39 protein-coding genes, 1 pseudogene and 1 other annotated feature (2 of these 41 cut by a window edge) are annotated in these 57,671 nt (G+C 70.6%); of the genes and pseudogenes, 16 read left to right on the forward strand and 24 right to left on the reverse strand.

What is annotated here, in order from left to right:
* From ACYVGQ_RS00845 to ACYVGQ_RS00880, 8 genes are all read left to right on the forward strand, one after another.
* On the forward strand, positions 1-2,353 hold the 3' portion of the coding sequence (locus ACYVGQ_RS00845; protein WP_460782590.1) for a helix-turn-helix transcriptional regulator. It extends 245 nt beyond the left edge of the window; only the last 2,353 of its 2,598 coding nucleotides appear in the window; its start codon lies beyond the left edge, outside the window; its stop codon occupies positions 2,351-2,353.
* A 175-nt stretch (positions 2,354-2,528) separates the two neighbouring features.
* Positions 2,529-6,935 (forward strand): DUF7927 domain-containing protein, encoded by a 4,407-nt coding sequence (locus tag ACYVGQ_RS00850; protein ID WP_460782591.1) that lies wholly within the window; start codon positions 2,529-2,531, stop codon positions 6,933-6,935.
* A gap of 156 nt (positions 6,936-7,091) precedes the next feature.
* Positions 7,092-8,162, forward strand: a complete 1,071-nt coding sequence (locus ACYVGQ_RS00855; RefSeq protein WP_460782592.1) for an alpha/beta hydrolase — start codon at positions 7,092-7,094, stop codon at positions 8,160-8,162.
* Between the two features lie 54 nt (positions 8,163-8,216).
* A complete protein-coding gene (kynA, locus tag ACYVGQ_RS00860; RefSeq protein ID WP_460782593.1) occupies positions 8,217-9,062 on the forward strand; it encodes a tryptophan 2,3-dioxygenase in 846 nt (281 codons plus the stop codon).
* Positions 9,062-10,126, forward strand: a complete 1,065-nt coding sequence (locus ACYVGQ_RS00865; RefSeq protein WP_460782594.1) for an amidohydrolase family protein — start codon at positions 9,062-9,064, stop codon at positions 10,124-10,126. The genes kynA and ACYVGQ_RS00865 overlap by 1 nt, the downstream gene beginning before the upstream one ends.
* A 1-nt stretch (position 10,127) precedes the next feature.
* Positions 10,128-11,351 carry a kynureninase gene (locus tag ACYVGQ_RS00870; protein ID WP_460782595.1) on the forward strand — a complete coding sequence of 408 codons (1,224 nt, stop codon included), beginning with the start codon at positions 10,128-10,130 and terminating at the stop codon, positions 11,349-11,351.
* Positions 11,348-12,196, forward strand: coding sequence for a PaaX family transcriptional regulator (locus ACYVGQ_RS00875; RefSeq protein WP_460782596.1), 849 nt, complete (start codon positions 11,348-11,350; stop codon positions 12,194-12,196). The genes ACYVGQ_RS00870 and ACYVGQ_RS00875 overlap by 4 nt, the downstream gene beginning before the upstream one ends.
* A 155-nt stretch (positions 12,197-12,351) precedes the next feature.
* Positions 12,352-12,879 carry a DEAD/DEAH box helicase family protein gene (locus ACYVGQ_RS00880; protein WP_460782597.1) on the forward strand — a complete coding sequence of 176 codons (528 nt, stop codon included), beginning with the start codon at positions 12,352-12,354 and terminating at the stop codon, positions 12,877-12,879.
* A gap of 203 nt (positions 12,880-13,082) precedes the next feature.
* Here ACYVGQ_RS00880 and ACYVGQ_RS00885 read toward each other — a convergent pair whose 3' ends face one another.
* From ACYVGQ_RS00885 to ACYVGQ_RS00925, 9 genes are all read right to left on the reverse strand, one after another.
* Positions 13,083-13,568, reverse strand: coding sequence for an FBP domain-containing protein (locus ACYVGQ_RS00885; RefSeq protein WP_460782598.1), 486 nt, complete (start codon positions 13,566-13,568; stop codon positions 13,083-13,085).
* Between the two features lie 276 nt (positions 13,569-13,844).
* Positions 13,845-14,948 carry a histidinol-phosphate transaminase gene (locus ACYVGQ_RS00890; RefSeq protein ID WP_460782599.1) on the reverse strand — a complete coding sequence of 368 codons (1,104 nt, stop codon included), beginning with the start codon at positions 14,946-14,948 and terminating at the stop codon, positions 13,845-13,847.
* On the reverse strand, positions 14,945-16,126 hold the full coding sequence (locus ACYVGQ_RS00895; RefSeq protein ID WP_460782600.1) for a M20 metallopeptidase family protein: 1,182 nt from the start codon (positions 16,124-16,126) through the stop codon (positions 14,945-14,947). The genes ACYVGQ_RS00890 and ACYVGQ_RS00895 overlap by 4 nt, the downstream gene beginning before the upstream one ends.
* Entirely contained in the window at positions 16,126-16,893 is a 768-nt protein-coding gene (locus ACYVGQ_RS00900) for an ABC transporter ATP-binding protein (protein WP_460782601.1), read from the reverse strand. The genes ACYVGQ_RS00895 and ACYVGQ_RS00900 overlap by 1 nt, the downstream gene beginning before the upstream one ends.
* Positions 16,890-18,656 carry a dipeptide/oligopeptide/nickel ABC transporter permease/ATP-binding protein gene (locus tag ACYVGQ_RS00905; RefSeq protein WP_460782602.1) on the reverse strand — a complete coding sequence of 589 codons (1,767 nt, stop codon included), beginning with the start codon at positions 18,654-18,656 and terminating at the stop codon, positions 16,890-16,892. The genes ACYVGQ_RS00900 and ACYVGQ_RS00905 overlap by 4 nt, the downstream gene beginning before the upstream one ends.
* Positions 18,657-18,659: 3 nt before the next feature.
* Positions 18,660-19,703 carry an ABC transporter permease gene (locus ACYVGQ_RS00910; RefSeq protein WP_460782603.1) on the reverse strand — a complete coding sequence of 348 codons (1,044 nt, stop codon included), beginning with the start codon at positions 19,701-19,703 and terminating at the stop codon, positions 18,660-18,662.
* Position 19,704: 1 nt separating this feature from the next.
* Positions 19,705-21,294, reverse strand: a complete 1,590-nt coding sequence (locus ACYVGQ_RS00915; protein ID WP_460782604.1) for an ABC transporter substrate-binding protein — start codon at positions 21,292-21,294, stop codon at positions 19,705-19,707.
* A gap of 55 nt (positions 21,295-21,349) precedes the next feature.
* Positions 21,350-22,927, reverse strand: coding sequence for a hydantoinase/oxoprolinase N-terminal domain-containing protein (locus ACYVGQ_RS00920; RefSeq protein WP_460782605.1), 1,578 nt, complete (start codon positions 22,925-22,927; stop codon positions 21,350-21,352).
* On the reverse strand, positions 22,924-24,024 hold the full coding sequence (locus ACYVGQ_RS00925; protein WP_460782606.1) for a DUF917 domain-containing protein: 1,101 nt from the start codon (positions 24,022-24,024) through the stop codon (positions 22,924-22,926). Before ACYVGQ_RS00925 ends, ACYVGQ_RS00920 begins: the two co-directional genes overlap by 4 nt.
* Before the next feature lie 73 nt (positions 24,025-24,097).
* Here ACYVGQ_RS00925 and ACYVGQ_RS00930 point away from each other — a divergent pair, with 73 nt between their 5' ends.
* Complete coding sequence (locus ACYVGQ_RS00930; protein WP_460782608.1) at positions 24,098-25,594, forward strand: PucR family transcriptional regulator; 1,497 nt, start codon at positions 24,098-24,100, stop codon at positions 25,592-25,594.
* 424 nt (positions 25,595-26,018) lie between these two features.
* Positions 26,019-27,146: a CaiB/BaiF CoA transferase family protein gene (locus tag ACYVGQ_RS00935; RefSeq protein WP_460782609.1), complete on the forward strand. Its 1,128-nt coding sequence runs from the start codon at positions 26,019-26,021 to the stop codon at positions 27,144-27,146.
* Positions 27,147-27,401: 255 nt separating this feature from the next.
* Here the strand turns inward: ACYVGQ_RS00935 and ACYVGQ_RS00940 are convergent, their stop codons facing one another.
* The 5 genes from ACYVGQ_RS00940 to ACYVGQ_RS00960 all read right to left on the reverse strand — a co-directional run bounded on the left by ACYVGQ_RS00940 (position 27,402) and on the right by ACYVGQ_RS00960 (position 35,155).
* On the reverse strand, positions 27,402-27,701 hold the full coding sequence (locus ACYVGQ_RS00940; RefSeq protein ID WP_460782610.1) for a GIY-YIG nuclease family protein: 300 nt from the start codon (positions 27,699-27,701) through the stop codon (positions 27,402-27,404).
* Positions 27,702-28,040: 339 nt separating this feature from the next.
* Entirely contained in the window at positions 28,041-29,609 is a 1,569-nt protein-coding gene (locus tag ACYVGQ_RS00945) for an amidohydrolase (RefSeq protein WP_460782611.1), read from the reverse strand.
* A gap of 7 nt (positions 29,610-29,616) precedes the next feature.
* The gene (locus ACYVGQ_RS00950; protein ID WP_460782612.1) at positions 29,617-31,077 is read right to left on the reverse strand and encodes an amidohydrolase; all 1,461 of its coding nucleotides are present in this window, start codon (positions 31,075-31,077) and stop codon (positions 29,617-29,619) included.
* Complete coding sequence (locus tag ACYVGQ_RS00955) at positions 31,074-31,709, reverse strand: FMN-binding negative transcriptional regulator (protein ID WP_460782613.1); 636 nt, start codon at positions 31,707-31,709, stop codon at positions 31,074-31,076. The genes ACYVGQ_RS00950 and ACYVGQ_RS00955 overlap by 4 nt, the downstream gene beginning before the upstream one ends.
* Positions 31,710-31,720: 11 nt before the next feature.
* Positions 31,721-35,155: a proline dehydrogenase family protein gene (locus ACYVGQ_RS00960; protein WP_460782614.1), complete on the reverse strand. Its 3,435-nt coding sequence runs from the start codon at positions 35,153-35,155 to the stop codon at positions 31,721-31,723.
* Between the two features lie 131 nt (positions 35,156-35,286).
* Between ACYVGQ_RS00960 and ACYVGQ_RS00965 the strand changes: the two genes are divergently transcribed.
* The gene (locus ACYVGQ_RS00965; RefSeq protein WP_460782615.1) at positions 35,287-36,177 is read left to right on the forward strand and encodes a LysR family transcriptional regulator; all 891 of its coding nucleotides are present in this window, start codon (positions 35,287-35,289) and stop codon (positions 36,175-36,177) included.
* A 529-nt stretch (positions 36,178-36,706) separates the two neighbouring features.
* Here the strand turns inward: ACYVGQ_RS00965 and ACYVGQ_RS00970 are convergent.
* From ACYVGQ_RS00970 to ACYVGQ_RS00985, 4 genes are read right to left on the reverse strand one after another with little or no spacing between them, the layout of a single operon-like run.
* Positions 36,707-37,552, reverse strand: a complete 846-nt coding sequence (locus ACYVGQ_RS00970; RefSeq protein WP_460782616.1) for an FAS1-like dehydratase domain-containing protein — start codon at positions 37,550-37,552, stop codon at positions 36,707-36,709.
* Positions 37,549-38,778, reverse strand: coding sequence for a CaiB/BaiF CoA transferase family protein (locus tag ACYVGQ_RS00975; protein WP_460782617.1), 1,230 nt, complete (start codon positions 38,776-38,778; stop codon positions 37,549-37,551). Before ACYVGQ_RS00975 ends, ACYVGQ_RS00970 begins: the two co-directional genes overlap by 4 nt.
* A 9-nt stretch (positions 38,779-38,787) precedes the next feature.
* Positions 38,788-39,741, reverse strand: a complete 954-nt coding sequence (locus ACYVGQ_RS00980) for a hydroxymethylglutaryl-CoA lyase (protein WP_460782618.1) — start codon at positions 39,739-39,741, stop codon at positions 38,788-38,790.
* A complete protein-coding gene (locus ACYVGQ_RS00985; protein WP_460782619.1) occupies positions 39,738-41,018 on the reverse strand; it encodes a hydroxymethylglutaryl-CoA reductase, degradative in 1,281 nt (426 codons plus the stop codon). The genes ACYVGQ_RS00980 and ACYVGQ_RS00985 overlap by 4 nt, the downstream gene beginning before the upstream one ends.
* 195 nt (positions 41,019-41,213) lie before the next feature.
* Here ACYVGQ_RS00985 and ACYVGQ_RS00990 point away from each other — a divergent pair, with 195 nt between their 5' ends.
* A complete protein-coding gene (locus tag ACYVGQ_RS00990) occupies positions 41,214-42,056 on the forward strand; it encodes an alpha/beta fold hydrolase (RefSeq protein ID WP_460782621.1) in 843 nt (280 codons plus the stop codon).
* A 116-nt stretch (positions 42,057-42,172) separates the two neighbouring features.
* A complete protein-coding gene (locus tag ACYVGQ_RS00995; protein WP_460782622.1) occupies positions 42,173-44,077 on the forward strand; it encodes a helix-turn-helix domain-containing protein in 1,905 nt (634 codons plus the stop codon).
* A gap of 8 nt (positions 44,078-44,085) precedes the next feature.
* Here the strand turns inward: ACYVGQ_RS00995 and ACYVGQ_RS01000 are convergent, their stop codons facing one another.
* A complete protein-coding gene (locus ACYVGQ_RS01000; RefSeq protein ID WP_460782623.1) occupies positions 44,086-44,922 on the reverse strand; it encodes a helix-turn-helix transcriptional regulator in 837 nt (278 codons plus the stop codon).
* A gap of 91 nt (positions 44,923-45,013) precedes the next feature.
* Between ACYVGQ_RS01000 and hxlB the strand changes: the two genes are divergently transcribed.
* Both hxlB and hxlA read left to right on the forward strand, forming a co-directional pair.
* Positions 45,014-45,595: a 6-phospho-3-hexuloisomerase gene (gene hxlB / locus ACYVGQ_RS01005; RefSeq protein ID WP_460782624.1), complete on the forward strand. Its 582-nt coding sequence runs from the start codon at positions 45,014-45,016 to the stop codon at positions 45,593-45,595.
* A 23-nt stretch (positions 45,596-45,618) separates the two neighbouring features.
* A complete protein-coding gene (hxlA, locus tag ACYVGQ_RS01010; protein WP_460782625.1) occupies positions 45,619-46,242 on the forward strand; it encodes a 3-hexulose-6-phosphate synthase in 624 nt (207 codons plus the stop codon).
* Positions 46,243-47,123: 881 nt separating this feature from the next.
* Here the strand turns inward: hxlA and ACYVGQ_RS01015 are convergent.
* Together ACYVGQ_RS01015 and ACYVGQ_RS01020 are read right to left on the reverse strand one after the other, a co-directional pair.
* Positions 47,124-48,367, reverse strand: a protein-coding gene (locus ACYVGQ_RS01015; RefSeq protein WP_460782626.1) for an IS3 family transposase whose coding sequence is annotated in 2 segments (ribosomal slippage) — positions 47,124-48,079 and positions 48,079-48,367 — 1,245 coding nt in all. Because the reading frame shifts where the segments join, the coding sequence is not laid out codon by codon here.
* Positions 47,952-48,080 (reverse strand) — a sequence feature (AL1L pseudoknot). (Overlaps the previous gene by 129 nt.)
* Positions 48,368-48,510: 143 nt before the next feature.
* Positions 48,511-48,912 (reverse strand): annotated as a pseudogene (locus ACYVGQ_RS01020) (CHC2 zinc finger domain-containing protein); the annotation flags it as partial.
* Between ACYVGQ_RS01020 and ACYVGQ_RS01025 the strand changes: the two are divergent.
* Entirely contained in the window at positions 48,837-49,286 is a 450-nt protein-coding gene (locus ACYVGQ_RS01025; protein ID WP_460782627.1) for a helix-turn-helix domain-containing protein, read from the forward strand. The pseudogene ACYVGQ_RS01020 and the gene ACYVGQ_RS01025 sit on opposite strands and share 76 nt — an antisense overlap.
* Position 49,287: 1 nt before the next feature.
* Here the strand turns inward: ACYVGQ_RS01025 and ACYVGQ_RS01030 are convergent, their stop codons facing one another.
* The 3 genes in view from ACYVGQ_RS01030 to ACYVGQ_RS01040 are tightly spaced (at most 3 nt apart) and all read right to left on the reverse strand, a layout consistent with a single transcriptional unit that may run on beyond the window.
* A complete protein-coding gene (locus ACYVGQ_RS01030) occupies positions 49,288-49,887 on the reverse strand; it encodes a hypothetical protein (protein WP_460782628.1) in 600 nt (199 codons plus the stop codon).
* Positions 49,884-56,414, reverse strand: coding sequence for an RHS repeat-associated core domain-containing protein (locus tag ACYVGQ_RS01035; RefSeq protein WP_460782629.1), 6,531 nt, complete (start codon positions 56,412-56,414; stop codon positions 49,884-49,886). The genes ACYVGQ_RS01030 and ACYVGQ_RS01035 overlap by 4 nt, the downstream gene beginning before the upstream one ends.
* Before the next feature lie 3 nt (positions 56,415-56,417).
* Positions 56,418-57,671 carry the 3' end of a LamG domain-containing protein gene (locus ACYVGQ_RS01040; protein ID WP_460782630.1) on the reverse strand. 1,821 nt of this gene lie beyond the right edge of the window, so 1,254 of the gene's 3,075 nt are visible here — the last part of the coding sequence; the start codon falls outside the window, past its right edge — the gene reads right to left on this strand; its stop codon occupies positions 56,418-56,420.

Below are 57,671 nucleotides of genomic sequence, written 5' to 3' on the forward strand. Positions count from 1 at the left end.
GACCGCGCGGCGCGTCGGCGCGCTTCCGGGGGACGCCGCCCAGCACGCCCTCCGGCTGCTCGGCGCCTCCGCGGACCCGGTCGGCATCGCCACCGGCCTGTTGACGGAGGCCGGACCGGTCACGCTGGTATTGGACGCCTATGAGCACCTCGGCGACGCGATCGCGGAGGTCGACGGCGACCTCATCCGTCTCGTCACGGCGCTGCCGGATGTCCGCCTCCTGGTCACCACCCGAGGGCGCACCGCCCTGACGGATCTCGAGTTGAGCGGGATCGCCATCACCCGCGTGATCACGATCGCGGAGCTCGCGTTCACCGCCGACGAGGTCGGTTCCCTCCTCGCAGGGCAGTCGGGCATCGACGACGCGCGTGTCGCCGAATCCGTCCGCCGCTCCACCCGTGGATACGCGCTCACCGTGCGTGCGGCCGCGCTCGCCCTGTCCCGCCTCGGCCGCATTCCGAACGTCGGTTCGATCGACTGGGATGCGGTGATGGCCGCCAGGCTCGAGGGGCAGCTGCCGGACGCCGAGGCGGTGCGCTTCGTCGAGGACACGAGCGTGGCGCCGTATGTCGACGTCGAGCTCGCCACCCGGCTGACCGGGCATGAGGATGCCGAGGGCATGCTCGATCTCCTGGAGCGCAACGGCTTCGGCCGGTGGATCCCCTACGCGCAGGATCGTCCGGTCTTCCAGTACGTCGAGTCGATCCGCGACACGTTCCGGGCACGGACGGCACGGGGCGGACGTCTCGAACGCGCCTGCGTCGTCGCCGCGGAGTGGCTCCGCGCGAACGACGACATCGATCAGGCGCTCCTGTTCGCCGTCGAGGGGCGCGACTACGAGCTCGCCGACCGCATCTACGTTCAGGTCGTGACGACCAAGCCTGACAGCTACGTCACCAGCCGCTATCTGACGGTGCTGCGCAGGGTGCCGGAGGACGTCCTTCCCGAGCGGCCGATGCTGGCGCTCGGGCTCGGGCTCGCCCTCACCGCCAATGCCCTGCTCCGGTCCGAGGCGCCGCGCATCCTCCGCATCGCCGCGGACTCCGAGGCCAGGCCCGCATATGTCGAGCCGGCGGTCGACGCCTTCTTCCTGGCCGGCATGCGCACCGTCGCCCGTCGTCTCGCTCTGTCCTTCCAGGCCTCGGCTGACAGCGCGCTGCCGTCGATCGATCTCGTCGACGAGATCGATCCCGCCCTGCTCCCCCGCCTCGGCGACCACCTCGGGATGGTGGTGCGGCAGCTGAGCTACTCGCTGCTGCAGGGCGGAAGGATCGACGACGCACTCGGCGCGATATCCAGAGCCGTGACGCTGAGCACGACGCAGACCGCCCGCAACTACGCGATCGCGTATGCCGCGGGGACCGCTGCCTTCGCCGGCGATCTCGTCCGGGCACGCTCCCACCTCGCCTCGATCGACAGGGATGCCTGGCCCGAGGATCTGCGCAAGTCGTACCTCACCGGACTCGGCCTCGTCGCGGAAGCGTACCTCCTCCTCGACGCCATGGACTTCGAGGGGGTGGTCGACCTCCTGCGCGACGTCGATGTCTACATGCCGCAGGCGGAGTTCTGGCCGTTCCACACCGCCATCGCCGTCGCTGCACGCCAGGGCGCCGGCTCCGGCCGGGCGGAGGCCGAGCGCGTGATGTCCGCGCTGGCCGCGGACTTCCCCCCGCCCGGCGTCGGCGACAACGTCGCGACGGATCACCTGCTCGCGGTCCTGGCGCACGTCCTGATCGCGGAAGGCGATCCGCGGGCCGCTGGAGCCCTGCTCGACGGTCGTTCTCCGGACAGCCCTTACCTGGCGAGCGCGCGGATCGCCCTGATCCTGTCCAGGGAGGCAGGCGGGCAGGCGATGACGAAGGCTCGCGAGCTCGTCGAACTGCCAGGGCACACCCTGCGCACTCGCGCCGCCGCGCAGACCTTCGCGGCGGCGGCCGCATTGCGCCAGACGCAGCAGGACGACGCCTGGCTCTGGCTGAGCAGCGCAGCCGTCGCCGGAGAGGCCCATGGACCACGATCGCACGTGCGATTGCTGCCTGAGCGCGATCGCGTCCGCCTGCGGGAGTTCGCCGCATCACGAGGGTCGCTCGCTCTGCAGCGCCATCTCGATGTCCCTTCGCGGACGGTCCAGGAAAACATACGTCCGGCGATCGCGCTGACCCCCCGCGAAGGCGCCGTGCTGTCCGCCTTCGCAGAACACGGCAGCGTCCGACAGGTCGCCGAGGCGCTGGTCGTCTCGCCGCACACGATAAAGACCCAGCTGCAGGGGATCTACCGCAAGCTCGGAGTGTCCTCCCGGCAGTCCGCGCTCTCCGTCGCCCGCGAGCTGGGGCTGCTCGAACCCGCGCGATAGCCGCGCGCTCGTGCCGGGCGAAGTCGTCCGAACGCCGTCACGAACCGGTTCTGGTCCCGGGACTAGGCCGGGGGCCGAATCCGACCGGAAAAGGATGAAACGGCCGGATTCCGCTGTCCTCCCGGCCTGCCGTCACGCCAGAGTCGACAGGTAGTCGAACAGGGGAGGGCCTGACGTGACTTTCATCGCACGAGCCATCGCGCCGTCATCGGTGCACGAGGGGAAGAGCAGCCGCCGTCTCGCGGCGCTCATCGCGACAGCGCTCGCGACGACGCTGACGATCGGCGGAACCGCGATCGCCGCGGCGCCCGCCTACGCGGCGCCGGTCAGCGAGATCACCGGAACGTGGATCGACCCGCCCGGCGAGCTGAAGTCCGGCGATCCGGTGGTCGCGGACTGGCGCCTGAACCTGAACGACGACGCACAGCCGCCGGCCAATGGCCCGGTCGACGACGTCACGGCGACCTTCGCGATCGAGAACGGCGAGTTCGCCGAGATCCCGGACATCTGCCTCACTGACGGCGTCGATCCGGCATCCGCCGTCTCCGACGACGGCCTGACGCTCACCTGCAACCTCGGCACCGTGAACATGGGCACCGCGGTCGCCGTGCAGACGCCGGTGATCGCCGATGGGGCGACCGGCAGCGAGCTGACCCTGGGCGGTGCGATCGACGGACGAGAGGCCTCTCTTCCCGAGATCCCCATCGTGAATCCGTTCCTGATGGACATGGACATCACGAACCCCACGAGCGGCACCTCTTGGAACGCGGCACATACGCAGCCCATCGTGGACTTCCCCTGGACGCTCTATGTCGGCCGCAACTCGGACCAGGGGCCCGCGAACATCACCATCCCGCTGCGACTGACCGCGAGCAACGGCAACCCCGTCCTCGTGGGGAACGACCAGCGCGACGGCCTCGGCAGCGGCTGCGTGCCGCGTCACACCGGAAACGCCGGACACCCCGTCTCCGAAGGCAGCACGCTGAACGAGGACCGCATCGCACCGTTCGTCGAGACCTGTCAGCTCGTGGTGGTGAACGCCTCGACCGGCAGGTACGACCTGGTGCTCACCGGCATCGACTACTCAGGCACGATCCGCCCGACGAAGGACAGCGCCGGACGGCTGCTCCCGGCCGATCGCACCGCTGTCGCAACCGGCACGACGTGGTTTCGCGTGAACGCAGGCGACACGAACGGTTCGATCCAGGCGCAGATCGTCGGGCAGCCGACGTACACCGCGCCCACAGGCCAGACGTCCACCGACGACCCGGCGAACAACCAGGCCTCGCGGAGCTGGGTGCTCAGCGGCGCATGGAACGGCCGCTGGACACCGGGCTACACGGGCGGTCCTGGTGAGTCCTTCGCCGACAACTACCGCGTGGCGGCGGGCACGCAGGTGCAGCAGAGCGTCCAGAACAACATGGGCACCGGCGATCTGGGCACATTCCCGGACAGCGCCCTGTACGGCGACTGCATCGCCTTCGACAGCCGCTGGGTGAGCTACGAGTCGGCCACCGTCGGCGCCTTCGCGCAGAACCCCTCGGCTGCCCCGCAGATCGAGTACTATGTCGGCAGCAATGCTCGCGTCACCGACGGCAGCGGGCAGTACGATCCAGATCTGTTCGACTGCGGCATCGCCGACGGCGGCTGGACCGCCCAGGAGCCGGACGACCCGGCCACGGTCAAGGCGATCCGCGTCGTCTACCCGCTCTCGACCTATCGGCTCGCCGATCCCCGACCGGACGGAGCCGTCCCGATCGCACTGACCGCGGTGACCGAGATCCACGAGGACGCGCCGGCCGGACAGGACATCTGGACCTTCTCGACCGCCATGCGCAACGGGAATTGGGCCGACCGGGCCGACTTCGACGTGGCGACCCCCACGCCGGGTGCGAGGTACCCCGGCACCAAGAACGGCCGTGACGTCCTGCGCATCTCGACGGTCCAGCCGGCGATCTCCAAGGACGTCGAGCGCACCACGATCGTCCCCGGCGTCCCGGTCGGCTACACGCTGACCTACTCGGCCAACGGCACCGGCAACGTGCCGACCGAGGTGGACGCCTTCCGTGTCGTCGACACCCTCCCGGCCGGCATGACCTATGTCGCCGGCTCCGCCGACCCCGAGCCGGCGGTCTCGCTCTCCGGCCGGCGGCAGATCCTCACCTGGAGTCTGGACGACGTGACGACGAACGAGGCGCACGAGCTGGGCTATCAGGCCGTCGGCGACAGCACCCTCGTCCCCGGCGTCCAGCTGGAGAACACGGCGGTCGCCTCCTCCGGTGACGCGAGCTCGCCGGAGGCCGACGCCACGGTGACCACCTCCAGCAACGGCTACACGACGATCCTCAAGACCAGCGACGCGGACTACATCCGCAACGACGCGGGCGACGGGGTCGGGACCGGTTCGTGGACGGTCGAGATCGAGTCGCACGACTCCTACGCTCAGGCCTTCACCGACACGATCGACATCCTCCCCTACCTCGGCGACCAGCGCGGCACCTCCTTCTCCGGCAGCTACACGCTCGACGAGGTGATCGCCCCTGAGGGTGCGACGGTGTACTACACCGACGCCGATCCCGCCACGCTCGTCGACGACCCGGCCGACCCGTCCAACGGCGCCGCGGGCGATCCGGACGGGAACAGCGTGGGATGGTCCACGACCAGGCCGGCCGAGCCGACCGCCGTGCGCGTGATCGGCGGCCCCCTCCCGCCGGGCGGATCGTTCTCCTTCCAGGTCGTGATCACCACCGACGGCGCCCAGCCGCAGGACGTGTACGTGAACAGTGCGCAGGCGCGCGCCGAGCACACAGCGCTGGTGATGCGCACCTCCGCCTACCTGGTCGTCACCGACTACACGGTGACGAAGACCTCGGACCCCAGCGGCGAGACCGTCGTCCCCGGCCAGGTCGTGCAGTACCGGGTGACCATCGTCCAGCAGGGCGACGTGCCGGGGGCGGCGGTGTTCACCGACGACCTCTCCGACGTGCTGGACGACGCCGAGTACAACGGCGACGCCACCGCCAGCATCGGCACGGTGAGCATCGCCGACGGCACGCTCGCCTGGGAGGGCGAGATCCCGGTCGGTGGCTCGGCCGTGGTCACCTACTCGGTCACGGTCAAGACGACCGACCGCATCGAGGACGAGGGCGACTGGAACCTGCAGAACGAAGTCGTTTCGCCCGGATGCCGCACGCAGTCGGACTGCATCCCGCCGGCAAACCCGGTCGGGGACTTCCGGTTCTCCAAGACCTCTGACCCGGCGTCCGGCTCGGACGTCGTGATCGGCGACGTCGTCGAGTACCACGTGCAGGTGACGCACGTCGGCGCAGCGGCGGTCCCTCGCGCGAGCATCGAGGACGATCTGTCGGAGGTCCTCGACGACGCCAGCTGGAACGACGACGCGACCGCGACCTCCGGAGAGGTGGCCTACGCGGACGGCGCTCTCACCTGGTCCGGGGAGCTCGAGATCGGCCAGGTCGTGGACATCGTCTACTCGGTGACGGTCACCGGCTATGGCGACTGGCTGCTCTCGAACATCGCGACCGACGGCTGTACCACGGACGAGGACGGCTGCGTCCCGCCCCCGCCTGGCGGCCGCTGCGTCCCCGCGCCGGACGAGAATCCGGACTGCCGGACCGAGCATCGCATCGGCGGCTACGAGATCTCGAAGTCGTCCGACCCCGTGACGGGATCCGACGTCGAGATCGGCGACGTCGTGGAGTACACCGTCACGGTGGCCCACGTCGGCGAAGCGCCGGTTCCGGCATCCTTCACGGATGACCTGAGCGACGTCCTGGACGACGCGAGCTGGGACGACGACCTGGCGGCGTCCGGCGGCGAAGCGGTCTTCAACGAGCCGGGCCTGTCGTGGTCCGGTGATCTGGAGGTCGGCGACGTCGTCACGGTGACATACTCGGTGACGGTCGTCGCCGGTGGCGATCTCACTCTGCGCAACGTCGTGACGCCGCCGCCTGACGTCGTCTGCGTGCCGGCCGAGGGCCAGGACGAGGCCTGCACGACCGAGCACTACAAGGGCGAGTTCGAGTTCTCGAAGACCTCGGATCCGGAGCCGGGCTCCCTGGTGAGCGAGGGCGACATCGTGACGTACACGGTGTCGATCGCGCAGATCGGCCCCGCCGCGGTGCAGCGCGCCAGCGTGGTGGACGACATCTCGGGAGTCCTCCCCGTCGCCTCGTGGAACGACGATGCGGAGGCTTCGGCCGGCACGGTCGAACGCGTCGGGGACGAGGTCCGCTGGACGGGAGATCTGGCCGTGGGACAGGTCGTCACGATCACCTACTCCGTGACCGTCGGCGCGAAGGAGAACGCCGAGTTCCGCAACGTCGTCGCCACGGACGATCCGCGGGGAACGTGCGTCGACGCAGCGGACGGCAACCCGGACTGCAGGACCGAGCATCACACGCCAGGCGGAGGCCTGGCCGGCACGGGTCTCGAGCTCTCGCCGTGGCTGCTCGCCGCGATCGTGGTCCTGCTCGGCGGGGGCGGGCTGCTCGCCCTCCTGGGGGCGCGGCGCCGCCGGGTCCCGTCCGAGGAGAACGGGAACATCGACGACCTGCTCTGATCCGGTGCGCAGGGCGCCGTGTCCCTCCCGCCCTGCGCACCCCTCCTCGAACAGCGGCGGAGGCTCTTCCTGACGGAGGCGCCTCCGCCGCTTCTGTTCCCTCGCCTCTCGCCCATCGACCGCGCTCCTGCCACACTGAACTCCAAGGAGGGCTCGATGACCACGCTTGTGCACGAGGAGGGGTCCGGCAGGTCGGAGAAGGGCGCCCCGACGCGCCCCGGACGCGGATGGCGGAGAATGCGGATCGCCGCCACGATCGTCGTCGCGGCGCTCCTCATCGTGGCGATCGTCGGATCGATCACGCCGTGGCCGTCGGCGATGGTGATCCGCGCCGTGTTCACGCGGGGCGGAGAAGCCACCGCCGTGGAGATGGCCGCGCACGTGCCGGACACCGAGCTCACCGAGGTCCTCGACGTCCCCTACGGGGATGACGGCGCGGACACGACCATGGACGTGTTCACCCCGGCATCCGCCGAGGGCCCCCTTCCGACGGTCGTGTGGATCCACGGCGGCGCCTGGATCTCCGGCTCCAAGGAGGACGTCGACCCCTATCTGCGCATCCTCTCCGCCGAGGGATACACCGCCATCGCCGTGAACTACACGCTCGGCCCGGAGGGGTACTACCCGAAGGCCGTGCACCAGCTCAACGAGGCTCTCGCCTACATCGATGGGCACGCCCAGGAGCTGAACGTGGACGCATCCCGGATCGTCCTGGCCGGGGACTCCGCCGGCGGCCAGCTGGCCAGTCAGCTCGCCGCCATCACGACGAGTCCCGACTACGCGGAGATCATGTCCGTGACTCCGGCGCTCCAGCCGGATCAGCTGGTCGCGACCGTGCTGAACTGCGGCGTCTACGACCTGTCCGCGCTGGCCGCGCTCGACGGCGTCGTCGGCTGGGGCTTCAAGTCGGCGCTGTGGGCGTACTCGGGCACGAAGACCTGGGCGGAGGGCTCATCGGGGGCGACGATGTCGACGATCGACTGGGTCACGGGAGACTTCCCGCCGACCTACATCTCCGGCGGCAACGACGACGGGCTCACCTGGCTGCAGTCCATCCCGCTGGCGCAGCGGCTCGAGGCGCTCGGCGTGGAGATCACCACCCAGTTCTGGCCGGCCGACCATGAGCCGGCCCTGCCCCATGAATACCAGTTCCACCTCGACCTGCCCGATGCGCGGACCGCGTTGCAGGCGACGATCGACTTCCTGGACGCGCACACGAGGCCCTGACGAGATATGTCATTATTGTGACGCCCGTCACATTCATGACATACTCGGTGCATCATGAGCACCGACAACGAACGCGCGCTCGAAGAGGGCATCGTCACCGACCTGCGCGACCGGATGACCTACGGCTCCTACCTCGGCCTCGACCAGCTGCTCGCGGCCCAGCATCCCGTCAGCGACCACCACGACGAGATGCTGTTCATCATCCAGCACCAGACGACCGAGCTGTGGCTGAAGCTCCTGCGGCACGAGCTCGCCAGCGCCCGCGACCTGCTCGCCAGCGACGACCTGCGCGAGGCGTTGAAGCGGATCGCGCGCATCAAGCGCATCCAGGACGTCATGACGCAGCAGTGGTCGGTGCTGGCCACGCTCACCCCCACCGAGTACGCGCAGTTCCGCGGCTCGCTCGGCAATTCCTCCGGCTTCCAGTCCGTGCAGTACCGGGCGGTCGAGTTCGCGCTGGGCAACAAGAACGAGCGGATGCTGCAGGTCTTCCGCGACCACCCGGAGAACCTGACGCTCCTCACGGCCGAACTCGAGCGTCCGACGCTGTATGACGAGTTCCTCCGGCTCGCCGCACGACGCGGGCTCCCGATCCCGTCCGCGATCCTCGACCGGGACGTCCGCGAGCCGTACCGCCCGCACCCCGAGCTCGTGCCGGCGATCCGTGCGATATACGAGGACCCGCAGACCCACTGGGACCTCTACGAGGCCTGCGAGGATCTCGTCGACCTCGAGGACAACTTCCAGTTCTGGCGCTTCCGGCACCTCAAGACCGTCACGCGCACGATCGGGATGAAGACCGGCACCGGCGGCTCGACCGGCGCCGCGTTCCTGCAGCGCGCCCTCGAGCTCACCTTCTTCCCGGAGCTGTACACCGTCCGGACCGAGATCGGGAACTGATGCGAGCCGTCGTGGCGTGCCTGGAGGAGAAGGGACGTGTCTGGCGCGACGAGGTGGTCGCCGTCCACGGCGGTACGACGCGCGTGCTCGGCGAGACTCCGACTCCCGCCCTCCCCCGGCTCGCCGGCGTCGTGACCGGCGCGTTCACGGACGCGCACGTGCACCTGCAGCTCGTGGATCCGCTGCTCCTCGCGGACTCCGTCCTGGGGACCGTCATCGATCTCGGCGGGGACCCGGCGGCGCTCGGCCCGGGCCCGGCGGCGCTGAGCGCCGTGTCGAACTCCGGCATTTCCGGCTCGACATCCGCCCCGGACCCCGAGATCGGCGTCTTCCGCACGGAACTGCAGGAGTTGCGCACACGTCATCGCGTCGCCGTCCGGTTCGCCGGCGCATTCCTGACCCCGCCGGGCGGCTATCCCTCCGACCGCGCCTGGGCGCCGGTCGGCTCGGTGCGCGAGATCGTCGATGCGGATGCCGCCGCCTCGGCGGTCGCCGAGATGAAGCGCGCCGGAGCCGATGTCGTCAAGGTCGCGAGCAACAGCTCGGCGGGCCCGGTGTTCTCGGATGAGCTGTTCTCCGAGATCGTCCGGATCGCGGCGTCCCACGGCCTGCCGGTCATCGCACACGCGGAAGGCGCAGGCGAGGCCGTGCGCGCGGTGCGGCTGGGTGCGCGCCTGCTCGCCCATGCGCCGTTCAGCGAGCGCCTGACGGAGGAGGAGCTGGACGGCATGCGCGAAGACGTCACGTGGATCTCGACCCTCGCCATCCATGACGGGCCGGAGCACGAGACCGCCCTCGACAACGTCCGCCGCTTCCATGCGCGAGGCGGGAACGTCCTGTACGGCACGGACATGGGCAACGGCGACACCCCGGTCGGCCTCTCCGCCCGGGAGGTCACGGCGCTACGGGAGGCCGGGATCGACGGCGCCGATCTGCTGCGCGCACTGGCTCCCTCCGACCCACGGCTGCCCGGCTCCCGGCTGCTCTTCCACCCCGGCGCCACTCCGGAGACCGCGGACCCGCTCCTCGCCCGCCCGCTCATCCTCGCCGACCTGGAGACCTGACGTGCCCGATCTTCTCACCGCCGCCCGCGCCCTCGACGCCGCCGACCCGCTCGCGCGCTTCACCGCGGAGTTCGCCGATGCTCCCGGCGTCACCGCGTACCTCGACGGCAACTCCCTCGGCAGACCGCTGAACGAACTCCCCGACCGGCTGACGCGCTTCGTGCGGGAGGACTGGGGGACCCGTCTGATCCGCTCCTGGGACGAGCAGTGGATGGATCTGCCGACGTCGCTCGGCGACCGCATCGGCGCCCTGTGCCTCGGCGCATCCATCGGTCAGACCGTCGTCGCCGACTCCACCACCGTGCTGCTGTACAAGCTCATGCGCGCTGCCGTCGCCGCGCGTCCAGCGCGGACCGAGATCGTCATCGAGGAGGGCAACTTCCCCACGGATCGCTTCGTCGCCGAGGGAGTGGCGGCAGAACGCGGGCTGACCCTGCGATGGATCGCGACCGACCCCGTGCTCGGCGTGCGTCCGGACGAGGTCGCGGACGCCGTCTCGGACCGCACCGCGCTCGTCGTCCTCAGCCACGTCGACTACCGCTCCGGCGCCCTCGCCGACATGGCGGGCATCACCCGGATCGTCCACGACGCCGGCGCTCTCATGCTCTGGGACCTCTGCCACTCCGCAGGCGTCGTCCCGATGCAGCTGGACGCCTGGGGCGTCGACCTCGCCGTCGGCTGCACGTACAAGTACCTGAACGGCGGGCCGGGCTCCCCGGCCTTCGCCTATGTCCGCTCCGGCATCCAGGGGGAGCTGCGTCAGCCGATCCAGGGCTGGATGGGCGCGGCGGACGTCTTCGCCATGGCATCCGGGTACACCCCGGACGCCGGCATCCGGCAGTTCATCAGCGGGACTCCTCCGGTGCTCGGGATGCTGGCGATGCAGGGGATGCTCGATCTCATCGAGCAGGCCTCGATCGAGGCGGTGCGGGCGAAGTCGCAGGCGCTGACCGACCTCGCGGTCGAGGCCTTCGACGCGGAGCTCGCCCCGCTCGGCGCCCGGCTGCTCAGCCCGCGGGACGCTGCAGCCCGCGGCGGCCACGTCACGATCGGTCACCCGGAGGCGCGGCGCGCGACCGAGGCGCTGTGGGCGGACGGGGTGATCCCGGACTTCCGGTTCCCCGACGGCATCCGCCTCGGCCTCTCGCCGCTGAGCACCTCGTTCGAGGAGACCGTGCGAGGGATCGTCGCCGTGCGCGACGCCCTGGAAGCTCCCGCACGGTGAGCGACTCCTCCCGCACGGTGAGCGAGCACAGCGAGCCGGAACGCGCGGAGAACGCCGTGCTCGACGACATCGACGCGCGCCCGGGGAGCACCGCGTCGCTGCTGCGCACGTTCATCGGGCTGTACCTGCGTCGCCTCGGCGGCTGGATCTCCACCGCGGACCTGGTCCGGCTCGCCGGCGACCTCGGCATCCCCGCCGCCGGAGCGCGCACGGCCATCACGCGGCTGAAGCAGCGCGGGCTGCTCGTCCCCGAGCGGTCGGAGACCGCCGGCTATCGACTGAATCCCTCTGCGGTGCGGATGCTGGAGCGCGGCGACCGCCGCATCTTCGACGTGCGGCTGATGCGGCCGGAGGATCGCTGGTGCCTGGTGTCCTACTCGATCCCCGAGTCGCGCCGGGAGATGCGTCATCAGCTCCGGCGACGCCTGCAGTGGATCGGCGCCGGGGCCGTCGCCCCGTCGCTGTGGATCCTGCCCGGTCATCTGCAGCCGGAGGCGGAGGAGATCCTCGGCGAGCTCGGGATGCGCGATGCGGCGGTGCTGTTCCGCACGGATGCGCCGCAGACGCCCGGCCGGCTGGCCGACGCGGTGCCGCGATGGTGGGACCTGACCGCGCTGCGCGAAGAGCACGAGGCGTTCCAGCGGACGATCGTGCGGCTGGGCGACGCGCCGTTCCCCGCGTACGTGCGCCTCGTCGACGCCTGGCGGGTGCTCCCCTACGTGGATCCAGGGCTGCCCGCGGAGCTGCTGCCCGCCGACTGGCCCGGCGAGCGCAGCTTCGCCGCCTTCGCGGAGCGCTCGGCCGCCCTCGCGGATGCCGCGTGGGAGCACGTCCGCAGGGGCTGAGCGCTCTCGAACGTGCGGCGTCTATCCGCACACTCCGCGTCTCAGAATCTGCGGCTCCGGCCGGAGAAGAGCGACAGGATCTGTGACACGGATGCGGCGGCCGGAACCGGAACCGGAGGATCTGCGACCCGGACGCCTGGCGATAGAGTCCGGTCATGCGCATCGCGATCTCCGGCACCCACGGCACCGGCAAGTCGACGCTGATCGCCGCGTTCGCGGCCCGGCATCCGGGATTCGAAGTGCTCGGCGATCCCCACGAACTCGCCGGCGGGGACTCGGGCGTCGACTCCTTCCTCGAGCAGTTCCGCATCTCCGCGCGCCGGCTGCAGCGGCTCCCGTCCGGCCGGGATGCCGTGCTCGAGCGCTGCCCGCTCGACTTCCTCGCCTACCTCGAGGCGTGGGAGGCGCTCGGCCGCCCCGGCGGCGCGGCGGACGCGCTCCCCGACCTGGTCGAGGAGGCGTCCGCCGCGATGGAGTCGGTGGATCTGCTCGTCCTGCTGCCGCTGACAGCGGCCGACGGCATCCATCTCCCCGCCGAGGAGGACCTCGATCTGCGCGAGGAGATGGACGCCGCGCTGCTGGCGCTCTGCGACGACCCCGATCTCGTGCCGGACACCGTCCGCACCGTCGAGATCTCCGGGTCCCCCGCCCGCCGGCTGGCGCTCCTGGAAGCCTCGATCTGACCGTTCCGGCCCCGCGTCCAGATCGCAGGATCTGCTGCTCTCCTCGCGGGATGACGACAGGATCTGCGACCTGGACACAACCACCGCACCCGGAACGACAGAATCTGCGACCTGAATGGGGCGGGGCCGGTCGGCAGGCAGGGGGATCGGCCCCCGCAGGGGACCGGCCACCCGCAGGGGACCGGCCCACCGGCAGGGACCGCTCAGCCGGCGACCTCCCGGAGGAAGGCCGTGACGTGCTCCTGGAGGCGGAGGATGCGCAGCTCGCGCGCCGTCTCCCTGTCGTAGCCCTCATAGGCCAGCGGCGGGAGCATCCGGACGGTGCGCGAGCAGCCGAACTCCGCGCACATCAGCGTGCCGATCGTGTCGCCGTTGCGACCGGCCGCTCCGGCGCGGCGCGCGGCGTAGAACTGGACGTCGTTGCGGAGCGTGACGTCCTCGCACCAGGAGCACTGCGCACGGGTGCGCACCCGCTGCTCTGCACGTTGCAGCAGCACGCCGACGGGCGCATCGTCGACCCACGCCACGACGTAGGCGCGACGGGGGAGCTTCGGATCCGCCCACCCGAGGTAGTCGATCCGGTCGAAGTCGATCTCGGCGAAGCCGGGCGGCAGCGAGAGGGTGGCGGTCTCCTTGCGGGAGGCGTTGATGAGGGAGGCGCGGATGGCGCGCTCGTCGAGGGGACGCATGGGAAGAGCTGCTTTCGAGAGGCCCGCCGATCGGCGGGCGGAGGAAGGGTTTCCGGGCAGGCATCCGAGCGGATGCCGGGTACGACGCTGCTCCGGAGACGGGTTCCGCCTCCGGCCGGGTCTCAGCCTCTGCCGCCGGCGCTCGACGCGCCTGCGGCTCCCTTCCGCGCCCCGAGGGCGCTCTTCACGTGAAGCACCCGGCGAGTCTACCTCTTCGGAGCGTCGCCGACGCCGCCGCCGTCACCGCTCCCGGGTCCGCGATCGCGCAGCCTCCGCTCAGCGCCGCCGCGCGCTCGCGCCAGGCGCGATGAGCGACTCCGCGACGCGCGCCACCCGCGCGATCGCCTCCTCCTCGCCGACCGTGATCCGCACCCCGTCGGCCCCGAAGGCCTTGACCACGAGTCCCGCCGCTGCGAAGGCCTGCGCGGCGGCGGCCGTCCCCGCCCCTGTCGGCAGCCAGACGAAGTTGCCCTGGGCCGCCGGGACACGCCATCCGCTCGCCCGCAGCGCCTCGACGAGCCGGTCGCGTCTCTCCGCGATCACGGCGACCCGCTCCCGCAGCGCGGGCTCCGCGTCGAGGCTCGCGAGGGCCGCTTCTTCTCCCTGGGCGGTCACGGACAGCGGGATGCCGGCGATGCGCGCCGCCTCCAGCACGGCGGGATGCCCGACGGCGTAGCCCACGCGGAGTCCGGCGAGCCCGTACGCCTTGGAGAACGTCCGCAGCACCACGACGTTCTCGTGCCCGTCGGCGACCACGGTGCGACCGTCGACGGCATCCGGATCGGTGACGAACTCGGCGTAGGCCTCGTCCAGCAGCACCAGCACGCCGGCCGGGATGCGCGCGAGGAACCCGTCGAAGGCGGTCTGAGCGACGATCGTCCCCGAAGGATTGTTGGGGCTGCACACCACGACGACCCTGGTGCGCTCCGTGACGGCTCCGGCCAGCGCCTCGAGGTCCTGGCGCTCCTGGCCATCCAGGGGAACGGTCACCGCCGTCGCGGCGGTCACGGCGGCCATCCAGGGATAGCCGTCGAAGGAGCGCCACGAGTACAGCAGCTCGTCGCCGGGACGCAGCAGGGCGAGCGCCAGCTGCTGCAGGAGCGATGTCGTGCCCGCCGTGATGTGCACGGCATCCGTTCCGACGCCGAAGCGCTCGGCGATCCGCGCACGCAGGCGCGGCGCAGAGGCGTCCGGATAGCGGTTCACCGCGACCGCCGTGCGCATCGCCTCGATGACGCCCGGCAGCGGATCGAAGGGGTTCTCGTTGCTGGACAGCTTGAAGGCGTCCGGTCCCGCCTGCGCGCCCTGCCGGTACGCGGAGATGCCGGCGATCTCCGGGCGGACGGAGACCGGCGCCTCGGCCGACCACGACGCCGTCACCGGCGCTCCAGACGACGCCAGGCGAGCTCCGCGAGCACCTCGGCCTGCAGCGCCAGGACGCCGTCGTCGAACGCCGCTCGCTCGGAATGGAGCGGATTCGGCCCGCTGTCCGGTGCGGCGCCGACGAAGACGAGGGTGCCGGGCACCTCTTCGAGCACGTAGGCGAAGTCCTCGGAGGCCATCGACGGCGCCTCCAGCCGCGTCACGCGCTCGGCGCCGACCAGCTCATCGAGGATCTCCAGCACACGGTGGGTCTCGTCCGGGTCGTTGCGAGTTACGGGATACGACTCGATGAACTCCGCGTCCAGCACGCAGCCGTGGGCCGCGGCGATCGCTTCGAGCAGAGCAGGCAGCTCGCCCTTCACGGTCTGCAGCGTCTGCTTCGACAGCGTGCGGATGTTCGCCTCCATGCGCACCTCCGCCGCCAGGACGTTGCCCGCGGCCGAGTCGCTGGACAGCCTCGTGATCGACACGACGGCCTGATCGGTGGCCGGCAGGCGCCGGGCCACGAAGGACTGCACCGCGAGGATCAGGTGAGCGGCCACCGGCACCGGATCCGTGCCGAGCTGCGGGAAGGCGGCGTGCCCTCCCGTGCCGCGCAGCGTCAGCCGCAGCGCGTTCGCGCTCGCCATCATGGCGCCCTCGCGCGTGACGAGCATCCCGCGCGGCGTCGCGCTGTCGACGTGGATCGCGTAGGCGGCCACCGGGCGCTCGCCCGCGGCATCCAGCACGCCCTCGTCGATCATGGCGCGCCCGCCCGCGTGCCCCTCCTCGCCCGGCTGGAACATGAACACGACGACGCCGGCGAGCTCGTCGCGGCGTGCAGCGAGCAGCCAGACCGCGCCGAGGAGCCCCGCCATGTGCAGATCATGCCCGCAGGCGTGCATCGCCCCGTTGGTCGCGGCGAAGGCGAGCCCCGTCGCCTCGGCGATCGGAAGGCCGTCCATGTCGGCACGCAGCAGCACCACCGGTCCGGGGCGCGCCCCGCGGAGCACGGCGGTGACGGAGGTGAGGGCCGCGCCGACCGAGACCTCGAGCCCGAGGCCCTCCAGCTCGCGCAGCAGGATCCGCTGCGTCTGCGGAAGGTCAAGGCCGACCTCGACGGCGGCGTGCAGCTCCCGGCGCACGCGCACGAGATCGTCCTGGATCGCTCGGGCGGCCTCGTCGAAGCCCGCCATCAGAACAGCATCCTCTCGCCGAGCACGGGGACCGCGTCGAGGAGGTCCTGGGTGTACGGGTCGCTGGGGTTCGCGAGCAGCGCCTCGGTCGGGCCTGCCTCGACGATGCTCCCGTGCCTCATGACGCACACCTCGTCGCTGATGTACCGCACGACCGCGAGGTTGTGGGAGATGAACAGCATCGAGAGCCCGAGCCGTTCCTGGAGCTCGCGCAGGAGGTTCAGGATCGCCCCCTGCACGGAGACGTCCAGCGCACTGGTCACCTCGTCGGCGATGAGGACCGACGGCTCCCCCGCGAGCGCCCGCGCGATCGTGATGCGCTGCCGCTGACCGCCCGAGAACGCCGCGGGGCGGTCTCCGGCGCGATCGGGGTCGAGGTGCACCTGTTCGAGCAGCTCCCGCACCCTGGCCGTGCGCTCGGCCCTCGTCCAGCGCCGGCCGGTCGCGCGCAGCGCCTCGGCGATCGAGTCCCCCACCGGCATGAGCGGATCGAGTGCCGAGAACGGGTCCTGGAACACGAGCTGCATGCGCCGTCTGGTGCGCCGCGCCGCGGAACCGGGACCTACGGCGTCCGCGCCGTCGACCCTGATCGCCCCGGACTCCGGTCGCACCAGGCCGACGGCGGCCGCCGCGATGGTGCTCTTGCCCGAACCGGACTCGCCGACGAGGCCGACCGTGCGCCCCTTCGGCACGGTGAGGCTCACGCCGTTCACGACCCTCGTGCGGCCGTAGCGGACGCTGAGGTCCGCGATCTCCAGCGCGTTCATGCCGGCACCTCCTCGGCGATCGCCTCGGGCGCGAGCTCTGCGGGGATGACGGGGAGCGGCATGGTCCGGTCGCTCGTCATGTCCGGCAGGCACGCGATCAGGGCCTTCGAATACGGATGCTGCGCATCCTCGCGGATCCGCGTCGCATCCAGCGTCTCGACGACCCGGCCGTCCTTCATCACGATCACCCGGTCGCAGAACGCGCTCACGAGCGCGATGTCGTGCGAGATGAACACGATCGCGGCGCCGGTCTCCTGCTGCGCCCTGTGCAGCACGCCCATCACCTGCCGCTGCACGGTGACGTCCAAGGCCGTGGTCGGCTCGTCCGCGATGATGAGCTTCGGACGACCCGTCATCGCCATCGCGATCATCGCGCGCTGCCGCATGCCGCCGGAGAACTCGTGCGGATACTGCTTCAGCCGCTGACGCGCATCGGCGATGCCCACGGCGTCCAGGGCCTCGGCCGCCCGCTCCCTCGCCGGGGCGGGACGCATCCCCATGTGCACCTCCGGCACCTCGGTGAGCTGCCGTCCGATCGTCAGCGCGGGGTTGAGCGAGGTCAGCGGATCCTGGAAGATCATGCCGAGCTCGACGCCGAGCCGCGCGCGGTCGGCGGTCGTGAGGGTGCCGGTCAGATCCAGTCCGTCGAAGACGTGTCCCGTCGTCGTGACGGCCGCATCCTCGCCGAGGAGACCGGCGAGGGCCATCGCGGTGAGCGACTTGCCCGAACCGGACTCTCCGACGATCCCGACGACCTCGCCGCGGCCCACGCGCAGGTCGACGCCGTGGACGCGCTCGACCGTGCCGCCGTCGGCGGTCGGGAACGCGATGCGGAGATCCGTGATCTCGGCGACCGCGTCCCCGGCGCCCGTGACGGCCGGCGCTCCGGTGGCGGACGCCCGCCGTCGCGGGACGAGCGTCATCCCGCCGGCCGCCCGGGAGACGACCGCGCGCAGCCCGGCGCCCCGGGTCCCGGCCACGGCCTCGCTCACGAGCGTGAACACGAGACCGGCGAGCACGACGGCGATCCCCGGGCCGATCGCCGCCATCGGGTTGACGTAGATCCGGAGGATCCCCTCCTGCAGGAGACGCCCCCAGTCGTAGTCCGGCGCCTGGACGCCGAGCCCGAGGAACGAGAGGCCGGCGAAGGAGAGCAGGGTGACGCTGGCGGTCGCGGCCGCATTGACGAAGAAGGGATTGGCGATGTTCGGCAGCACGTGCCTCAGCAGCACGCCGACGGGTCCGACGCCGACGACACGGGCCGCCCGCACGTAGTCCCGGCCGGACACCGAGGCCGCGAGGTTGTAGACGAGGCGCGCGAAGGAGGGGATGCCGGCGAAGCCGATCGCCAGCATCGCTCCCGTGGCCGTCGCGCCCCAGATGACCGTGAAGAACAGCACCATCAGCAGCCAGGGGAAGGCGAGCAGGATGTCCAGCAGTCCGGTGAACCACCGACGGGGGTAGGTCGGCAGGATGCTGGCGAAGAGCCCGAAGACGATACCGCCGACGAGCGAGATCACGGTCGAGCCGAGCGTGAGCAGCAGTGTGAGCCGGGTGGCGGAGAACACCCTCGCGAGGATGTCGCGCCCGAGCTCGTCGGTGCCGAAGAGATGCTCGCCGCTCGGGGGGAGAAGGCGATCAGGCACCGAGGTGGCGCCGGCGGCCGCACCCCAGATCGCGGGGCCGGCGACGGCGAGGAAGACGAGCAGCGCGGCCCCGATCACCGCGGCGATCGTGGTCGGGTTCAGCAGGCGGGTGCGCACGGGTCAGCCCTCCGTGATCGAGGATCGGGGATCGATGGTGGCGAGGATCACATCGACGACGAGGTTCACGCCGAGCACGATGAGGGCGAACACGATGACGACGCCCTGCACCATCGGATAGTCCTTGGCGCCGACCGAGGACACCATGATCGTGCCGAGGCCGGGGATGGCGAAGATCGTCTCGACGAGGACGGTCGCCGCCGTGAGACCGGCCAGGACCAGACCTCCCACGGTCAGCGATGCGGTGACGATGTTCGGCAGGGCGTGCCGCAGGTGGATCAGGTGACGCGGCAGCCGCTTGCTGCGCGCTGTCGTCATGTACGTGGTGTCCAGGACCGCGAGCATCTCCACCTGCACGATGCGCACGAAGTACGCCATCGGGCCGATCGCGAGGGCGATCACCGGCAGCACGGCATCCTCCGCGTCGCCCCAGCCCGCCGCGGGGAGCCAGCCGAGCTGCACAGCGAACAGGGAGATGAGGCCGACGGCGAGCAGGAAGCTCGGCACGGCGATGAGGATGCCGAGGACGGCGGAGATGCCGATGCTCAGGCCGCGCAGGCGCCCGGAGCGCGCGACGACGGCCGCGCCGATGCCGGCGGGGAGCGCGCCGACGACGGCGATGACGAAGGCGAGGACCGCGAGCAGCAGCGTCGTCGGGAAGCGCTGAGCGAGCACCTCGGTGACCGGCCGCTGGAGCCGGATGGACGTGCCCATGTCGCCGGTGAGCAGTCCGCCGATGTAGTGCCCGAACTGCTCGAGCATCGGGCGGTCGAGGCCGAGCTGCACCCTGGTCGCCTCGACGAGCTCCGGACTCGCGCTCTGGCCGAGGGCCGCCCTGACCGGATCGCCGGGGACGAGGTACATGAGCAGGAAGGAGGCCACGACCACCACGGAGAGCGAGATCACCAGGCGGCCGAGCCGGCGGAGGAGGAACGCGGACCGCGGGGAGAGCCCCTGGCGGCGCCGACGCTCCTCCGCCCGCGCCGCCAGGGCGGCCGTCGGAGTTCCTGCGACCTCTGGGGTCGCGAGCGGAGGAGTCGTCGTCATGTCAGGGCAGCATCCGGATCGTGGTGGGCTGGATGTAGTTCGGCTGGTCGAACACCGCACCGGACTGGTAGGTGGGCAGGATGTTGTCCGCCACGGGGAAGACGTCGAAGCGGTTCAGCAGCTCCGCCTCGGCATCCTGCCAGATGTCGCAGGTCTCCTCGGGAGTGGCCTGGGACGCCTCCTCGACCAGCGCCTTGTACTCGGGGTTGTCGACGAACATGAAGTTCAGTCCGCCGTCGGCGGCGGTCGCACCGGCGAAGAAGGTGGACAGCACGAGAGGTCCGCCCGGCGCCACCTGGATCCAGCCGGTGTCCCAGTCGAAGGTCGACCAGAGCTGCTCCGACCACGCGGCCGCGTCGTTGCCGAGCAGCTCCGTCGTGACGCCCAGCTGATCCCACGTCTCCTTGACCAGCTCCGCCGCGGGGGCGTGCGTCGAGGTGGGCGCGTTGTAGATGAAGGTGATGGTCAGCGGCTCGCCGTCCTTGGAGCGCAGGCCGTCCGATCCCAGAGTCCAGCCCGCTTCGTCGAGCAGCTCGCCCGCACGATCGAGGTCGGTGTCCGGCAGCGTCCACTTCGGTCCGTCCGCGACGCACAGCAGCGGGGTCTTGGTGATGAGCGAGACCGCGTCGATCGGCTCGCCGTCGGCGATGACCGTGCCGACCTCGTCCCGATCGATCGCGATGGAGAGCGCCTCGCGGACGAGCGGGTCGGAGAACGGGCGGTCCTCCTTCTCGTTGAAGAGCATCATGCCCACCGGATTGCGCACGCCCGTGTAGGTGAGGCCTGCGCCGTCGAGGCGCGAGCGGTCGGCGCCGGAGATCGTCGCGGCGTTGACCTCGCCCGACACGAGCAGGTTCGCCGCCGTGCTCTCGTCCGTGACGACGCGCGCCTCGATCGCGTCCGGGAGCCCCGTGGTGTCGCTCGTGACGCCGTCCGGTCCCCAGGTGTAGTCGTCGCGCTTGGTGAACGTGTACGTGTCGCCGGGGGCGACATCGGTGAGATCGAACAGGCCCGTGCCGTTGGTCGCGTCGGACATGATCGTCGGATCGGCGAGGCCCGCATCGCAGACCATCATGATCGTGCCGACGTTGACCGCGAGGAACGGCGAGTTCGTGGCGCTCGTCACGGTCACGGTGCTCCCGTCCGCGACGGCGGACACGTTCTCGTCGATGACCGAGCCGTAGGAGAACGTCGCGTTGGCGGGGTCGGCGTTGTAGTTCAGGTTGTCCGCGACGGTCTGCGCGGTGAACTCGGTGCCGTCCGTGCAGGTCAGCCCGTCCTTGATCGTGAAGACGACCTCGGTCCCGCTCTCCTCCCAGCTCTCCGCCAGCCACGGCTCGAACTCGCCGTCCGGGGTCACGTAGATGAGCGACTCGTAGGCGAGGGAGATCACACCCCAGGTGTCGAGCGAGATCGCCTTCAGCGGGTTGAGGTCGCCAGGATCGTCGTTGATCGCGGTGACGAAGGTCCCGCCGGAGACGTAGTCCCCCTCGGACGGGGTGTCCGGGTCGGCGGATCCCGAGCATGATGCCAGAGCCATCGTGAGGACGGCGAGACCGGCGAGCGCCGGAACTGCGGTACTGCGTTTCATTGCAATCTCCTCTTTCGGGTGCGGTGATGCGTTGCGGGTACTGCTGCGGCGCCGGTCAGCCCGCGGGCGCGTCGGCGGTGAGGCGCGCGAGCGGACCAGCGGCCTTGACGGTGACGTTGAGCGTGGGCTGCGCGGTGTACGGGACGTGCGTCTCGAGGACCTCGACGACCGACACCTGCAGCGGGTCGGCGCCGGCCTGGATCGCCTTGGCGATCGCGGCCTCGGAGGCCTGGGCGATGGCGTCCTCGCGCTCCCCCATCGGCGCCATCTGATCGGCGCGCCCTCCGGCGAGGGAGATCGCCGCGCCGACCGCGTTCGCGACGCCGCTGTGATCGGGCCGGAGGATCCTTCCCGCGCTGGGCAGCCCGTCCGGGACGAGGAATCCGCCGCCGCCGACGACCACGAGCGGGATGTCCTGCCGGCCGAGCGACAGGCGCTCGACGGCCTCGTCGAGGCGCTCGGCGACGACGGCGAGCGCTGCTTCCAGCGCGCCTCTGGTCGCTATGTCCAGCCCGGGCAGGCAGCGACCGGCGACCGGCGAGCCCGCCAGGGCGGCCGCGTCCGTCAGCGTCGGCGTGGCGCCGCCGAACAGCAGCCCCTCCGGGTCGATCCGGTAGCCGACCGAGCCGGGACCGACCCGTCCGGAGGCGACGTCGACGATCGTGCCGCCGCCGATCCCCAGCGAGAGGATGTCCGGCATCCGGAAGTTGGTGCGGACCCCGCCGATCTCGCGCGGGAGCGTGGACTCGCGGGGGAACCCGCCGACGACGACGCCGAGGTCGCTCGTGGTGCCGCCGACGTCGATGACGATCGCGTCGTCATGGCCGGAGAGATAGGCGGCCCCGCGGATCGAGTTCGCCGGCCCGGAGCCGATCGTCAGCACCGGGTACTGCGCGGCGTAGTCCAGCGACATCAGCGTGCCGTCGTTCTGCGCGAAGAAGGTCTGCGCGTCCAGCCCCTCCTCCGCCACGACCGTGACGAGCGCCTCCGTGACCGAGCGGGCCACGCTGTACAGGGCCGCGTTCAGCAGGGTGGCGTTCTCCCGCTCCAGGAGCCCGGTGGGACCGATGTCCTGGCTGAGGAAGACGCGCGTGTCCGGCCCGAGATGCCCGCGCAGCAGTTCGGCGACCTCGAGCTCCTGCTCGGGCGAGGAGGGGCTGAAGATCCCGGCGACGGCGATCGCGTCGAAGGCGTCCAGTCCGTCGACGAAACGAAGGATGCCGTCACGGTCCAGCGGGGTGATGGGCGTCCCGTCGACCATATGCCCCCCGCCGAGCATCGCGGAGCCCGCGAGCACCATGTCCACGAGATCCTCGGGCCAGCCGGTCAGCGGCGGGTACTCCGTCGCCGCGGGAGCCCCGAGGCGGATCATCGCCACCTTGTCGAGGCTGCGGCGCTGCACGATCGCGTTCGTGGCGTGCGTCGTGCCGAGCATGACGCGGGAGACCCGCGAGCGGTCGTCCCCGATCGCGGCGAGGACGTCGGAGATGCCCGCGCGGATGCCGCCGGTGATGTCGTCGGTCGTGGCGCGCTTGGTGAAGGCGAGGACCGCGCCGGCGCCGTCCAGGACCACGGCATCCGTGTTCGTGCCTCCGACGTCGACGCCGATCGAGAGGTCGCGGGCGGTGCTCATCGGGCTGCTCCTTCGAAGGGCGTGTAGGGGAGGTCGTAGCCGAAGGCCGCCGGGCCCGCGAGCTCGAGGCCGCGGGGTGTGCGCCAGATCGGGTCGCACGCCCAGGCGAGCACGGACACGCGCTGCCCGAAGCGCAGCATCTCCGTGGTGATCGCGTGACCGGTCTCCGCGTCGATGATCGTGATGAGATCGGGGACGCTGACGAGCACCTCGCCGTCCTCCAGGACCATGAGGTTCTCGTTCTGGAGCTCGAGGCGCTGCAGCCGGCCGCGGTCGGCGCCGGTTCCCGTGATGGTCACGGATCCGCGGACGAAGCCGCCGACGGTGCGGCGATCGAGATCGGTGATCTTGCCGGTGAGGAGGATGCGCGCGTCGAGCTCCGCGGCGACGGCGGCGACGGGGTCGGATGCCTCCGTGAGGGCGTGCCCGACGCGGATGGAGGCGCTGACGGTGCCCTCGATCACGGCGCCCTTGGCCATGTCCGCGGTCATCGGGTAGTGGGCTCCGATGCAGATCGAGCCGCTGGCGACGGTGAGCGCACGGGCGTGGCGCTCCAGCCAGTGCAGATCGATGGTCTTCATCACGGAGATGTTGCCGACCACGTCGCTCTGCACGGCCCAGTCGCACGGGATGCCCGCGACGTTCATCGCGACCATGGCGGCGTCGGGGAACGCCCTGCCCATGCCGTCGGCGTCGAGCACCTGGAGCCCGAGCCTGGCGGCCCAGCCGATCGGCTGCACCCCGTTGCTGCCGCCGATCTCCGCGGCCATGAGGGTCGTCACCGGACGCCCGAGGAGCCGCTCGGCCTCGGCGAGCAGAGCGTGGATCTGGCCTGTCGCCGACAGCATCTCGATCCCGACCGTCGGCGCGCCGATCCCCGACATCAGGATCACGACGTCCTCGGGACCGAGCTCGTCCACCGTGACGAGGCGGACGGGTCCGTGCTCACGGAGCGCGTTCTCGACCATGACCTGGGCGGTGTAGACGGCGCCGCCGCCTCCGGTGCCGAAGATCGCCGTGCCGACGCCGAGGGCGGCGATGTCACTCGCCGTGACCTCGGTGATGCGCTCCGCTGTGCGCGGGGATGTCTGTGCCATGTGACCACGCTACGAAGGCGTTCATCCCCCGGCAATGTCGGGAGCGTCCAGTGTTTCCTGCCAAACTGTGCTTGTGGCACAGTACACGATCCGCGATCTGGCGTCTGCTGCCGAGCGGCTGGGGCTCCGGCAGCTCGCCGGTCCCGTCGACGACCGGTCGGTCGAACGCGTCGACCTCGTCGCCCTCGACCGATTGGGCGCCGTGCCCGCCGGCACGCTCGTGATCGTCCCGGACGAGGATCAGCCGGCGCCCTACCGGATCGACGTCGCGCTCAGGCAGGCGAGCGCTCGGCAGCTGGCCGGGCTCGTCTTCGCCGCCGATCTGATGCTCGCGGAGACCGCGAGCGTGCTCGCCGCCCGCGGTGCGGTGCCCGTCTTCGGCGCGCCGGGAGCGCAGCCGGCCGATCTCGCCAAGTCCATCGACAGGGTGATCGCCGGCGGGGCGTCCGAGGCGATGATGCGCGGGGCCTTCGCCATCGAGCAGGCGACGGCGGCCTCTTCCGGCGAGGACGCCGAGGACATCCTCGCAGCGGCCGGGAAGGCGCTCGGCACGACGTTGAGCATCCGCGAGGATCCGGCGACGACGTGGTCGGATCCGGACGCGGTCTGCATCGGCGAGGTCCCCATCGGTCGCCTGGTGGCCGCGGCGCCGGACGCCGCCACCGCCGTCGCCGTCCCCGTGATCGCCGCCCTCCTCTCCCGTGCCGCGCAGCGGCGCAGCAGCGACCGCTACGCCCCGACGCAGTCGCGCGCCGACCTGCTGGTGGAGCTCGTGCTCACCGAGTCGTCCCGGGTCGAGGGATTCGTCGGACGCGCGGCGCACCTCGGACTGCCCCTGCAGCTCTCCCACGTCGCGGCCTGGCTGGCGCCGACGCACCTCGCCGCTCCGGAGTCGCGGGCCCCGCGCAGCGTGCAGCCGGCGCTCGAGCTGTTCGCGCTGCAGCTCGTCGAGGAGCGCGAGGAGATGTGGCACGTGGCGTTCCTGCAGGACGACATGATGCTCGTCTGCACGGAGGAGCACGGTGCAGGCGACCATCAGCGCCGGGTGCGCGAGGTCGCCTCCCGCGTGCAGGAGCAGGCACGGACGCTCGCGGGCGAGGGGTGGGCGTACACGCTCGGTCTCGGTACGCCGCAGCTGGGCGCACTCGGGCTGCGGCAGTCGGCAGCCGAGGCCAGGATCGCCGCCGAGTCGGCCATCGCCGCCGGACGGCTCGGCGGCGTCGAGCTGACCGATGTGACGGGGCTGCGCCGCGTGCTGCTCGACCTGTACGCTTCGCCCATCAGCCGGGGACTGCTGCACGACATCCTCCGTCCGCTGGACGCGCTCGGCGCCGAGCGCGCCACCACCTCGGTGCGGACGCTGCTGTCGTACCTCAGCCATGAGGGATCCCTCGTCCACACCGGGCGGGAGCTGATGCTCCATCCGAACGGGGTCGGCTACCGGATGCGCCGCATCCGCGAACTGCTCGACATCGACCTGGACGATCCGGACGTGCGCTTCGCGGTCGAGCTCGCCTGCCGCGTGCGGCTGCTCGGCACCGCCCCCGCGTCTCCCGCCGCCGCCCGTTGAGCGGGGACGGCGCAGCCGACCGCCCCGATCCGTTCGTTGAGCGAGGCCGGCGCAGCCGCCCGAGTCGAAACGCACCTGCCGCAAGACCCGTTTCGACTCGCCTCCGGCTCGCTCAACGAACGGTAGAAAAACGCCATCCTTCTTCCCCGCTCGTTGAGCGAGGACGGCACAGCCGCCCGAGTCGAAACGGAGCCCGCCACAAGACCCGTTTCGACTCGCCTCCGGCTCGCTCAACGAACGATAGGACGCTCCCCCGCCTGGCGGACGCGAACGGTGCCCTTCTTCCCCCGCTCGTCGAGCGAGGACGGCGCAGCCGCCCGAGTCGAAACGCCGTTCCCGCACTGTGCGTCCCACCCATCCGATCCCCCGCATGCCGTGCGAACTCTCCATCTCGCGCGTGACGCCCGCTCAGTAGCGTGAGGCTGTGACGGATGACGGCTTCGTTCCCCTCAGCGGCATCCGCGTCGTCGATTTCACGCGACTGCTCGCCGGCCCCTACGCGACGATGACCCTCGCCGAGCTCGGCGCCGACGTGATCAAGGTCGAGCAGCCGGGCACGGGCGACGAGACGCGCACCTGGGGGCCGCCTTTCGCCGCCGACGGCTCGAGCGCCTACTTCCACGCCATCAACCGCGGCAAGCGCAGCGTCGTGATCGACCTCGGCACGGATGCCGGACGCGAACGCGCCCTCGCACTGATCGCCGATGCTGATGTGGTCGTCGAGAGCTTCCGCCCCGGGGTCGCGGAACGACTCGGCATCGGCCCCGACGCCGTCCGGGCGCTCTTCCCCGGCATCGTCTACGCCTCGATCAACGGCTTCTCCTCGGAAGGTCCGATGTCGGCGGAGCCGGGCACGGCTGTCACCGTCGAGGCCGAGTCCGGGCTCATGCACGTCACGGGTCACCCCGGAGGGGAACCGGTGCGCTCCGGCGTGGCCATGGTCGACATCGCCACCGGCATGTCGATGATCAACGGCGTGCTCGCGGCGTTGCTGGAGCGGACCCGCACCGGACGGGGCCGCCGGATCGAGGTCTCCCTGTTCGCCACGGCGTTGAGCTCGCTCGGCACGGTCATCGCGAGCGCATCCGCGGGAGGACCGGAGCCGCGCCCCTGGGGAAGCTCGCACCCCTCGATCGTGCCGTATCGCGCATTCACCGCCGCGGACGGAGACGTCGTGCTGGGTGCGACGAACGACCCGATGTTCGTCCGCCTCGGTGCGGCGCTCGGTATGCCAGCGGAGCTGAGGCGCGAGCGGTGGCGAAGCAACGCCGGCCGGGTCGAGGATCGCGATGCGCTGGAGGCCGTGATGGGTGCGCGCATCGCCGAGCTCACCGTCGAGGAGGTCGTCGGTCGCCTGCGCGAGCACCGCGTGCTCGTGGCGCGCGTCCGGCGGCCCGTTGAGGCGGCGCACGGCGAGCAGGCCGCCGCACTCGGCATGGTCGCCTATGACGACGGCATCCTCATCGCGCGCTCCGCGCTCAGTCCCAACGGCACCCGGATGCTGCGACGTGCCCCGCTGCTCGGCGAGCACGACGCCGACCTCCTCCGCTGAGCGAGGGCGGCGCAGCCGACCGCCCGCCCCGCCCGTTGAGCGAGGACGGCCCAGCCGACCTCCGGCCCCGCCCGTTGAGCGAGGACGGCGCAGCCCGTCTGCCCGCACCGTTCGTTGAGCGAGGACGGCGCAGCCGACCGAGTCGAAACGCAGTCCGCCGCAAGACCCGTTTCGACTCGCCTCCGGCTCGCTCAACGAACGGGAGGGGGTGCGGCTCGCAGCCGACCGAGTCGAAACGGAGTTCCCCGAACACGGTCACTCCGAGCGGCGCTCCTCACGCCGCCGCCGGCTGCTCCAGCCGACGACGGCGTCGATCCCGCCGTCGATGAACGCGAGCCGCTTCGCGTGGCTCCAACCCTGCAGACGCTTCTCCAGATCGTAGGCGTCCGCGATCCGTTCGTACTCGGCGCTCCAGACGAGCTTCACGGGCAGGCGACGGCGCGTGTAAGCAGCGCCTTTTCCGGTCTCGTGCTCCCAGAGCCGCTGATCGATGTTCCGGGTGCTGCCGACGTACAGGGTGCCGTCGGAGCACTCGAGGATGTAGGTGTGCGCCATGCCGGCACGATACGAGAGGGGTCCGACGTCGCCTGCATCGGACTCCGTTTCGACTCGCTCCGCTCGCTCAACGAACGGGAGGGGGCGCACGGCTCGCTCAACGAGCGGGAGGGAAGGGACGCCCGCATCCTCCCCGCACGTTGAGCGAGGACGGCGCAGCCGACCGAGTCGAAACGGAGCCCGCCACAAGACCCGTTTCGACTCGCCTCCGGCTCGCTCAACGAACGGGAGGGGGCGCACGGCTCGCTCAACGGACGGGAGGGGCGCACGGCTCGCTCAACGAACGGGAGAGGGGGCCGGCGCGCTCAACGAACGGGAGGGGAAGAGCCGACGGGCCGGTCAGCGCGAGAAGACGCGCTCCCCGCGGACCCAGGTCTCCGCCACGCGCACCGCGGCGATCTCCTCGGCGGGAACCGCGAACACATCGCGGTCCAGCACGGCGAAGCTGCCGTCGTATCCCGGCGCCAGCAGCCCGACGCCCTCGAGGGGCGAGAGCAGGCGCGCGCGCCCGGTGTACAGCAGCAGCGCCTGAGCGACCGTGATCGCGGCATCCGCGCCGAACTCGACGCCGTTGTACGTGCGCCGGCGCACGGCCGCCTCCACGGAGAGCATGACGTCATCGGCCCCGCTCCAGGCCGTCGCAGGACGGTCGGACGACAGCGCCAGCGGCTCCAGCGCGGCGTACAGCCGCCCGATCGGGTACGCGTCCGGCACCTGCTCCGCCCGCAGCGCCTTCTCGTAGCCGTCGTACTCGGCGAAGAAGAACACCGTGTGGGTCGCGATCCCGAACCGCATCCGCCCGCCGTTCAGCCGCTCGAGATACTCCTCGCTGACGATCGTCGCGTGCTCGATGCGCACGGAGGGGATGTCGGCCAACCACGGCTCGGCGTCCCCGAACAGCTCCACGACCCGGTCGAGGGCGCGGTCGCCCATCGCGTGCACGGCGAGCTGGACGCCGTTGCGCCTGGCCCACGCAGCCGCCGCGAGCACGTCCTCATCGTCCACGAGGCTCAGTCCGTGGTCGCAGGAGCCCGGATACGCCTCGTGGACGTGCGCCGTCCGATTCGAGTAGGCCCCGTCGAGGACCACCTTGACCCCGGCGATCCGGATCCTCCCCTCGGTGTCGCCGGGGGCGAGGTCGGCGAGCGGATGCCCCGGATCCCATCCCGGATACAGCGCGACCCGCGTGGCGAAGCCCCGGTCGGCCGCGGCGCGGAAGGCGCCGAGCGGATCCTCGATGCGGGTGGAGAGCAGGTCGCACACCGCCACGATCCCGCGGGTCGCGAGCTCCTCGCCGAGCGCGACGATCGCGTCGATCTGCTCGTCCCTCGTCGGCGGCGGGATGAAGGCCGCCACGGCGCCGGAGGCGGGGATCTCCGTCAGCACGCCGTTCGGGCGCCCTTCGGCATCCCGCTCGAAGCGGGCGCCGTCCGGATCGGGCGTCTCCGCGGTGATCCCCGCGATCTCCAGCGCCTTCGAGTTGCAGACCGCCGAGTGCGCGTCGCATCGCCAGACCAGGACCGGGCGCTCCGTCGAGACCCGATCGAGGTCCGCTGCGGTGGGCATCCGCCCGCCCGGGAACTTCGTGTCGTCGAACCCCCGCCCGAGGATCCACTCGCCCGGTGCGTTCTCGGCGTGCGCGCGGAGCACGCGCACGAGGTCGTCCGGGGAGGCGACCGCGGGCGGGAAGCACTCCGCCGCGGCCGCCGTCCCCGCCATCAGCGCGGGATGGGTGTGGCTGTCGATCAGTCCAGGCAGCACGGTGCGCCCGCCCAGATCGATCGACTCCTCGCCGGCGACGTCCGCGACGTCGCCGATCCAGACCACCTGCCCGCCCTCGATCCGGAACGCCGAGGCGAACGCGGTCTCCGCCTCGCCCGTGAACACTCTCGCATGGGTGAACAGCATGCCGTCCTCAGATCTCTCGATGGGTGAATCGCCCGCCGAGGAGCGTCGCCGCGACGGGCATCTCGCGCAGCTCGTCGCGGTCGCTCGCGAAGGGGTCACGCTCGGTGAGCACGAGGTCGGCGGGCTGTCCGATGTCGAGGGTCGAGCGCACGGAGGCTCCCAGCGCGACATCCAGGGGCAGCCGCTCGGACGGATGCCAGGCGTCGCGGTCGCCGCGGCTGCGCGCCGTCGCCGCCGACAGCGAGATCCACGGATCCAGCGGAGCGACGGGCGCATCGGACCCCAGCCGAAGCCGGGCGCCCGCACGATGCAGCGAGCCGAAGGCGAAGGCGCGATCCGTGCGCCCCGCCCAATGGTGGTCGGCGACGTCGCGATCGTCCATGGCGTGCTCGGGCTGGATGCTCGCGATGAGCCCGAGCTCGGCGAAGCGGGCGAAGTCGTCGGCTCGCACGAGCTGCGCGTGCTCGATGACGCCGCGCATGTCCAGCGCGGCGAAGACGTCCAGCACCTCGCTGTTCGCCCGGTCGCCGATCGCGTGCACCGCCGCCTCGATGCCGGCTCCTCGCGCTCGCTCGAGGAGCCGGCGCAGCTCCGGGATCGGGACGCTCTCCAGCCCGCAGGCGTGCGGATGGGAGGGGTCCATACCGGGATAGGGATCCCAGCACCAGGCCGTCCGTGTGTTGAGCGAGCCGTCGACGACGACCTTGAGACGTCCGAAGGTCACCAGCCCCTGTGCGTCGATCCCGTCGCCGGTGCGCCAGCCCTCGGCGATCACCTGCTCCAGCCGATCGGGCCAGAACGCGGCGTCCACGCGCAGGCCGGTGACCCCGGCATCCACCCGCGCCGACCACTCCGCGACGTTGTCCGTCTTCTCGTACTCCACGATGCCGACGACGCCGCGGGCCGCCGCGGCGTCCGCCGCCTCCCGGTAGGCCTGCAGCGGCAGGTCGCCGGACTGGTCGAAACCGTGCAGGAGCTCGATCCACGGCCCCTCGCGCACCAGCCCCGTGGCATCCACGTCCGCTCCGAGGCGCGCCGCCGCCGCGCGGTTCATCCACCCGCAGTGCAGGTCGCCGCTCACGAGGACGACGGGGACGTCGCCGATCGCGGCGTCCAGGGCGTCGAGCGAGGCGGGCTCCGGCCAGAGCGCGTCGCGGAAGCCGTAGCCCATCAGCATCCCGTCGGTGAGCGGCCAGCCCGCAGAGCGCGCGCGCAGGACCGTATCGATCACATCGCGGGCGCTGTGCGTCGCCGTCAGGTCGATGCGCCGCCGCCGGATCACGTGCTGGGTGAAGTGGACGTGCGCGTCCCACAGACCCGGTCCGACCCAGAGGCCGGCGCCGTCGATCTCCTCGCCGGCGGCGAGCACGGTCCCCGCGGGGCCGATCTCGCCGATCAGCCCGTCCCGGATGACGACGTCGACGGGCTCCGCGCCGTAAGGACGCACGCTGCGCAGGGTGAGGGTCATGCGGCGCCTCCCATGCGGGCGCGCTCCATGCGCGCGGCGAGTCTCGGATTCTCGTAGGGGCCAGGACTCCTGAGCGCCTCGATGACGCGCTCGACGACCTCGGCCGGCTTGTCCTGGCTCATCTTCTCCTTCGCCTCGAACCGGTCGACACGGAGGCGGAATCCGACGGTGCCGTGCACGATGCGCTCCGCGTACGCGGCGTTCTCCCTCGTGCTGCGCATGAGGTGGGGTTCGGGCAGCGGCGCCTCGAAGTGCGCGACCAGGCGGTCGAGAACCGCGAGGTTCTCCTCGTCGGAGAGGATCTCCGGGATGCCGTGCAGGTGGGCGACGGCGAAGTTCCAGGTCGGGACCGCCGGAGACGTCTCGTACCAGCTCGGCGAGACGTAGCCCTGCGGACCGTAGACGATCACCATGACCTCGTGCGCGCCGAGCTCGTGCAGCCGCTCGTCCGGACGGCCGACGTGGCTGACGAGGACGATGCCCTCCGCATCCTCCTCGAGCAGGAGCGGGTAGTGGGAGGCGACGAGGCCCTTCCCCGGCACGAAGCTGACGATCGTGCCCCACGGATTCTCGCGCACCAGGGCGCGGACGCCCTCGGCATCCTCGAAGGCGTAGTCGGGGTTGGGCCTCATCGGTGTGTCTCCTAGAGCAGGGCGATCTCGTGGCGGTGCGGGGTTCCGAAGCGATGCGCCGAGATCGAGACGGCCTGCTCGCGCAGGTATGGCAGCAGTTCGATCCTGCCAGCCGTCACGACCGGGTTCGCATACACGGCGACGGCCGGCGAGCCGCCGGTGGCTGCAGCTACATCGCTCGCGCTGCCGCCGACGAGACGGATGCGGCCGCCGGACTCGGCGAGACGGGCGGCGCGCCCTGCCCAGCCCGCGGCGTCCTCGACGGCGACGCCGATTCCCGCCGCGCTCAGCCATGCCCCGACGGGCGCCGGCAGCGCTTCACTCGCCGAGACGGACAGCCGGGCACCGGCACGGATGCCGGCGGCGAGCACGCGGATCGCCTGGATCGCGCCGGCCCGCTCGATGCGGACCGTGACGGGGACGGCCTGGTAGCGCAGCGCGTTCTGCTCGGTGGTGAGCCCCGTGACGTCGCGGACCGCACCGAACTCCGCGGCCCAGGCGGCGACGTCCGTGGCGAGCGCCCCCTGCAGCCAGGTGCGGTCGTCGGCGGGCAGGGCGGACGCTGCGGCGAGCGCCGCCCTGGAGACGGCATCCGCGGGGGCCGCCGCCGTGACGGGTGCGTCCTCCCAGTCGGAGAGGCCGATGAGGTAGCTCGGTCCGCCGGCCTTGGTGCCGGCGCCGACCGCGGCCTTCTTCCACCCGCCGAACGGCTGACGCTGCACGATCGCGCCCGTGGTGCCGCGGTTGACGTAGAGGTTGCCGGCCTGGACGTTCGCGAGCCACTGGGCGATCTCGTCCTCGTCGAGGGAGTGCAGACCGCTCGTGAGGCCGTAGTCGATGGCGTTGACGAGGTCGGTCGCCTCCGCGAGCGTCGCCGCCGTCATGATCCCGAGCACGGGGCCGAAGTACTCCGTGAGGTGGAACGGGCTGCCGCCGGCGACGCCGTCGCGGATGCCCGGACGCCACAGCCGTCCGTCCTCGTCCAGCTTCTGGGGCTTCAGCACCCAGCTCTCGCCCGGTTCCAGCGTCGTGAGAGCGTGCAGGAGCTTGCCCTCGGCAGGCCCGATCAGCGGGCCGATGCGGCTGGACCCGTCGCTCGGGTCGCCGACCCTGTACGAGCCGACCGCGTCGACGAGCTGACGCCGGAACCGCTCGCTGGTCGCCACGGTTCCCACGAGGATCACGAGGGATGCCGCGGAGCACTTCTGCCCGGCGTGCCCGAACGCGGAGGAGGCGACGTCCTTGGCGGCGAGGTCCAGGTCCGCCGAGGGCGTGACGATGATGGCGTTCTTGCCGCTCGTCTCGGCCAGCAGGGGCAGATCGGGGCGGAAGCTGCGGAACAGCTCCGCGGTCTCGTACCCCCCGGTGAGGACGACCCGCTCCACCGCCGGATCGCTGATGAGCTGCGTCCCGAGCTCGCGTCCGTCGATCTGCACGTACTGCAGCACCTCGCGCGGGACGCCGGCCTCCCAGAGCGCCTCGACCATGACAGCCCCGGAGCGGCGTGCCTGCCTCGCGGGCTTGATGATGACCGGCGAGCCGGCGGCGAGGGCGGCGAGGGTCGAGCCGGCCGGGATCGCGACGGGGAAGTTCCACGGCGGGGTGACGACGGTGAGCCCCACCGGGCGATGCGTCGCGCCGTCGATCGCCTCGATCCGCTTCGCGCTCTCCGCGTAGTAGTGGGCGAAGTCGATCGCCTCGGAGACTTCGGGGTCGCCCTGCTCCAGGACCTTCCCCGCCTCGGAGCCCATCACCTCGAGGAGGTCGGCGCGGCGCGCCTCGAGGGCGTCGCCGGCACGGTGCAGGATCGCCGCGCGGCCTTCGGCGCCGAGCGCGCGCCACGCCTCACCGGCGGCGGTCGCGGTGGCGATGACGGCGTCGAGGGCCGCGGCGTCCGACAGGGTGTTCTGCCGGGCGGTGTCGTTCCCCAGCTCCGAGCTCCTCATACGTGAGCGGATGCCGTCGCCCCAGGCGCGGTTCGCGGCCAGGCTCGGGTCGGTGTCCGGCGTGTTGGCGAAGCCGTCCTGCGCCGCGGGAGCCTGCGGCCCTGTGCGGTCCTGAATGCGGTTCGGACCGGGGACCTCCTCGGGCATCGAGGCGATGGAGGCGAGGAACCGGTCGCGCTCGCGTGCGAAGAGCGCGGGGTTCTCGTCGAGGTCGAAGACCGCGGACATGAAGTTGTCCGTGGACGCCCCCTCCTCGAGGCGGCGGATGAGGTACGCGATCGCGACGTCGAACTCGGCGGGGTGCACGACCGGGGTGTACAGCAGCAGCGAACCGACCGTGCGGCGCACGACGGTCGCCTGCGCGGAGGCCATGCCCAGCAGCATCTCGAACTCGATCCCTTCGGTCACCCCGCGCTGCTGCGCGAGCAGCCAGGCGAGGGCGATGTCGAAGAGGTTGTGCCCTGCGATCCCGATGCGGACGTGACGGATGCGCTCCGGACGCAGGGCGTAGTCGAGGACGGCCTTGTAGGAGGCGTCGGACGCCTCCTTGCTGTGCCAGGTCGCGAGCGGCCAGTCATGGCTCTCCGCGTCGACGCGCTCCATCGGCAGGTTCGCGCCCTTGACGACGCGGACCTTGATGTCTGCGCCGCCGCGGGAGACACGGGCCGCCGACCACTCCTGGAGACGCATCATGGCGCCGAGCGCATCCGGCAGGTAGGCCTGGAGGACGATGCCCGCGGACAGCCCGAGGAACTCCTCGCGGTCGAGGATCGAGGTGAAGACCGCGATCGTGAGATCGAGGTCCTTGTACTCCTCCATGTCCAGGTTGATGAACTTCCCCCGGGAAGCTGCGATCCGGTACAGCGGGAGGAGGGCTTCTGCGGCATGCGCGACGGCATCCTCGAAGGCCCACGGGCTGTGCGGGGCGACCGTCGAGGAGACCTTGATCGAGACGTAGTCGACGTCGCTGCGCTCCAGGAGGCGGCGTGTCCCGGCGAGACGGCGCGCGGCCTCCTCCTCGCCCAGGATCGCTTCGCCGAGGAGGTTGACGTTCAGGTGGACGCCGTCCGTGGCGCGGATGCGGCTGATGGCCTTGCCGAGCTTCGCATCCGTCGCGTCGACGATGAGGTGGCGGACCATGCCGCGCAGCACGCGCCGGCTGATCGGCACGACGATGCCGGGGAAGGCGGGGGCGAGCGCCCCGCCCAGTCGGATGAGCCCGCGCAGAGCCGCAGGGAGGAACCTCGGCGTCAGCGGCACGAGGTCGCGCAGGTTGGCCGCGGCGACCGCGAGGTCCTCGGGGCGGACGACGCCGTCGACGAAGCCGACCGTGAAGTCGAGGCCGTTCGGGTCGCTCAGCACGCCGGCGAGACGCTTGGCCGCGGTGTCCGTCGGCACGTCGCGGCTCTCCACGAGCCAGCGCTGCACGAGGGCGACGGCGTCGTCGGCGAGCGCGGTCAGCTCGGCGCGGCCGGTCGGTGCGGGTGTGGTCTGGGTCATCGGGGGTCCTCACTGGAGATCGCGGCGCGGCCGCGGGTCGTGCTCTCAGTGTGGGCGCGAGATACCATTCGTGAAAAGCAAGTGTTTACGATGGATACCATTCGGTTCCATCGATGATTGGAGGGGATGCCGTGTTCGAGCTCCGTCGCCTGCGACTTTTGCATGAGCTGGCGCTGCGCGGCACGATCGCGGACGTCGCCGCCACGCTCGCCTACAGCCCCTCCACGGTGTCCCAGCAGCTCGCGCTTCTCGAGCGGGAGGCCGGCACGGCGCTCCTCGAACCGGACGGGCGTCGGGTTCGACTGACCCCCCAGGGACGACTGCTCGCCGAGCACGCCGCCCGCGCGCTCGAGCTGGATGAGGCCGCGCGCGCCGAGCTGTCGAGCGCGCGGCACGCTCCCGCCAGGGTGCGCATCGCGGTGATGCCCACCGCGGCGGAGGCTCTCGTCCCCGTCGCGCTCTCCCTCCTGGCCGAGCGGGTGCCCGGACTTCGCCTGGAGATGGTCGAGCTCGCGCCGGAAGCGGCGCTCTTCGAACTCCGCGCCCGTGCCTTCGACCTCGTCGTGGCCGAGCAGTATCCGGGGCACACGCGCGAGATCCCCGACGGCGTGGACCGCACCCTGCTCGGACGCGATCCGATCCGACTGGCCGTCCCGCCGGGGGATGCTGCGACCGGGCTGACGGATCTGGCCGGCCGGCCGTGGGTGCTGGAGCCGCAGGGCGCGGCCGTGCGGCAGTGGGCTGTGCAGCAGTGCCGGGCCGCGGGCTTCGAGCCGGACGTCCGCTTCGAGGCCACCGATCTCATCGCGCATGCGCGGCTCGTGGCGGCCGGGCACGCGGTGGCGATGCTGCCGGACCTCGTCTGGACCGGCGGCCGCGCGAGCGTGGACCTGCGGGAGCTGCCCGGCGAGCCCAGACGCGACATCTTCGCGGCCACGAGGTCGAGCTCCCGGGACAGTGCGGCGATCGCCGCGGTGCGGGAGGCCCTCGCCGAGGCCCTCGCCGCCCATCGGCCTCGCTGAGCATCGCCTCCTTGCCCCGTTCGTCGCGCGAGCACCGCACAGCACCCTCCGCCCGCACGTCTCGTGAGCGCCGCGCAGCACCTTCTCCCCGCACGTTGAGCGAGCACCGCGCAGCACCTTCTCCCCGCACGTTGAGCGAGCGCCGCGCAACGCCTTCTCCCCGCTCGTTGAGCGAGCACCGCGCAGCGGAGCGAGTCGAAACGCACCCGCACCGAACCCCGTTTCGACTCGGTCGCCTCCGGCGTCCTCGCTCAACGAACGGGAGAACAACAGCACCGCACCCCCACCGCTCGTTGAGCGAGCACCGCACGGCACCCTCCGCCCGCACGTTGAGCGAGCACCGCGCAGCGGAGCGAGTCGAAACGCACCCGCACCGAACCCCGTTTCGACCCGGTCGCCTCCGGCGTCCTCACTCAACGAACGGAAGGAGAACACACCTCCGGCGTTTGCGCTCAACGAACGGAGAACAACACACCCCCGGCACCCTCGCTCGACGAACGGGAGAACAACACGCCCCCGGCACCCTCGCTCAACGAACGGGAGGGTGGGAGGCGGAAGGCGCCCACGCGACCTCCGCGACAGCGAGCACGGCGTCGTCGGCGTCCAGGGCGGTGACGCACGTCCCGGCATCCGTCGCCGCGCCCGCGAGACGCACCGGCCTGTCGACGAGGACCGGCGCGATCGCCCGGACGTCCACACGGGCCGCGACACGATCCGGCGCGTGCCGGCGCGCGGCGTCCAGGAGGAGGATCCGCGTCAGCGGACCGTGCACGAGCAGATCCGGCAGCCCCTCGACGTCCCGCGCCCAGGCGCGGTCGTAGTGGATGAGGTGCGTGTTGAAGGTGAGGGCGGAGAAGCGGAAGAGCTGCCTGGCGTCCAGCACGACCTCCTCGACCCAGTCGGCGGACGCCGCGGCGTCCGGATCCCTCCTCGGCGGCCGTGCGGGGGCCGCAGGGTCGGCCGCCTCCAGGAAGACGTCATGCCAGACGCTGCGGATCCGCACCTCGCCGTCGACCGCGTACGCGCGCTCGACGTCCACGAACACCAGCCGGCCGCTGGAGCCGGCCTTCTCCACGACGCTCCCGAGCGCCGTGGTCTGCGTCACCTCGTCGCCGAGGCTCAGAGGGCCAAGGAACTCGGTCGTCTCGCCGGCGTACATCCGGCGCGGCAGATCGATCTCGGGGATCACGCCATCGTGCGCCGGCGTGCCGTCGGGGCGCAGATCGGCGAGCGCAGCGGCGAAGGGGAAGTACACGCCCTCCCAGCCCTGCGGCAGACGCCCTCCCCCGGCGAGCACCGGTTCGGACGGCGCGAAGGTCCCCCGATAGGCCTCGGCGGTCTCGGGCGCGAGCACCGCGGTCCGGACGACGCTCACGGCAGCACCCCCGCAGCGCGCAGCTCGGCGATCCGCGCGGCGTCGTAGCCGGCGAACTCGGACAGCACCCGATCCGCGTGCTCGGCGAAGCGGTTGGCCGTGCGCGCGGGCGCCGCGGGCGTGGCGGAGAGCTTGATCGGCTGTCCGAACATCCGCAGCACGCCGAGGTCCCCGTAGTCCGCCTCCACGATCATGTCCCGTTCGGCGGTGCCGGGGTCGTCGACGACCTCGCCGATCGTCTTGACGGCGGTCAGCGGCACGACGTCGCCGGCCATGTCCTCGAGCTCCGCCTTGGTGTATCCCGCCAGCCACCCGGCGACGACCGGCTTGACGCGCCGCGCGTACACCTCGGGGTCGAGCCTCTTGCGCATCGTGTCGATCTCGGGATCCGCCTTCAGCTCGGGGGTGCCGAACAGATCGCAGCTCGCATTCCACAGCTTGTCGGTGTAGGCGCCGAAGAACACCTGGCCGTCCGCGCAGTCGAAGAGCTCGTAGGGCTTGACCCAGGCGTGCTCGTTGCCCGCGGGAGCCGCCACCTTGCCGGTCACGGTGTAGTCGACGACGGCGGTCTCGGTGAGGGCGATGATGCTGTCCACCTGCGCGACGTCGACGAGCTGGCCCTCGCCCGTCGCCTCCGCGTGCCGGAGCGCCGCGAGCGTGCCGATGACGGCGAACAGCGTCGCGGACAGGTCGCCGATCGTGACGCCGACGCGGACGGGGTCCTGGCCGGGATACCCGTTCATCGACCACAGCCCGCCCGCCGCCTGCGCGGTGTTGTCGAACGCGGGGCGCCTCGATCGGGATCCCGTCTGCCCGTACCCCGAGATCGCCGTGTAGACGAGGCGGGGGTTGATCCCGCGCAGGACGTCGAAGTCGAGGCCGAGCTTGGCCATCGTCCCCGGCCGGAAGTTCTCCACCAGCACGTCCGCCGAACGCACCAGGTCCTTCAGCACCTGCTTGCCCTCCTCGGAGGCGAGGTCGAGGCCCACACCGAGCTTGCCGCGGTTGTACTGGGCGTAATAGGCGCTGAACTCCTCGTCGCCGTCGGTGAGGTATGGCGGGAATCCGCGCGACACGTCGGGGTCGCGCGGATTCTCGATCTTGATGACGGTCGCTCCGAGGTCCGCGAGCATCTGCGCGGCATAGGGACCGGCGAGCACGCGCGACAGGTCCAGCACGGTGACGCCGCGGAGGGCGCCGGGCTCGGGGAGGGGGAGGTCGGTCATGGCGGGCTCCTAGGCTGGTTCGGGTACGGCTGCGGCGGCGAGGGCGCGCGCGACGCTCGAGGGAGCGCGCACTCCGCGGATGCGGGAGAGCCATTCGGTGGTCGCGGCGAGGGCTCCGAGATCGAGTCCGGTCTCGATGCCGAGGCCGTGCAGCATCCACACGAGGTCCTCGGTCGCGAGGTTACCGGTCGCACCCTTGGCGTAGGGGCAGCGACCGAGGCCGCCGACGGATGCGTCGAACTCGGCGACGCCCAGCCGGAGCGCGGCGTGCACGTTCGCGAGCGACTGGCCATAGGTGTCGTGCAGGTGCAGGGCGAGGGCGGCGAGGGGGATGCCGGCGGCGAGCGTCTCGCCGACGACGCGCGTGGTGAGACCCGCGGTGGCGACGCCGATGGTGTCGCCGAGGGCGATCGTCCGCGCACCGGCCGCGTGCAGCGCCGCGGCGGCCTCCGTCACGCTGTCCACGGCGACCTGCCCCTCCCATGGATCTCCGAAGGCCATCGAGACGTAGCCGCGCACCGGGATGCCCTCGGCCGCCGCCCTGCCGATCACCTCGACGGCCCGGTCGATCGCGCCGGTGCGGGAGGTGTTGAGATTCGCCTTCGCGAAGGACTCCGTCGCGCTCACGACGACGGAGACCTCCCGGATGCCGGCATCGATCGCCCGCTCGAGTCCCCTCAGGTTCGGCACCAGGGCGACGGCCCTCGCCCCGGCGGGCACGTCGAGCGCGGCGACGACCTCGCTCGCGTCCGCGAGCTGCGGTATCCAGGTCGGCGGGACGAAGCTGGTGACCTCGAGGTCCCGGCTGCCCGCGGCGTACAGCCGACGGCACAGCTCAGCCTTGACGGCGGCGGGGATGATGTCGGTCTCCGCCTGCAGGCCGTCGCGCGGCGCCACCTCGTACACGGTCACCCTGGTCGGCAACCCCGCCTCGGGCTCGACGCGCGGGCCGCGCCCGCTCATGCGACCGTCCCTCCCGCGCGCAGCTCGGCGAGCACCTCTCGGGCATACTCCACCCTGATCCGCTTCGCGGCGACGATCGCGGTCGCAACGGCGCCGATCTCCTCGACCTCCGCGCCGGCGCTCGCGGCGATCGTCCTGGCGTGCAGGGTCATGTGCCCGCGCTGGATGCCCTCGTCGGCGAGCGCACGGCAGGCGGCCAGGTTCTGGGCGAGGCCGACTGCAGCGATGACGCTCGCGAGCTCCTTCGCCGTCTGCACGCCCAGCAGCCGCACGGCGGCCTGGGCCGCGGGATGCGCACGGGTCGCGCCGCCGACGAGCCCGACGGCGAGCGGGACCTCGAGGGTGCCGACCAGGTCGCCGGCGGCGTCCTTCTCGAACCGGCTGAGGGCCGTGTACCGTCCTCCGCGGGCGGCGTGCGAATGGCAGCCGGCCTCCACCGCCCTGGTGTCGTTGCCCGTGGCGAGGACGACGGCCGTGATGCCGTTCATGATGCCCTTGTTGTGCGTGGCGGCGCGGTAGGGATCGGCTTCGGCGAACGCCCCTGCCGCGACGATGTCATCGACGACCTGCGCCCCTCCGAGCATCTCCCGATCGAACACCGCCCGCACGCGGGTGAGGCGCAGCTCGGCCTTGTTCGTGAGGATGCGCAGCAGCGTGCGCGCGCCGGCCAGTTCGGCGACGCGCGGCGCGATCGCCTCCGCCATCGTGTTCACGGCGTTGGCTCCCATCGCGTCGCGGACGTCCACGTGCAGGTGCAGGATGACCTGCGTGCCGGCGCCGGTGGGGAGGACACGGGCGGAGATGTCGAACGCCCCGCCGCCGAGGGAGACGAGCATCGGGTCCTGCTCGTTGGCCAGGGCGAGGAGCTCATCGCGCGCCTCGAGGAGGGCGAATCGGGTGGCGTGCGGGTCGACCGCGTCGAGCACCTGGATCTGCGCGATCATGACGTCGCCGGTGTAGGACGTGGTGAAGCCGCCGTGGCCGCGGGCCATCCGTGCGGCATTGGATGCGGCCGCGACGACGCTGGGCTCCTCGGTGGCCATCGGGATCAGCCGGTCGACGCCGTCGATGAGGAAGTTCGTCGCGACGCCGACGGGGATGCCGATGATGCCGACGACGTTCTCGACCATGTGGTCCGCCTGGGCGAGGGTGAGCCCGCCCTCGGGCTGCAGCGCCGCGAGGACACCCTCGTCGATGTCCGCCCCGGCGGACACGAGGGCGAGCCGCTGGGCAGGGCTCTGGTCGCGCAGCCCTGGGATCCGACTGTTGCTGGGCATCGGCCACCTTCTCTCGCGTGCAGCGGGTGTGCTGCGGTCTTCCCCGACGATAGGAGCGGTCCCGGGCGGCGGGCGATGGGCGGATCGCTCAGCGGATCGCGAGCGGCATGGGAGGATCGCACATCCTCTCCGCGAGCGTGCGCGACCTAGACTCGCAGCATCCGAGCAGCACCCGAGACGTCGCGAGGAGCCCCGATGCCGTACACCGAATCCGCCGGAGTTCGCCTGTACTACGAGGTGTTCGGCGCGGACGCCGACCCGCTGCTCGTGCTCGTCTCCGGCGGAGGGGCGCAGCTGCTCAGCTGGGACGAGGCGTTCATCGGGATGCTCACCGCCGGAGGGCTGCGCGTCGTCCGCTTCGACAACCGCGACACCGGGTTCTCCGAGCGCTTCGGCGGCGAGGAGGACGTCGACGGCGGCTATGACCTCTCGGACATGGGCGACGACATCGTCCGCATCCTCGACGACCTCGGGGTGGACGCCGCGCATGTCGCGGGGCACTCCATGGGCGGGATGATGGCGCAGATGACGGCGCTCGAGCATCCGGAGAGGGTGCGCAGCCTCGGCCTGCTGTCCACGATCCCCGGCCGGGATCCGCGATACATCCTGCATGGCGAGCGACCGGAGCTGCTCACCGCGCCCGTGCGGGTCACCCGCGAGGAGGCGGTGGCCTTCGCGGAATCCGCGGCGAGGGCATCCGGCGGAGGCCGCTACGATCCCCAGGTCGCGTGGCACCGCGAGAAGGCGGGCACCGCCTACGACCGCGGGTATGCGCCGGAGGGCTTCGCCCGGCAGTGGGCGGCGCTGCGCCGCGCGCCGGAGCGGCTCGAGAGGCTGCGCGCCGTGACCGTTCCGACCCTCGTGTTCCACGGTCGCGAGGACGACGTGCTGCACTGGAGCAGCGCGGTCGACATCGCCGAGGCGATCCAGGGCAGCGAGCTGCAGGTCCAGCCTGACATGGGGCACCTCATCCCGCACGAGCTGTGGCCCGACCTGGCGAGCGCACTGCTGAGGACGGCGCGCCGGGCCGAGCCCTGACACCGCGAAGACCTGTGCTCTCCGCACGCACACCCGGGGAGTTGATGGAGGAAGCACACATGCTCGACACTGGAGTCGTGCGCATTCCGGCGCCGTCGTCCCCGAGAGGAGCCGCAGTGGGATCCGACATCGAGGCGATCACGGCGCTGCTCGACGCCGCGCACGACAGCGAGAGGGTCGGGCCGACGGCGGTGAGCGATGCGCTGCGCGATCTCGGGGTCTCCGCTGCGGACGCCGCCGAGATCGTCGACCGCGTGCAGCGCTCGCAGCGGGAGCTCTCGCGTCTGCGGCGCCGGGAGCACGAGCTCTCGGCGCTGTTCTCCAGCGCCCGCGAGCTCGCCGAGCTGCAGGACAGCGACGCGGTGCTGGCGAGGCTCGTGCAGCGTGCGCACGAGATGATGGGCGTCGACCTCGCCTACCTCTCGGAGTTCGACCCCGGGACCCGCGAGCTGCGAGTGCGCGCGACCAGCGGCTCGGTCAGCGCCTCCTTCCAGAGCCTGCGCGTCCCCCCGGGGCGAGGACTCGCGAGCGTGGTGGTGGAGTCCAGGATGCCGCAGTGGGTGGCCGATTACTCCGCCTACGCGGCGGAGCGGCACGACACCGGCATCGACGACGCCGTGTCCGCCGAGGGACTGGTCTCGCTGCTGGGCGTCCCGATGGTCACCTCCGACGACGTCCTCGGCGTGCTGTTCGTGGCGAACCGGACGGAGAAGAGCTTCTCGCCCGAGGAGATCGCCCTGCTCTCCTCGGTCGCCGACCACGCCTCGATCATCCTGCAGACCACGCAGACGCTGCACGAGCTGCAGGAGTCCGAGGACGAGACGAGACGCGCGCTGGAGAGCCTGACCGCGCACCTCGTCGAGCGGGACAGGGCGAACACCGTGCACCAGGAGCTCGTGCAGGCGGTCCTCGCCGGGGGCGGCTTCGCGCCGGTGGCCGAGACGCTGGCCTCGGCGCTCGGACGACCCGTGGCGATCCTCGACGCGCAGGAGCAGATCATCGCCGCGGCCGGGCTCCCCCTGGATGCCGGGATGCTGGCGCCGGATGCCGCGATCCGCGACGCGCTCGCGCAGAGCAGGCGCTCCGGGCACTGCGTCGGCGTCCCCGGCTCCGGGGTGCGGGCCGTCGCCGCGCTCACCGCCGGCAGCCGGCACTTCGGGGCGCTGCTGCTCGGGGACGGCGCCTTCGAGCTGGGCGCCGTGGACTTCCGCACGATCGAGCGGGCGGCGCAGGTGGCGGCCCTGCTGGAGCTGCAGCAGGAGGCGGCGTCCGGCGCCGATCATCGTCTGCGCAGCGAGCTGATCGCGGATCTGCTCGACGGCGTCCCGGAGCGCAGGGCGGATGTGGAGCGCAGGGCGCGCCGCCTCGGCGTCGACCTCGCCGGGCTGGACGGCCTGCTGCTGATCTCCGTCCCCGGGGACCAGCAGACGGCGGCGGCGAGGGCCGCGAGCCACCAGCTCGACGACCGTGCGCTCGTCGGCGAGTGCCGCGGCTTCGTCGTCGCCGCGATCTCGTCCGCGCGCTCCTCCGTCGAGCCGGAGCAGCTCCGGCTGCACATCGCCGCTTCCATCCAGCATCCGGTCTCGCTCATCGTGCCGCGCGGGCGGACGCTGCCCGACGCCTTCCGGACGGCCATGCGCACCGCGCGCCTCCTGACCGCGCTGGAGATCGTCGACGTCACCGCCGACACGGACGACTTCCTGCCCTACTCCGCCGTGCTCGACGCGGACGCCGTGTCGCTGAGCGCGTTCCTGGACGACACGATCGGCGCGGTCCGGCGGTACGACGCCGAGCGCGGCGCCGATCTGCTGGGGACGCTGCGCGCCTTCGTGCGTCACAACGCGAGTCCGACCAGGACGGCCAGGGCGCTGAACTTCCACACCAACACGATCCTGCAGAGGCTCGATCGCCTCGATCACGTGCTCGGCGCCGACTGGCGCGAGGACGAGCGCATGTTCCGGCTCGGCATCGCCGTCCGCCTCGACGAGCTCAGGGAGAGGCTGGGGCCGCCGCGGGGGTGACGCGGAGGTCAGCGGGCGAGCGCGCCCAGCTCCGCACGGGTCCTGGCACCCGTCTTGTGCAGCAGGTTGGACACATGGAACTTGACGGTGTTGTCGCTGATTCCTAGGGTCGACGCGATCTCGCGGTTGCGTGAACCGGTGGCGACGAGCCGGAGCACCTCGCGCTCGCGCTGCGACAAGGCGACGACATCGGCGAGCGGCTCGGGCCCCGCCGGAGGATCGAGAGGCAGCGTGAGGTCCAAGGAGGATCCCCAGCCCTCCGTCGAGGTCACCGCGAGCTGGCCGTTCAGCGCGACCACCCGCTCGGAGACCGGGCGCAGTGCGTCATCATGCGGCGAGAGCGTTCCCCGGCCGTCGTCCCTGATGCCGATGAGCAGGTTGCGGCCGTCGCAGTCCCACTGGATCCGCACGCGACGGGCAGCCCCCTCGTCGGCGATCGCGAGCACGACGTTGCGCACGATCGCCCTGGCCGCGTGCGCGACATCACCGGGCAGCGCCCGTCCCGTCTTCGGGGGCTCGACGAACTGCAGCTCCAGATCCCCGAAGCGCTCCAGGGGCCGCAGATCCGTCTGCAGCCGCGCGAAGGCGCCCGTCACGGGTTCCAGGATGCTGCTGCGCTGCTCGTCACTCTCCGTCCGGAGCCGGACGAGGGCGGAGGCCACGGTGTCGATCGCGAGAGCACGCGCGGCCGTCTCGCTGAGGCGTCGCGAGCGGAGGACGGCGAGCACGGACTCGAGGACGACCGCGTAGCGATCGGCCTGCTCCGACAGCGCCTGGGAGTGCTGCTGGACGAGTCGGCGCACGCCGGGAGGCATCACCGCATCCGGTTCGACGTCGCTCTTCACCTACCCATCATCTCAGACCTACCCGATCAGGTAGGCAGAACCGTCCGGATCGACGGCGCGGCCGCGCTTCGTCGCATCGCAGAATGAGGACATGCAGGCGATGGAGATGGGTGTCGGTTACGCCCTCGAACGCATTTCGGACGAGCTCGACGAGGCCATCGATCACGTGATCCGCCGTGACCCCGTGGCGCTCGCGCGCGTCGCCGATCTCGTCGCGGACGCGCCGCGCGTGTTCGTGCTCGGCGCAGGGCGCTCCGGACTCGCCCTGCGCATGACGGCGATGCGGCTCATGCATCTCGGGCTCGCCGTGCATGTCGTCGGGGAGGTCACGACGCCGGCGATCGCCGCGGGGGACCTCCTCCTCACGGCGAGCGGCTCCGGCACGACCACCGGCATCGTGCGCGCGGCGACGACCGCCTCCGAGATCGGAGCGGACGTGGCGGCGATCACCACCGACCCTGCGTCGCCGCTCGGAGCCCTCGCGGGTTCAGCGACGATCGTCGTCCCCGCCGCCGCCAAGCTCGACCGCTCGGGCACGACGTCCGCACAGTACGCCGGCAGCCTCTTCGAGCAGGCCGTCGTGATCATCGGCGACGCCCTGTTCCACGCCCTGTGGCGCCGCAGCGGCGCCACCGCCGACGAGCTCTGGCCTCGACACTCCAACCTCGAATGATCCACCCACCGGAAGGAAACCCCATGAAGCTGCAGTTCGCCATCGACACCCTGTCGACGGAGCATGCGCTCGAGCTCGCGGCCGCCGCGGCGCCGCATGTCGACATCCTCGAGCTCGGCACTCCGCTCATCAAGAGCGAGGGCCTCTCGGCGGTCACCGCGCTGAAGAACGCCCACCCCGACAAGGTGATCTTCGCCGACCTCAAGACCATGGACGCCGGCGAGCTCGAGGCCGATATCGCCTTCGCCGCCGGCGCCGATCTCGTGACCGTGCTCGGCTCGGCCGACGACAGCACCATCGCCGGAGCCGTCAAGGCGGCGAAGAAGCACGGCAAGGGGATCGTCGTCGACCTCATCGGCGTCGCCGACAAGCCAGCCAGGGCGAAGCAGGTCGTCGGCCTGGGCGCCGAGTTCGTGGAGATGCACGCGGGCCTCGACGAGCAGGCCCAGGAGGGCTACTCCCTCGACAGCCTGCTCGCCGACGGCTCCGCCTCGGGTGTTCCGTTCTCCGTCGCCGGCGGCGTGAGCGCCTCGAGCATCGCCGCGGTCCAGCGGTCCGGCGCGACCATCGCCGTCGCCGGCAGCGCGATCTACAGCGCCGAGAACGTCGGGGACGCCGCCGCCGCGCTGCGCGCCGCGATCGCCTGAGCCACCATCGGAAGGGAGCAGGGCCGACCGGTGCGCCTGCTCCCTTCCCTGGTGCCGACGCCCCGCCTCTCGGACATCTGGCGGCCCGACGTACCCGACCTACTCTTGCCTGAACAAACCGTCGACTGGAGTCCATCGTGTCCAGTCTGCAGCCCCGCTTCTCACCCCTCGAGGTGAATGAGCGTGCGGCGTGTATGTGCGGTCACGGCGACGTCTGCTCCTTCTTTGCTCCCGGCCATGCGCTGCACCTGATTCAGGCGCGGCTCGCTTCGGCGAGCCGAACGAGTGGATCGACAGGATCGTGGAGGGCGCTGCGCCTTGCGTTCGAGCGATCCCGTACAGCCCGCAATGAGGCTAGACCGTCGACTCCACCCCTCGGAGAATCCGAACAAAGTAATCCGATGACGTTGGATCCCCACCGATGATGCGATGAGCAGACGTCGCGATCGCCCTGTCTATATCCACGTTATTGTATTTCGGGTTCGCCACCTTCATGCAGACCGGTCTTGGCGATGGTCCTCCGCTGACATGACGGCGAGTACCGCATCAGTAGTCTCCGTGAGCCACACGGAGACGATTCTGCCTGCTCGCTCCATTCCAACGGTGCCCACATAGGTGCTGCCGTATGTCTTGAGCGCGGCGAGCAAGTCATCCACGGCGGCACGCGTCGAATGCCCGCTCGGCAATCCCGCGCTTCGGCGCCCATAAATGCCCCGCAACTCGTCGGCGCTCACATACCTTAGCTCCAACTCGTCCGCACCCATCGCTGCGAACTCGCGGCTCACCTCCACGACATCCCCCGTGGTCGGCGAAGCGCCCTCAAGAAGCGTCAATAAGTGGCTTGAACCGCCCCGGGGTGTCCGGACACTTCTGATCGTGTCTCACCCGGTCGGGACGAGACGGTTTCTTGTAGCGTAGTGGGCTTGTTCGACCTCGATGGGGGTGAGGTCGTCGATGGATTCGTGGGTGCGGTCGTGGTTGAACCAGTGCACCCAGTGCAGGGTCTCCATCTCGACGTGATCGACGCCCCGCCAGGGGCCTTCGGGATGGATCAGCTCGGTCTTGTAGATCCCGATCTGCGACTCGGCCATCGCGTTGTCGTAGGCGTCGCCGACAGAGCCGACGGATGGGTCGACGCCGGCATCGATGAGCCGCTGGGTGAACGCGAATGACGTGTACTGGCTCCCCGCGTCGTTGTGATGGATCAGCCCGGACAGGTCGGTGATGCCGTCCTGTGAGCGGGTCCAGATCGCGTGCTCGAGTGTGTCGAGGACGAGATCGGTGGTCATGCGCGTCGCGGCCCGCCAGCCCACGATCCGGCGGGAGAACACGTCGAAGATGAACCCGACATAGACCGTCCCGGACCAGGTCGCGACGTAGGTGAAGTCCGCGACCCAGAGCTGGTTCGGGGCCGTCGCGGTGAAGTCCCGATCCACCAGATCGGGCGAGCGGGCGTCGTCCGGGTTGGGGATCGTGGTGCGCGCCCTCTTGCCCCGCAGCACGCCCGCCCATCCGTTCTGTGTCATCAGCCGCTCGACCGTGCAGCGGGCGACGTCGTGGCCGCGGCGGCGCAGATACAACCACATCTTCCGCGCGCCGAGACGGGCGACGAACCGCTGGGCGCGGGCTTCGCGGATCACCTCCACGAGCTCCGCATCCCGCAGCTGCCGTTTCGAGGGCTGACGTTGTCGGGCTTCGTAGTAGGTGGACGGGGCGATCGGGATGCCGTTCTCAGTCAGCACCCGGCAGATCGGCTCGACCCCGAACTCCTCACGATGGTCCTCGACGAACTGGTTCAGAACCTGGATGGGCGGTCGAGCTCCGCCGCGAAGAAAGCCGACGCCGCCTTCAGGATCTCGTTCGCCCGCCGCAGCTCCGCGACCTCCCGCTTGAGCTCACGGATCTCCGCGATCTCCGCGGTCGTCTTCCCCGGATGGGAACCCCCATCAACCTCGGCCTGCCTGACCCATTTGCGCAGCGTCTCCGGAGAACCGATCCCAAGCTTCGACGAGATCGTCCGGATCGCCTCGAACTCGCTCGGATACCGCCCCTCGGCGACAGACTCTGCAACCGCGCGGACAGCGCGCTCCCGCAACTCCCGCGGGTACTTACTCGGACGTGCCATGACTTCATCCTCCAACTAATGAAGCCTCCGGACACCCCGGGGCGGTTCAACTTGACCGTGGTCGAATGCGCCGCCGGCCCCCTGCCCTTGTCCGCCCGCGTCGTCGACACCAGGCCCAGTGCCGGCGAAGACTCCCGCAGCAACTCCACCGCGTGCCGGAACGACACTCCTTGGGCTGTCATCACCCAATCGATCGGCCCGCCGCCCCGCGCGCACGCACCTAGGCAATGCCACAGATTCTTGCCCGGGGTCACCACCAGCGACGGCGAGGAGTCATCGTGGAACGGACACTTCCCGACCAGATCCGCGCCCTGCGCTCGCAGCTCGACCCCGCAGCCCTCCACCAGCCGCGCCACCGACACCTCGGCCTTCAACCGAGCGAGTTCAGTCTCCGGGATGCGCGCCACGCCTGCCTCCAGAAAAATCTTCCAACTTGTAGGTCGTTGCAACCTGACATGAAAGAGTATGCATGATCGTGCAGGACCTAGTGAACCGGCACGCAACAAGGAGGCTCGAAATGACGGCACACTTGAAGCCCGTAACACTCCAACCAGGGCAGGTGGCCATGGCGATCGGCGAGCAGATCAAAAACCTCCGCAAAGAACGCGGATGGTCCCAAGCCGACCTCGCCCTCAAGCTCGCCGGTGACGCCGGCCAGATCAGCCGCTACGAAAACGGCAAGATCACGCCCAGCGTCGAGGCCATCGTGAAGTTCGCCGAACTCTTCGACGTCTCCGTCGACTACCTCCTCGTCGACAACGCCGCCCGCAGACCCTTCCGCCAAGCCCACGACGAACTCGGCACCCGCCTGGCCGACCTCGACAAACTCAGCGACACCGACCGCGCAGCCGTCCTCCACATCCTCGACGGACTCCTCGCCAACACCCGCATCCGCCAAGCACTCCACACCGCCGGCTGAGCTACTTTCGGCGCTTCAGCAGGGCGGTCGCTTCCTTCCCGAGCACGGGATCATCTCGAAGCGCGTTGACGACCTCACGGCCGCGGTCGCCGCCGACCTTGAGGATGGGGCGAATGAAGTAGATCCGCGATTGCCCACGTTCCTCCACCGCCAGGAACCCAATCAGGTCGTCGAGTTGCGCCTGGGTCGCACAAGCGGCCAACGCGACCGCAGCGCCGTCTTCCTCGCCCGGGTTCCTGGCGTCCAGCCAGCGAGCCTTGAGTCGCTCCCAGAAGGCCACGGCGGGCTTGACCGCAAGCGCCCGGCCGAGGCTCTCCATCACCCTCTCCGGATAGCTACCAAGTTCCAGATGATCGACCAGGATCGGCAGCGCAGCAGGGTAGGGATCGGAGGTGTTCACTAGATCCCAGACCGAGTTGACCTCGACGCCAGCGGCACGGAGGTCAGCAACGATTGGCTGCTCGGCCTCACGGAGCACCTGGGCTCGCGCTTGACGCTCGGCCTCCGCCGCCTGAACCTTGCGCTGGTATTCCGGATCGTTCTGAAGCTCTGCCATCAGATCGGTGGCGCTGATCCCCGACCGCTTGCTCCGACCCGTCATGGGATGTACCTCAGACCGATGTCGCCGTTACGAATCGCAGCCTCCAGCGGTCCTGACAACGTGGTCGGATTCGCGCCACCACGGACGTAGAGATCGAAGCGGAGACCGTTCTGCTGGGCGTACGCAAGGCTGTCCTTCAACTGCTGCGTGTACGCCTGGTACTTGACGTTCTTGACCTCCGAGACCGCGACGTCGTTGAGCCCATCGAAGATCCTCGTGCGGCCACCGATCTGGGCTGTCGCTTTCGGCCCGATGTCGAACGCACCTCGGACGGCGTTCTCACCAGCCTGCCCGAGACGGACAGAAGCAGCTCCGCCGTTTGCGGCCTGACTAGTCAAGTTCGCCGGTGTACTGGTGGGGTTGATTCCCGGTCGAGTGTTCGTGAGGGCTGGCCGTACGTTCGAGAGGGCTGGCCGGACGGAGGAGAGCGCGGAACGCGCCGCTGTGGACACACTGCTCATCGCCTGCCGCAGCGTCGAGCTGATCGCGTTGACCATCTGCGACGCCGCCGGCGCGGCAGCCTTCACCACCGCGGGAACGATCTTCACCAACGCGTTCCCAGCCACCCCGCCTATCAGGCCCCAACCGGCGCCGACAATCGTGTCCTTGGCCAGACTCCACCCGTCGAACGGCTTGCCCGAATTCGCCTGATGGTGGATGTTCGTCACCGCCGCAGCAGTAGCACTGCCCGCAACGATGCACCCCAGGCTCCCCGCCCCCGCAGTGACGATCAGACATCCTGTCGTCACAATCGCCCCAACAAGGATGCCGTTGATCTCCGCCTTATGCTTGTCGACGAAACCCGTGACGTTCTTCCACGCATCCTCCAACCAGTTGCGACCGGACGGATCCGCCCACGTCACCGGATTGTTCCCCGCATACACATATGCGTTGAACTGCGCAGGCACCCCCGGAGCGAGCTCCGGATCCACACTCAAGAACACGCCCGTCACCGGGTCGTAGAACCGCGCCCCCAACAACGACAACCCACCCGGATCGGACGGCGCGCCCAAGAACCCGCGCCCGGCCACCTCACCGACTTCCCCCTGCCTCGCGCCGCCGAAGGGATCCGGGCGCACCCGCGACACCGGCGCCGCCCAGTCCGTGTTGTGCACCGCAGCGAGCGGACTGCCCTGCCCGTTCACGACGATGCTGGTCACCCCCGCAAGCCCCACACCCGACCGCGTCGCCACCACGATGCCCGCGAACGCGTACCAGCGCGTCGCAGTCACACCCGCCTCCGTGGCGCGGACCTCCTGCCCGCCCGGCAGGAACACCGTCGCCCCCTCCTCGTCGACGCGCACCAGCCGAGAGCCGTTCGCATCGAATGTGTTCGAGACGTCCTCTCCGCCGCCCGCGACGGAGAGGAGTTCGCCCTCCGCGTCCCAGGTCTGCGTCTGCACCGTGCCAGCGCTCGTGCGAGACGTCTGGTTGCCGGCTGCGTCCCACGTGAAGGACGTCGACACGGAGCCACCGTCCTTCGCCTCGGTCATCGACGTCAGCTGATGCGGGCCCGCCGCCCCCTCACCGTGTTCGTACTCGGTCGTGGCGACCGCCGACCCATCGTGGTCGACCATCCGCGTCCGATTGCCGAGCATGTCGTATTCGTACTCGGTCCAGTACGGCGCCACACCGCCGACATCCGAAGCGGTGACGTCGGCACGGTCGCACTCCGACTGCGCATCGGTCCACGCGACCTGCAGACGGCGTAGCCCGTCATATCCGAAGCACTGCGCGTCGGTGAGCGCCGCACCCGTGGCATCAGCACCTGCGTCGATGATGCTGGTGACATTGCCCGCCTGGTCGTAGCCGTAAGCGAGGTCGAGCTCGGCGCCGTCGATCCGTTCGCGATCCAGGCGTATCCCCGTCAGCCGCTGAGATGCGTCGTCCCAGTCGTAGGACACGGCCGCGCCGTATGTGTTGCCCAGATCCTGCACGAGCGGCTTGCCGTCGGCGGTCCACCTCGAATCGGCCACATAAGTGCCCCAGCCGAACCCACCGCTCATCCACGACGGCATCGACGCATCATCGAATCGAGTGGTGACGGTCTCCTGCCCGAGGACGAGGGCACCGTCCTCATCAGTCACCTGCGGATACGTGATCTGAGACACCTGCCCATCGGCCGCATAGGCGTACTCGGTGGTGAAGGACGCCCCAGACAGATCGCGCAGCGCAGCATCCGTGCCCAACGCGGTATCGACCTTGACCGGCCGGTACGCCGCGTCATACACGGGATAAGAGATCGTGTACTCGTCTTCGCCGACGAAGCGCGTCGCGGTGCTGAGCTGTCCGAGCGCCGTCGCACCGCCGGACAGATCGGAGGTGTCGTACTGCCAGGTGACCCGTTCGGCGCCGGTCGCCGATCCGTCTCGGAGGCTGGTCGCCCGCCCGAGAGCGTCGTATGTGTAGGCGAGCACATCGCCGTTGGCGTTCTCACGGGTCAGCACCCGTCCGAGCGTGTCGTACGTCGTCTCGGTGGTGCCGCCATCGGGATCGCTGGCCGCGATCTGCTGCCCGGCCTTGTCGTAGGTATACGTCCACTCATCGCCGGCGGGATTGGTCATCGTCACCAGCTGACCGGCCGGATCATACGTGTACCGCGTGATCTGCTTCGTCAGCGCGCGGACGGCGGCAGGGGTGGTCGCCTCCGACTGCGTGTCCGGGTCGCGCACATACTCGCGCAGTTCGGTCGTGAGTCCCCGCGCATCGGCGATCGCCTCGGTCGGGACTCCCCCGATGGGCGGGATGGTCAAAGTCGCCGCACCGTCGTAGACGGTCGTGGTGCGCCAGAGCTCGTAGTCCGGGTTGGAGTCCGTGCCGTCCCAGAAGATCTCGTCCGTGACCCGTCCGGCCTTGTCGTACACATAGGTCGTCTGCGACGGCGGCACCTCGATCGGGGTGATCGCCGCCGAGGCGGGGTCGCCCTGCGCCCACCACGGTGAAGTGCGTTTGGCGATGCGGCCGGCGGAGTCGTAGTAGATGTGCGAGACCATCCGGCCGGTCTCGTCCGCGAAGGCGTCGGCGCCTTCCTGCTGCGACTGGAACGGGCGTCCCATGCCGTCGTACAGCACGACGGAGACATGCTGACGCTGCCCGTCTGCGCCGAGAGTGCGCGTGACGACCGCATTCAGGCCGTTCTCGGCCACCGTGTAGGCGTATTCGATCGACGGATGCGCGGCGTCCGCGTGCTGCGGATACCGGAGGCTGGTCATCCGTCCCAGCGCGTCGTAGGTGCTCTCGGTGACAAGCCCGTTCTGGTCCTTGACGGACAGGAGCGCGCCGGTGAGCGGATTGAAGGTCTGCGTCGACGTGAACGCCGCCACCGGCCCCGACCCATCGGGATCGGGCGAGGTCGTGACGATCTTCGACAGCTGTCCCCCGGCCGCCGATGTGTAGGCGATGGTCGTCTCGTTGCCCACCGCGTCGGCCTGCGACACGACCCGGCCCGCGGCATCATACTCGGCGGCGCTTCGGGTGAGATCACCGGCGGGATCGGCCGGGTCGATCGACGCGGTCTGCGTCACCCGGCCCGCAGTGTCGTAGGTCGCGGTGTCGCGACTGATCAAGGACGCCGACGTCAGCGAGGCCTCGCAGTGGACACCGAACACCTCGGTCTTCGACGCATAGGCGAGCATGTTCGCCGTCGTGTAGGCGCTGTCGCGCCGGTAGGTCGTCTTCGTGCACAGATCGTCGGCCGCGGTGCTCAGGTCTCCGCGGTCCTCGACCGTCACCGGAAGTCCCTTGGAGTCGTTCGTCGTCTTCGATGACGTCCGACGTACCAGCGTCCCCGCGGCGTCATAGACGAAGCCGTATGTCGTCACCGAGGGGATGCGTGTGGCCTTCAGCCCCCCGGTGCCGGTGGCGATCGTGACCGGGGCGGACGGCTGGCTGACGAGCTCGGAGACCTTCGAAGCGCCGTTCAGCTCCTGCGACACGAGCACCTGTCCGGCGAACTCCTCACGGTCTGTGACCGTGACCGTGTGACCCGCCGGCCCCGCGGTGAGATCGGCTCCGGTGCCCCGGAAGTAGGTGCTGCGTTCCGTCGTCGCCTGCTGCTCGCCCTCTCCGTATGTGGTGGCGACTTGCGCGAACCCGCGGAACTCCGAGTAGGTCACCAGGTCGGCATCGACCATCGGGCCCTTCGGCTTCACCCAGGCGGCCCCGCCGAGATAGGAATACCGGGTCGTCTTCGACAAGGATCCGGTGATCAGGTCACCGCCGCCGGACACGTGAGGGGCGCCGTCCTCGACGATGCTCTCCACCACGTACTTGTGGAACCAGTGGTTCTGCGGGCTGAGCTCTCCGTCAGGCTGCCACTTCACGAGGTAGCAGAGCTTCGTGTTGGCTTCCTGCGCCGCCGCCGTGGTGCCCGGCAGGTGCTCAGGGTCGCACTCGGTGCGATAGCTGACGTTCACCGCCCCGCCCGACTCGGTGCGTACCCGGATCACTCGGGGTCGCCACAGCCCCGACTGCCCGTCGGTGACGGTGTCGACCCGGTTCGCCAGCGACATGTATCCGAACTGGACGGCCGGGAGGACGATGTCATCGGAGGTGGCCGCCGTGCCGCCATGCCCGGTCCGTCGCACCGCGTCCAGTCGCAGGGCGATGCTCGCCGCGTGATCGACCTCCCCGGCGTCGCCCTCGCCGACGAATCGCTGTGTGAACGCCCACGAATCTATGGGGCGGTAGGCGGCGCCATCCCACGCCTGGGCGGTGATCTTCGCCAGCCGCGTCGTGTCGAAGAACACCGGCACGACGTTCAGGCATTCGTCATCGGACACCTTGCACCGCAGGTCGGCCGGGGTGTCCAGCCATTTGCTGTCGTCCGTTGCGGACGCCCCATTCGCGCACAGCGACGCTCCGTCGGTCGGATCGGTGACACACCGGCTCTCCGTGTCGAACACCACCCGGAACGGTGCATTACCCGATGCCCCTGCACGGGTGCCGTAGTCGATCCTAGCCAGGTGACCGCCCGAGACATACGAGATCGGGGTCCACGAGGTGTTGGCGGTGTAGTCGGGCACATACGCATTGGACTCAGCCGCGTACGTGTAGGTCATCGTGTTGCCGGAAGGGTCGACCACATGGTCGAGATTCCAGCGCCACACCTGCGTGCATCGCGACGCGGCGAACCCTCCGTCAGCCGAGGAGTGATAGCAGGACTCGCCGCTGTGATTGCCGTACACCGGCACCGTCCACGCCGAGTTCAGCTCGGAGCCCGAAGCCGACTGCTTGCCGCGCCCGAAGAAGAACTGCGTGCCATCGACGGTCGTGACCTTCCAGTACTCGCCGTCCTCTCCGTCGTTCCAGCCGCCCGTCTTCACCTCGATACGGCTGCCGTCTTCCGTGACCGTGCGCCAGGCCTCCGCATCCGTGTCGTAGACGAGCGGGGATGCCGCGCCCTTGAACACCAGGGTCGCGTTCGCCTTCCCCCAGCACAGATCGCCGGAATCGCGATCCGCGTTGTTCGCCGCGCCCTCAGTATCCGTGGAACACGGCGTGTACTGCCGCTCGATGTAGCTGGAGGTCAGGTCGAATCCCTCGCCGATCCATCCCGACTGGTTGTTCATGGACGGCACGCGCCCATCCGAGACGGCGGACGAGTACGACAGCGTCAGCTCCGGTGCCAGCCCGGACGCCGGCTCGGGCACATTCAGGGGGTACGACCAGGTGAACGCCCCGGTGTTACCGGAGGAGCCCCAGGTCGACGACAGGGAGAGACCCGACCTCGACCAGTCGCCCGCGGCGCCGGATGCGCCGGAGACGACCGCCACCCTGCTCGTCGCCGCCGAGGACATGGTCCGCGCCGCATCGGCTCCCGACCGAACCGGCACCACACCGGTGACCGTCTGCGCCACCGGATCGTTCACCGACTCCAGCGGCTGCGGTCGGCAGTCCGCCGTCTCCGCGGCGTCCTCGTCACAACCGGGCAGATACACCAGCTGCACGCGTGTCGCCCAGTCGCCTCCTGACAGGCCCGCGAAATCAGCGTACGAGAGCGACAGCTCCACATTCCGCGACTCTGTCGTTTCCGCATCATCTGCGTCGACGACGTCCAAGACCACGCCGGTGACCCCAGCCGCCTGCGCGACCGCCTGGTCCTCGACCCGCACGGTGACAGCGTCGGGCGATGAGGAATCGGCCGAAGCGACCTCGACCGGCATCCCCCCGAGCTCCGTCTGCGCGGTCTCACCCGACGCGATGGTCAGGGTCGCCTCGTCCGCCGTCGGCAGCGTGGCCGCCGCAGCGGGAAGCGGCTCAGTGTCCGTGATCGGCCACTCACCGGTGAGGTTCTCCGCCGGAGCGGCGGTCTGGCCCGTGACTCCGGCCAGCGCGGATGCGAAGTTGGCCTGCCGATCTTCGATCGGGGCAGCCGCCACCGCGGCAGGCGAGTTCGCCTGACCGACCATGAACGGGTCCACGGCCAGCAGTACGGTCAGCCCGGCCGCGAGCAGGATCCGCGACAGGTGCGGGCGTCTGCCCGTGCGCCGACCAACAGGCAGGGCTGGAAGTCGATTGTCCTTCACGTCTCACTCCCCGTTCGTGGTCGTCGGGTCCAGCGCGTCGGCACCGGCGCCGTAGTCGGTCGCCTCTGCCCCCTGGCACATCCTGCGGATCTTCGACTCGGAAACCACCTGCCCCGAGAAGACGCGCACGTTGTCGATCTGTCCTGGCCACCACCGCGCCGGGTTACGGTCCTGCTGGGCACGACCCACCACGAACGCCCCGGCCGCGGACCATGGGGACGAGGTACGCGGGATCGATGAGACCACCGGCACGCCATCGCCTGGATCCGCCGGTGTGCCGATCTCGCACACCCACAGGCGCAATGTCTGCGACGTGACGTCCTGCGCGCCCACCAGATGAACCCAGGAATCCTCGACGACAGGGACGGATGACTCCGCCACTGTCCCTGTCGAGCCCACCGTGTCGGCATTCCTGACCCCGAAAGTCCAGCATCCCTCGGGCATGCCCGTGCAAGAAGGGGTATAGCCGAGGACGAATCCCGACTGGGCCACGCCATCCTGAGACACCGCCGTATACCGTCCCCCGGCCAAAGTGTCAGCGTCAAGCTTCACATATGCCGAGACCACGAACGACTCGGTCGTGTCCACGACCGGACCCGTCGTCGCTTCATCGTCGACTCCATCGAACCGCAATGACCGGTCGTCCGCCCGCACATCGAACAGAGCATGCGGCCCGTCCGCCCACTCCGGTCCGACGACGGACAGGGTCTGAGCCTCGCCGACACCGCTGGAGTCGTCGGCGGTCTCCCCCTCCCCCTCGTCCATCATCCAGACGCCGTCCTCTTTCGCCGCCCCGACGTCGAAGACATACATCGTCGTCGTCGACTGGTTGCCTGCCGCGTCGCGCGCCGCTGCCCGCAGTGTGACCGGCCCCGTTGTCGTCGGCGTATACGAGATCGTCACCGACCCGTCGCTGCCCGGAGTCGCCGTCGACCCGAGCGTCGTGCTGTTGAACGAGTACCGGATCGACGCGATCGCACTCGAGCTGCCACGCGTCAGGGTGAACTTGCCGCTCATCCCCACTCCGCCGCGTTCGACATCCTCTTCATAGACGGCTGCAACGCCGGAGCGAACCGGAGCTACGACCGGGCTCGCGGGCTTCTCGATATCGACGGCGAACTCGCACTTCGCCGCCGACCAGCTCGACCATTTCGACCCGTCCGAGGCTCGGATCCGATATTGATAACGCTGCCCGTGAACGAGCTTGCCCGAGGGCACGGCCGCGCTCACCGCCGAGCCCGAGGCCTTCGCCGCGAG

The sequence above is a fragment of the Microbacterium tumbae genome (assembly GCF_054780175.1).

Excerpts from the sequence above, each read along its gene's own strand:
- hxlB (WP_460782624.1), top strand. The coding sequence starts at position 45,014 with ATGCAGGCGATGGAGATGGGTGTCGGTTACGCCCTCGAACGCATTTCG.
- ACYVGQ_RS00855 (WP_460782592.1), top strand. The coding sequence starts at position 7,092 with ATGACCACGCTTGTGCACGAGGAGGGGTCCGGCAGGTCGGAGAAGGGC.
- ACYVGQ_RS00895 (WP_460782600.1), bottom strand. The coding sequence starts at position 16,126 with ATGGCGGGCTTCGACGAGGCCGCCCGAGCGATCCAGGACGATCTCGTG.
- ACYVGQ_RS00955 (WP_460782613.1), bottom strand. The coding sequence starts at position 31,709 with ATGAGGCCCAACCCCGACTACGCCTTCGAGGATGCCGAGGGCGTCCGC.
- ACYVGQ_RS00945 (WP_460782611.1), bottom strand. The coding sequence starts at position 29,609 with ATGCTGTTCACCCATGCGAGAGTGTTCACGGGCGAGGCGGAGACCGCG.
- kynA (WP_460782593.1), top strand. The coding sequence starts at position 8,217 with ATGAGCACCGACAACGAACGCGCGCTCGAAGAGGGCATCGTCACCGAC.
- ACYVGQ_RS00975 (WP_460782617.1), bottom strand. The coding sequence starts at position 38,778 with ATGACCGACCTCCCCCTCCCCGAGCCCGGCGCCCTCCGCGGCGTCACC.
- ACYVGQ_RS00925 (WP_460782606.1), bottom strand. The coding sequence starts at position 24,024 with ATGGCACAGACATCCCCGCGCACAGCGGAGCGCATCACCGAGGTCACG.
- hxlA (WP_460782625.1), top strand. The coding sequence starts at position 45,619 with ATGAAGCTGCAGTTCGCCATCGACACCCTGTCGACGGAGCATGCGCTC.
- ACYVGQ_RS00920 (WP_460782605.1), bottom strand. The coding sequence starts at position 22,927 with ATGAGCACCGCCCGCGACCTCTCGATCGGCGTCGACGTCGGAGGCACG.
- ACYVGQ_RS00915 (WP_460782604.1), bottom strand. The coding sequence starts at position 21,294 with ATGAAACGCAGTACCGCAGTTCCGGCGCTCGCCGGTCTCGCCGTCCTC.
- ACYVGQ_RS00940 (WP_460782610.1), bottom strand. The coding sequence starts at position 27,701 with ATGGCGCACACCTACATCCTCGAGTGCTCCGACGGCACCCTGTACGTC.
- ACYVGQ_RS00985 (WP_460782619.1), bottom strand. The coding sequence starts at position 41,018 with ATGCCCAGCAACAGTCGGATCCCAGGGCTGCGCGACCAGAGCCCTGCC.
- ACYVGQ_RS00990 (WP_460782621.1), top strand. The coding sequence starts at position 41,214 with ATGCCGTACACCGAATCCGCCGGAGTTCGCCTGTACTACGAGGTGTTC.
- ACYVGQ_RS00880 (WP_460782597.1), top strand. The coding sequence starts at position 12,352 with ATGCGCATCGCGATCTCCGGCACCCACGGCACCGGCAAGTCGACGCTG.
- ACYVGQ_RS00900 (WP_460782601.1), bottom strand. The coding sequence starts at position 16,893 with ATGAACGCGCTGGAGATCGCGGACCTCAGCGTCCGCTACGGCCGCACG.
- ACYVGQ_RS01030 (WP_460782628.1), bottom strand. The coding sequence starts at position 49,887 with ATGACGGGTCGGAGCAAGCGGTCGGGGATCAGCGCCACCGATCTGATG.
- ACYVGQ_RS00910 (WP_460782603.1), bottom strand. The coding sequence starts at position 19,703 with ATGACGACGACTCCTCCGCTCGCGACCCCAGAGGTCGCAGGAACTCCG.
- ACYVGQ_RS00950 (WP_460782612.1), bottom strand. The coding sequence starts at position 31,077 with ATGACCCTCACCCTGCGCAGCGTGCGTCCTTACGGCGCGGAGCCCGTC.
- ACYVGQ_RS00960 (WP_460782614.1), bottom strand. The coding sequence starts at position 35,155 with ATGACCCAGACCACACCCGCACCGACCGGCCGCGCCGAGCTGACCGCG.
- ACYVGQ_RS00865 (WP_460782594.1), top strand. The coding sequence starts at position 9,062 with ATGCGAGCCGTCGTGGCGTGCCTGGAGGAGAAGGGACGTGTCTGGCGC.
- ACYVGQ_RS00885 (WP_460782598.1), bottom strand. The coding sequence starts at position 13,568 with ATGCGTCCCCTCGACGAGCGCGCCATCCGCGCCTCCCTCATCAACGCC.
- ACYVGQ_RS00980 (WP_460782618.1), bottom strand. The coding sequence starts at position 39,741 with ATGAGCGGGCGCGGCCCGCGCGTCGAGCCCGAGGCGGGGTTGCCGACC.
- ACYVGQ_RS01025 (WP_460782627.1), top strand. The coding sequence starts at position 48,837 with ATGATCGTGCAGGACCTAGTGAACCGGCACGCAACAAGGAGGCTCGAA.